Genomic DNA, 57671 nt, shown 5'->3' with positions numbered 1-57671 from the left:
CCGCATCCGGCCGCGAATCCCAGCGCCCCAGCAGCAGATCAAAAATCACAGCCCCCGGCACGATCGGCACCAACTTATCCGGGTGCTCCGGACCCAGCACGGCAAAGCCGATCCCCCTACTCTCCAGTTCGGCCATTGCCCCCGTGAGGGCGTCAAGACCAAAAGCAGAACCACCGCACAGACCAATAGCGTGCACGGCCTGCACCGTGTTGTGCGGCGCCAAAAGATCCGTCTCGCGAGTCCCCGGCCCGCCACCGCGCACATCCACGCTGGCAGTGGCGGACTTCGGCGCGACGATCATGGTCACGCCCGAATCACCCGCGCCGTCCTCACACACCGCGTGGCCTACCCCTATCTCCGCGACATCCGCCAGGGAATTAGTCGGTCCGGGCTGGCAGCCGAACAGCTCTATGCTCATTGCTCACCCATCATCGCCGACAGCAAGCTGTCCTGGTGGTAGCCCAGCCAATCCAGGTAGTTCTGCGCCGCCATCGCCTGGTCGGAGCTGCCGTCTTCCTCCAGCAGGTCCTTCTTGAACTCCTCGTACTGCGCGGAGTGATACAGACGAATGTCGTTGATCGCGCTCAGCCACGGGCGAACCTCGTCCTGCGTCAGCGACACATTCACCGAACCGTTCGGCCCCAGGTAATCCACCACGAAGCGCAGATTCGTCAGCTTGGCCTTGATAATGTCCGTCTCGTTCAGCTGGCGGGTCAGCGCCGCATCGCCGTCGACTTCCTCGTCACCCTCGCGGAAGAAGCTCGGCAGCAGCCGCGCCAACCCCGGATCCTTCGGCGCATCGGCATGCCCGCTGGCCATGCCCGTCATCTCCGCCAGCTCGTCCTTCGGAGCCGTCCGCGCGCGCTCCATCAGCTTGTCGGACACGGCCACCGCCGAATCCCCCAGCATCTCGCGCTCCAGCGGCTCTAGCTGCGTATTAAAACGAGTCCCGCGCAGCAGGCTGCTTTTCTTCGTCCACGGCTGCATGTTCGTTCCTTCTTTCTCTATTGACGCCTACCCGTCCGCCCGCTGCATCGTCGCCCACAGCCCGGCGGTCTGCAGCTTCTTCACATCCCCTTCGACCTTGTCGCGCTCCCCGGAACTCACCACGGCTTTCCCTTCGGTGTGGACCTGCATCATCAGCTCCGTGGCACGCTTGCGCGAATAGCCCAGGACGGTCTGGAAGACATAGGTCACGTAGCTCATCAGGTTCACCGGATCGTCCCAACAGATGCACATCCACGGCAGGTTGGGCTCCGTCAGGGTTTCTGGCAGTTTGTCCGCCACCGGTGTGGCGGAGGGAGCAGCTGGGGAAGTCATGGTTCCCAGAGTACCGACATTGGGCGCATTCGCCGTCGGGTGCGCCACCTGGCGTGGGCTAGCATGGAACGGGTGAACGAAAACAGCACCCGCTCCTCCGCACTTCTTACAGACAAATACGAACTCACCATGCTCGAGGCCGCAATCCTCGACGGCACGGTGAACCGCGCCTGCACTTTCGAGGTCTTCACCCGCCGACTGCCCAACGAACGCCGCTACGGCGTGATCGCCGGTACTGCCCGTGTGCTCCGCGCCGTGCGAGACTTCGTGTTTACCGAAGAACAGTTGGCGCGCATCGACTTCCTGCGCGACGAAACACTGGAGTACCTGCGCAACTTCCGCTTCTCCGGGCAGATCGACGGCTACCGAGAAGGCGAGCTGTACTTCCCCCACTCCCCCGTGCTGACCGTGCGCGGCACCTTCGGCGAGTGCGTGATTCTGGAAACGGTGATCCTGTCCATCCTGAACATGGATTCCGCCGTGGCCAGCGCCGCGGCCCGCATGGTCACCGCCGCTGGTGACCGTCCGATCATCGACATGGGTGCCCGCCGTACCCACGAATACGCTGCGGTTACCGCCGCCCGGGCATCCTACCTGGCTGGCTTCGTCGCCACCTCCAACATGGAGGCCTCGCAGCGCTATGGCATCCCGGCTTCTGGAACCTCGGCCCACGCCTGGACCCTGCTGCACACCCGCCCCGACGGCACGCCCGACGAGCTAGCCGCATTCAAGGCGCAGGTCGCCGCCCTGGGCACCGATACGACCCTGCTGGTGGATACCTACGACATCACCCAGGGCGTGGAAAACGCCGTGGCGGCCGCGGGCACCGAACTGGGTGCAGTGCGCATCGACTCCGGCGACCTGGGCGTGCTGACCCGCCGCGTGCGCCGCCAGCTGGACTCCTTGGGCGCAACCAACACCAAGATCGTGGTCTCCTCCGACATGGACGAGTTCTCCATCGCCGCCCTGCGCAGCGAACCGGTGGATTCCTTCGGTGTGGGCACCGCCGTGGTCACGGGCTCCGGGGCGCCGACCGCGGGGCTGGTTTACAAGCTTGTGGAGGTCGACGGCGTGCCCGTCGCCAAGCGCTCGCGTGGCAAAGCCAGCCTGGGTGGTGCGAAGGACGCAGCCCGGCTCAGCCGCCCCTCCGGCACCGCCGTCGAGGAAGTGACCTTCCCCATGGGCGGCGAACTGCCCCAGGCCGAAGGTCTGCACAGCACCCAGCTGACCATCCCCATGGTTCGCGACGGTGAGCTCGTCGACGGGCTGCCCACACTGGAGGAGTCCCGCGAGCACTGCGCCAAACAGCTGGTCTCTCTGCCGTGGGAGGGGCTGGCGCTGACCCGCGACGAACCCGCCCTGCAGGTCCGCCACATCAAGGGCTAGAAGTTTCACAAAGGTTCTCACAGTTTCCCATGACCTCCAACGTCCTTGACCTACTGAGCCTCGCCGTCGCCGACCTCGGCGGCGCCCCGCGCCCTGGCCAGCAGAAGATGGCCACAGCCGTGGCCGCGGCCATTAAGAGGGAACACCACCTGGCCGTGCAGGCGGGAACCGGTACCGGTAAGTCCCTGGCGTACCTGATCCCCAGCATCGCTGTGGCCATGGATTCCGAGTACCCCGTCATCGTCTCCACCGCCACGATCGCGCTTCAGCGCCAGCTGGTGGAACGCGACCTGCCGCGGCTGGCCAAAGCCCTCGAGCCGGAACTCCCCCGCCCCCTCGAATTCGCCATCCAAAAAGGCCGCGGCAACTACGTGTGCCTGAACAAGGTCGCCAACGCGCAGACCGACAGCGGCGTGGACGAGGCCGAAGAATCCCTCCTGGATCCCTCCCAGCTGTCCGCCACCGGCGCCCAAGTCGCCCGCCTGCACGAATGGGCCGGTGAAACCGAGGACGGCGACCGGGATAACCTCCCCCAGGGCGTCAGCGATCGCGCGTGGCGGCAGGTCAGCGTGTCTTCCCGCGAGTGCGTCGGCGCCACCCGCTGCCCCTTCGGCGAACAGTGTTTTGCCGAGCGGGCCCGGGCCCGCGCCGCGGACGCCGACGTTGTCGTCACCAACCATGCTCTTCTTGCGATCGATGCTCTTGTGGACGCCCCAGTCTTGCCCGAACACAACACAGTGATCGTGGACGAAGCCCACGAGCTGGAAGATCGCATCACTTCCGTCGCCACCGCTGAACTATCCCCCACCTCCATCGCCGTGCTGGCGAAACGCGCTGCGAAGCTGACCGTTTCCGGCGCCGATGTCGCCGGGGATGAGCTGGCCGAGGCAGGCGACCGGTGGACGGAGGCGTTGAAGGCGGAGGCGGCGGCGTCCAGAAGCAACGACCGGTTTGGCACCGGCATCGAGGGGCGCTGGACCAGCGTGCCCGAGGGGCTACAGCTGCCTCTCGCTGCCTTAAGGGATGCGGCGTGGAAGACGAACCGGCAGGTCAGCGGCATTCCGGCATCGGAGTTTGCGAATGATTCGCAGAAGGCCTCCGAGCGCCTCGCGGTGATTGTGGCTACCGAAGAGCTGAACGATACGTGCGTGCGGATCCTAAATGCCTCGCGCGTCGGGGAGGGCGACGGCTCCGAAGCCGACGAACGCAGCGGCAACAACGGCGGCAACAACAGCGGCAAAAACCATGGCGCGAGCGAAGACGCCGCGGATCTGCTGGGCGAAGACGTGGTCTGGTACACCGCCGATTCCGGCGTGCGAGGCCCCAAACACGTGGTGCGGGTAGCCCCCTTGAGCGTCGCCGACCTACTACGCCAGCGACTATTCGGCAGAAACACAGTAATCCTGACGTCGGCGACGCTTGCATTGGGCGGCAAGTTCACCTCCATGCTGGCGCGCTGGGGGCTGCCGAAGAACACTCCCACGCTGGATGCGGGCACCCCCTTCGATGCGCGCTCCCACGGCATTTTGTACGTCGCCCGCCACCTACCACCGCCGGGCAGGGACGGCGCCAGCGACGAGTCCGTGGACGAAGCCGCCAGGCTGATCAACGCCGCGGGCGGGCGCACCCTCGGGCTGTTTAGCTCCCGGCGCGCGGCCGAAGAAATGGCCGAGAACCTGCGCACCGTGGTCCCCTACGACATTCTTTTGCAGGGCGAGGATTCGATGTCCACGCTGGTGGAGAAATTCCGCAAGAACCAATCCGCATGCTTGTTCGGCACGCTGGGACTGTGGCAAGGCGTGGACGTACCCGGTCCTTCGCTTTCCCTGGTGCTTATCGACCGGATCCCCTTTCCGCGCCCGGACGATCCGCTACAGCAGGCGCGGCAGGAAGCCGCCGACCAGCGTGGCGGCAGTGGGTTTATGGAGGTCGCCGCGAACCACGCCGCCCTGCTGATGGCTCAGGGGGCGGGCCGGTTGCTGCGATCGGTGGACGACCGTGGCGTGGTTGCGGTTCTGGACCAGCGGCTAGAGACGAAGCGCTACGGCGCTTACATTCGCCGCTCGATGCCGGACTTTTGGTACACGCTAAAAGGCGACACAGTGCGGGGTGCACTGCGTCGCCTTGCTGCGGGTAGTTAAGAGGCTGCCAGCGGGGGTGCCAGGAGGCTGCCAGCGGAAGCTGGGGGCAGCTCCGCTAGGTGCGGGTCTTAGACCAGATCAGAGCCGTCGCCAGCTCCGGTGTCTGCGCCAGCACCGCCGCCGCCCAGCAGGTCGTCGAAGGTCGGGGCGACGTCCTCGGTGGTGGTGTCCTCGTAGGAGTCGTAGTGGGCATCGTTGTCGGTGTCGTATGCCTTAGTGTCGCCGTAGCCGTCGAAGTCCTGGTCGATCAGAGCCTCGTCGGTCAGGCCGTCGCCATCGGTGTCTACGTGGCGCTGATCCACCTGGCCGTCGGAGTTGGTGTCCAGGTAAATGGTGTCGGCGGTGTCGTCACCGGTGGTGTCTACGTGCAGGGCATCAACCTTGCCGTCGTTGTTGTAGTCGAAAGACACACCGTCGGCCAGGCCGTCACCGTCCAGGTCGACGTACTCGCCACCGCCCGGAGCGCCCTCGGAGCCAGCGGAGTGGATATCAGAGCCTGCGCCCGATCCCTCTTCGCCTGCACCGCGGGAGTCCTCGGAGCCCTTGGAATCGTCAGCGCCCTTGGAGTCGTCAGCACCCTTGGAGTCATCAGAAGGAGCCGCCGGGGTCTCAGACTCGCCACCCTGCGGAGCCGCCGGAGCGTCAGACTCGCCGCCCTTCGGAGCTGCCGGAGCGTCGGACTCGCCACCCTGCGGAGCCGCGCCCTGCGGAGCCGCACCCTGGGAGTCACCAGCCGGTGCGCCACCGTGGCCACCCTGGGAAGCCCAGATGCCTTCGCCTACGTTCTCCTGCGCCGCATCCGGACGGGACTCGCCGGAGGTGCCGTCGATCACGCCGTTGCCGTCAGTGTCGTGCTCGGTGTAGTCAGACATTCCGTCACCGTCAGTGTCGTAGCCAACGCTGTCGACTCGGCCGTCGCCGTCGAAGTCGTAAGAGGTGACGTCGTAGGTGCCGTCGCCATCGGAATCGAACTTCACGTTGTCACTGACACCGTCGTTGTTGTAGTCGGTGGCCTTGGTGTCCATCTTTCCGTCGTTGTTGGTGTCTGCTTCCAGCTTGTCGATCGTTCCGTCGCGGTCGGTGTCCTGGTAGACCGTGTCGACGATGCCGTCCTGGTCGTAGTCCATCTCCGCGCGGTCGGTGGTGCCGTCGCCGTTCTTGTCGTAGACCGTGCCATCCGGGCGGCCGTCGCCGTTGATGTCGACCTGGTAGGCGTCCTGCTTGCCGTCACCGTCGGTGTCCTGCGAGCCGACGACGTTGCCTTCGACCATGTTGCCGTTGCCGTCCAGTACCTCCCAGCGACCCAGGGAGTGCTCAGAGTTGCCAGCGTTGCCGTTGGTGTTGGTGCCGTTCTGGTTGTTCAGGTTCTCGTTAGACATTTCGTGTGTTCCCTTTCGGTGTTCTTGAAGCCCTGTGTGCGGGGCTTATGCGGTGTTCTTAGTATCCTTCAGGCGCTTCCTCGCTGCCTGTCAGTTGTTGAATGCCACTCCCCCTCCCTATGTTCCTTGGGGGTGTTTCCTAAGGTCATTTTTTTGACGCCAAACCCCTCAAAACCCCAAGTCACGCCACATATTCCCTCTGTTCAATAGGCAAGCATTTTCGGGGGGTAAATTCAGACAGCGCGCCGGCGAATACGTCGCGCAATGTTCCCTCCGCGACCAGAAAAACCGGTTATCGGCATACTAGAATGGCACCGAAATATGGCAGAGCAATAAGCATCGATAGCAATGAAAGGCGAAAAATACCGTGACCCCCATCTTGAACGCGTCGGGTCGTTCCCCGAAGGCCAGCGTTGAGCGCGGGGCAACTATCGCCAGAAAGTACAAGATGCACGACGTTGCCGACCGCGTGCAGAACCTCGTCAACGCGAAGTACCGCACCTCGTCCGTCGTCATCATCGGGGAGGTTAAGCGTGGCAAATCTTCCCTCGTCAACGCACTAATCGGCCGGCGTGACCTATTGCCGGTGGACGTTATCACCGCTACGAGCGCCCCCATCCGCATCCACACTGAACCCGACCAGCCAGACGACAAGCCAATCCTGGCGCGCCTGGTACGCGGCACGGAGCGCGATCCGATCGACCCGTCGGAGCTGAAGAACTGGGTCACGCAGGAAGCTGTGGACGCCATCAACCGCGCCCCGAAGGATAGCCAAGAAGTTGCCTCGCTCCCCAGCGCTGCAGAGCTGTTGGTTCCTTTCTCCGGCCTGGGAAAGGTGACGATCATCGACACCCCGGGCGTGGGCGGACTGGACGAGCACGCCGTCACTGCCTCCCTGGCGGAAGCCCGCAATGCCGGAGTTCTGCTGATGGTCTGCGACGCATCCACCCCCATCACCGCCCCGGAGATGGATATCCTGCGCCGCGCCCGTGAACAGGTCGGAAGCGTCATCGTGGCCGTCACCAAGACAGATAAGAATGTGCGCCGCTGGCGCTCCATCGTCGCCGACGACCAACGCCTCATCGCAGAACACCTCGGTCTGGATATCCCCGTCATTGGAGTGTCCTCGTTGCGGGCATTGGATGCGGCCGAGGCGGCGTCACCAGAAAAAAGAGAAAAGATTGAGCAACGGTGCGGCATCGCCGAGCTGCGCCAACAGATCATCAACCACGTCAACTCACCGGGCAATCTCGGGACGATCACGGCCCTCGAGATCACCCGGTCGACGATGCAATCCATCACGACCGATATCCAGCGCGACATCAAGCTGTACGACAAGACCAGCGATGCGGTCGGCGAACTCGAAGCCGAAAAGCGCAAGCTGGAAGCGTTCCGCGACGCCACCAGCGAGTGGGAACAGCTGTTCATGCGCGATATTCAGCTCAGCCGCAACAAGGTATCCGCGGCGATGGATCAGGCACTGACCGATCTGAAAACCCGCTGGACCAACCGCATTAACTCCGAGGGCATGCGCGTGCTGCGCAGCAAGCCGCAGGTCTTCACTAGCCAGATCGAAATCGAGCTACGGCAGATCATGGAGCACATGGTGATGTCGATGGTCAGCGAAGTTACGCGGCGTGCCGCCCAGCTTTTCCAGGGTCGCCGAGACCTGGTGGATCAGGTGCAGCAGCAGATTTTCGCGGCGATGGCTCCACCGCAATCGCTGAGCCACGACGTGGAGAAAAAGTCTGCAGGGCTGGTGGATCCCTCGATGCTGACGATGGGCATTGTGGGTGCAGGCGCACTGACAGTCGTGATCCCCTTCGCGCCTGTGGCAGCCGCAGCCTGGATCGGCGTGAACATGGGCTACCGCGCGATGCGCAACGGCAAGCAGCACCTGCTGGTGTGGCTGCGAGAGACCATCGCCACAACCCGTGGCTCCATCAACCGCATGATCGACATCACCATCACGACAGGTAGGACGGAAATTCTGCTGCGCCACCGCGCTGCCATCAGGCACGAACAGCGCAACCTTCAGGGCAAGATCGAATCCGCCCAGAAGATCGCCCGAGAAACCGAGGCGCAGCGCAAGCAGACCATTGCCCGGTTGAAGAAGAACGGGGAGATTGTGCAGCAGACCATCGAGGAGCTAGACGGCCACCTAGAAGCGCTGAAGCGCAGCCGGCACGGAGCCGCAAGTCTGAAGGCGGCAGCCCAGGCTGGGACGATTCCGGCAAGCGGGGCGGGGATGTAAATGAACCAGGAACACCAAATCCAATCGGCCTCTGCCCACCTCAGCCAGCGGGTCTCTGACCTCACGCTGCTGCTAACGCAGGCCGTTGATGCCCTCGCAGGTGGCTCCCCTGACCTGGCGGCCCGCGCCGAACAGCTGCGTTTGATGGTTACCCGCCCGCCCCGAGTCGCTGTTGTCGGTCGTCTGAAATCCGGAAAGTCCACTCTGGTCAACGCCCTGACGGAGAACCTGATCGCCGCCACCGGTGCCCTGGAATGCACCATGGCCGTCAGCATGTACCACAACGGCGCGCCCGCCCGCGCCGAGATCCATTCCGTCGACGGCCAGATGGCCCGCATCCCACTGAACAACGGCCCGCTCGATAGCCTGCCCGTACCGTTGAACGAGGTGGACTACATCGACCAGTTCCTGCCCAACCGCCGACTGGAAGAGCTCACCCTGATCGATACGCCCGGCACCGCGACCTTGACGGTCGAAAACGAGCAGCGAACCCGTCGAATTCTGGTCGACGGGCAGCGGGATACGCGCCGCGCTAGCGGTTGGGCCGATTGCCTTGTCTTTTTGTCGGACTCTGCCCCGCGCGAGGACGAGAAGCGGTTTCTTTCGCAATTGGGAATGACGCCCCTAAATACAGTGGGCATCCTTTCCCGCGCGGACTCTTTCGGCTCCGGCGCTTTCGGTTCCATCGATCCGCTGCAACACGCCCGGCAGCACGCCAACAGCATCCAGAAGAAACTGGTGAGCACTGTCCAGCAAACCATCCCGCTTTCCGGATTGATGGCTGAGTCCGCCTTGACGGGCAAGGTGACCGGCGACGTCGCCCGTCAGCTGGCCGCACTGGCGGAGCTGGATCGTGATGATCTGCTGGATTTCCTGGAGGCCGACGACCCGCGAGAGGTCGTTGCGGGATTCTCCGCTAACGACCGGGACGATTTGCTAGACGTTATGGGCGAATACGGCGTGTTCGCCGGCCGCAGCATTGCCGCCGAAGGCGGTGCGCCGGCGCTGGTGAAGTGGATGGTGGAAACCTCCGGCGTATCCGAGCTGGTGCATCTGCTGACCGGCGACATCACCTACTTCGCCGTGCTGCAGCGTGCTGCCCGAATGCTGGATGTGTTGGACGATCTGGCCTCTAACCACCCGGATATGAACCACATCCGGTGGGTCCTGTCCGTCACACTGGCGCAGCCGGGCATGCACTTTGTGCTGCTCTACCGCAGTTACCGCAATACCTATGCCAGCACGCCCGATTCCCGACTATTACAGTTGCTGCGCACCGCGGTCACTGCTGGGCACCCGGCGGATACGGTGAATTTGCCGCGGGACACGCCGGTTGACCAAGTGCGCCGAGCCATCGAAGAGCAGATCGCCGAACTCCAGCAACTTTCGATGTCTCCCCTGTCCGCCGCGGAGGACGAGGCACGTGAACGTTTGCTCGGTTCTTTCCAATCCGCATTGCAAGCGACCATCTAACGCCACTAATTGGCATTAAAGTGTAAGCTACTTATGCCTTAAGCACACGTGTATTTCAGGAGCTGTACTTTTCATGACTAACGCATGGCACCTGGCAATCGATTTCGGAACCTCGAATACGGCTGCCGCTCACCAAAGCCCGATGGGTAAGGAGATATCCGCCCTTGCGTTGACGCACCGCTCCAACATCCTGCCGTCCGCAGTGTTCCTGGATTCCCCACACGGCGCACACGCTGCTGCCGATGGGGAGCCCACGCTACTCAACGGCGATTCCGCATTGGCTCGCGGACGCCGCGACCCCTCGCGCCTGCTGCTCAGCCCCAAGCGCTACATCGACCACGATGAAGTGAAGCTGGCTACCAAGGATCTGCCGCTGACGAAGGTCGTGGGCTCTGTGCTGGCCACGGTTCTGCGCTCCGGTAAGGCGCAGCACGCTAACAAGGATCCCGAGACCGTTACTCTGACGCACCCCGAGGCCTGGTCCGCTCACTCCGTGGACCAGCTGAAGCGAAGCGCCATTGCAGCGGGCATTCCCGAAAAGAGTCTGCGTTTCCTTTCCGAGCCACGGGCGGCCGCCATCCACTACGCCTCCCAGCAGTCCGTGCGCGCGGGCTCCCACGTGGCGGTGTTCGACTTCGGTGGCGGCACCCTGGATATCGCGGTGCTGGAAGCGAAGCCGAACGGTAACTTCGAGGTCGTCGCCGCCAAGGGCGATAACAGCCTGGGCGGCCGCACCATCGACAACTTGATGTACCGCTGGGTTCTGGACCAGCTGGAGCACGATGATCCCGATCTGGCGGACTACCTTCGTTCCGCCCCGATCGCCACGGTCCACGCGCTGGAATCCAGCATTCGCGAGGCCAAGGAGATCCTCTCGGATACGTCCTCGGCCACGATCAGCGTCTCCACTCCCCACGGGGAAACTGACCTGTTGATCACCCGCGACGAATTCAACAATGTGATCGAGCAGTCGATCATGCGTGGCGTTGAGCTGACGCGGGCGGCGCTGGCACAGGCGGGCGTCGATTCCACAAAGACCCCGATCTACATGACCGGCGGTTCCTCGCGCGTACCTTTCGTGCAGGATCGTCTGGGCGAGGTCGGCACGGTCATGACGTTGGACGACCCCAAGACGGTAGTCAGCCGCGGCGCACTGGCTGCAACTCTGCGCGGATTCACCGACGGCGGGGCTCCGGATTCTGCGAACCGTACCGCGAACGCGGGCGGTGCTGCCGCAGGTGTGGCGGGCGCTGCGGGTGCCGCAGGTGCCGCGAGTGCCGCCACTGGAGGCGGGGCCGCAGCTGGAGGCTCCTCCCGCCCCACCCCGGCTACCTCGCCCGGAATGCCGCGGGCAAACCAGAACGGAAGCTCGCCGACCAGTAGCTTCCCGAATCCTGCGCAGAACAACACGCAGTCGTTTAGCCGCCCTCCGCAGGCATCGTCCTTCGGCCCAGGTGCCCCTAGCTCTTATGGTCCCAGCAACTTTGCTTCGGCTCGCGCTACGGCTACCTCGGCGGGGCGGAAGAAGTCGAACACCCCGGTGATTGTCACGGCCAGCCTGGCGATTCTGGCGGTCGTCGTGGCAATCGGATTTGTCGCCCTCAATGGAGGTGGCGATGGCAACGGCGGCGGCAATGGCGGCGGCAACGATGGTTCCGGCAACCCGCCGTTCTCTGAGACCAGTACGTTCGCCCTGCCGGCCAATGCGACGGACTCGGATCTGTACAAGGTGCTTCCCACCCTCCTGCCGGAGGTTAAGGACTACATGCCGACGAACTTCTACAACCGCATGCGCACCTGTGAAGCAGAAACGAAGAAGCCACCCTTCCTTGGGGATGCCTTCCGCAACATGGACAACAAGATGTACTCTTGCCTCCCCGACTACAATTCGCTGGATGGGAAAAACGGTAACCTTACATACAGTGGCTTCCGTTACATATTGACCGGTGACGAGGCGAAGAAGGTCTACGATCACGCAGAAAGCTCCTCCATTAAGAGCACAAGAATCCAGGATGCGGGTAACGGCTGGCCGGAGATTCGCATGTATCCAGCAACAAGCGAATATGGTGCACCCGACATTATGATCTGGTATCCCGACCAAAAGGGAATCGTGGTCAGCCGCGGTGAAAACGGTGCATCAGAGGACGAGATCAAGAAGATGCTTAAGTTCTTTAACCTGATGCCGCAGGATTAATCCCGGCTAACGCGCCGAAGAGCCCCACGCGCCCGAGCTATCGCTCGAGGCCGTGAGGCTCTTTCTATCGGGCTCTGTACCGTTGTGGTGGCCTCGCTGTCTATGCGCTAGTGACGCCTGCCTCCACCAACGCAGCCTTCAGCTTCGCACGCGCGCGATTAATGCGAGACTTGACCGTTTGAATGGGAATCCCCTGGTGGGCAGCGATATCTTGGTAGCTCATGCCAGTGTATTCGCGAAGGACAATCACCTCGCGAAAATCTTCCGGCAGCTGCGCGAGAGCCTCGCGCACAACCATTGCGGAGGTCACCTGCGAACCAACCTCTGGGGTCTGCGCAACCTCGTCCGCGCCCGCGTCCTCCTCCGGCACATCCCGGCGAGAACGAACGATCTGCAGAGCTGCGTTCGAGGCGATACGGTACGCCCAGGTGGAGAACCTGGCGCGCCCGTCGAACTTGTCGATGTTCTTCCACGCGGAGGTCAGCGCGTTCTGCAGAGCATCCTCCGCATCCGCGCGGTTGCCGGTGATGGAAAGGCAGACTGCGAACATCCTCCCCCAGGCCTGGCGCGCTAGACACGCGAAAGCCTGCTGGTCGCCTTCGTGAGCTTTGGCCAGCAGGTCGCGTTCCTCATCGCGGGTAAGTTCTTGCCGTTCAGCGTTAGTTAGTCCCGTAGACACTTGTAATCCCCCCTCCCTAGAAACCGTTGTAATCGGTCAGATCGTCGGAATCACTGTGGTCAGCCGGGTCCTCGCCCAGGGCATCGTCTAGCTCATTGTCGAGCTCGTTGTCTAGGCCACCGTCCAGGCTGTCGTCCAGGTTGTCCTCCAGGGCATTGTTCAGATCATCAAGATCCTCCATGCCCCCCGAACCACCAAGGCCGGCCCCTGCATCGTCGCCCGCGACATCACTGTCGACGGAATCCACCGAGGTGGCGTCGTACTCCGCAGAAGAATCATCCAGATCCGTCAGATCAACGTCAGACTCCTCCGGGAAAGAGTCCAAGCTTGGAATCAGATCGCCATCGGGCATTTCGGTGTTTGGGTCCACCGCGACATCAAACATCGCATTGAACAGAGCATCGAGCTCCTCCTCCGAAAAACCAGACTCCGAACCGAACTGCGCATCCGCGCCGAACAGTTCTTCGAGGTTTGGCAGAATCGGAGCGTCTACCTCTGCACTAGCGGATGGGTCCACCATGTGTCCTCCGTTGTGGATCGAATCATTCATCGTCGCACTCATCGTTCACCTCCTTTCCACCTGAGCTAGCAAGACAAGTAACTGAACTGAAGCTAGGGGCAACCCAAGCCGGCAAAACCCGCTTCAGGACAGTTATGTAATGCGCGTCAGGGGAAGGAAGTTCCCGCGTGTGCATAACGAATTACATTAAAAGATTATGCCCCAAACTGGGCGCAGTTCAATAGGAATGTCGTCTGAACTGGGCTGGTCACCCCTACCAAAAAACTGCTTAGCAAGCCAAAAGAAAAGAAAGTGACGTCGACTACACCAACCGAACGCTAGAGTGGAGGCCAAGAACAACCGCGAACGGATAGGAGCCCCGACGCAATGCCCATCAAGAGCGATCGCCCGGACATCGAACTCAGCCCGCTCGGCCTGTACGACTACATCTTCCACGACCTCACCACGGAGGAAGAGGATCGCGTGGCCGTCATCGACATCGCCGATGGCTCCGAAACGACCTTCGCGCAGCTGCAGAACTACATCGAATCCACCGCGGGCTGGCTGGCCAGCAAGGGCATCAAGAAGGGCGACGTCGTAGCGCTGCACCTGCCGAACTCCCTGAACTTCATCGTCGCCGCTTACGGACTGTGGCGCATCGGTGCGGTGCCGTCTCCGCTGTCACTGCTTTCTACCCCAGAAAGCGTTACTGCGCAGATTAAGGACTCTGGCGCGAAGATGCTACTTACCGTTGCTGCGCTTGGGGACGCCTCGTCCCAGGGGGCCAAAGACGCCGGCATCGACGAGGACTTTATCGTCCACCTGGATACCTCCAAGGGCATGCAGCAGATCATGGCAGAGCGACGCACCGCACCCGCGGTGGAGATTGACCCGGACGAGGATCTTGCGATTCTGCCCTATTCCTCCGGCACCACCGGCCTACCGAAGGGCGTGCGCCTTATGCACCGCCAACTGGTGGCTAACGTGCAGCAGGGGCAGGACCTGAACTTGATACAGCGCGACGACATCGTCTACGCCGTGCTGCCGTTCTTCCACATCTACGGCCTGACCGCGCTGGTGAACCTAGCCCTGGCACAGCGCAGCACGCTGGTAGTGGTCCCCCGCTTCGAACTGCAGAGCTTCCTGGAGCACCACCAGAAGTTCAACGTAACTTTCACCCTGATTGCGCCACCCATTGCCGTGCAGCTGGCCAAGCACCCGATGGTGGACAACTACGACCTGTCGCGTATGCGCGCGGTGTTCAGCGGTGCGGCAACCCTGGACGAGGATCTGGCTGTAGCGCTGGAAAACCGCCTGGGGATTCACGTGCAGCAAGGCTTCGGCATGACCGAGACTTCGCCACTGGCGCACGCTAACGTCTCCAAGGACATCAACCGCGGTTCCATCGGCAAGCCCTGTGCCAACACGGAAAGCAAGCTGGTGGATCCGGAAACCCTGGAGGAAGTCCCACTGCCCAGCGAAGGCGTATCCGAGGTCGGCGAACTGTGGGTGCGTGGCCCGCAGATCATGGCCGGATACCTGAACAAGCCAGAGCAGACCGCCGAAGCCCTGCCGGGCGACGGTTGGCTGCGCACCGGCGACCTGGCCAACGCGGATCCGGAGGGCAACGTCCACATCGTCGACCGACTGAAGGAGCTCATTAAGTACAAGGGCTACCAGGTTCCGCCTGCAGAGCTGGAGTCCGTGCTGCTCAGCCATCCGGAGATCGCAGACGCCGCAGTCGTCGGCGTACACCGCGCCTCTGATGGCGAGGAGCTACCCAAGGCGTTCGTGGTTGCCCAGCGCGGATCCGCCCTCAACGAGCAACAAGTGATGGACTTCGTAGCCGAGCGCGTGGCGCCCTACAAGAAGATCCGCATCGTCGAGTTCGTCCAGGGCATTCCGAAGTCCAGCACCGGCAAGATTCTGCGCCGCGAGCTGCGCGATCGCGAGGCCTAGTTCAGTCCCGCTGATCTAAATCCCGCCGGGCTCTCGGCAAGCTCGGGGCGGGGTCGGTCTAATACCCCAACCTGAAGCCTGCCGGGCTGGGTAAGTGGGCGTCCGAACTACTCGCCCGCAAGGGGCACGCGGCGGTAGGTACCATCGCGCAGGTCGGCGTCCTCAATCTCGTGGCGAGAAATACCCAGAATAAACAGCACCTGATCCAGGAACGGGTAGTTCACGGAGGTATCCGCGACCGCCTTCAGCGCGGGCTTTGCGTTGAAAGCGATACCCAGGCCGGCAGTCGAAAGCATGTCGATGTCGTTAGCGCCATCGCCTACCGCGACCGTCTGATTCAGCTTGATGCCGTTCGACCAGGCGAATTCCTTGAGGCTCTCAGCCTTTGCCTGGCGGTCGATCACTGGGCCGATAACGCGACCGGTCAGCTTGCCATCGACGATTTCCAGGGTATTTGCGCGGGCGAAATCGAGGTCCAGTTCGCGGGCAAGCGGCTCGATGACCTGAATGAACCCGCCGGACACCACGCCAGTCTTGTAGCCCAGGCGCTTCAGAGTGCGGATAGTTGTGCGGGCGCCGGGGGTCAGTTGGATGTCGCGGGCGACATTCTCCACCACCGCTGCATCCAAACCGGCCAGCGCCTTCACGCGCTCGTGCAGGGATTCAGCAAAGTCCAGTTCGCCGCGCATGGCGCGTTCGGTGACTTCGGCTACCTCCGCTTCGCGGTCGGCGTAAGCTGCCAGCATCTCGATAACCTCGTGCTGGATAAGGGTCGAATCGACATCGAAGCAGATCAGGCGCTTTGCACGGCGGGCCAGGCCGGCGCGTTCGATGGCGATATCCACACCAACCTCCGTCGTAAGGGTTGCCAGCGCCTTGCGCAAAGGCACGCCGCCGCCGGGCGCGGGATTGGCTACGGTCAAGCTGAGTTCCAGACCAGTGACCGGGTAGTCTGCGATGCCGGTGATGGTGTCGATGTTTGCACCGTAATCCGCGAGGGTCTGACCAATGCGCGAGATATGGGTCGCGGTCAGCGGTCGGCCGAGCACCACCATGACGTGCGTGGAGTGCGGACGAGTGCTGGAGAGGTTGTCGTCCGCTTCCACGCTGACGCGCATGCCGTAGGAAGCCAGGGTTTCCTTCAGCCCTTCGCCGAGGGGTTCAAGGTCTTCTTGTCCGACGCCCACCAGCGCCGCCAAAGACAGCTTCCCACGGAATACTGACTGTTCAATGTCTAAAAGCTGCACTCCGTAGGAGGACAGCACACGGAAGAAGGCCGCCGATACGCCCGGCCGGTCAGGGCCGGTGACCGTGATAACACTTGGAGCAAGGCCTTCCTGCAGGGTGTCTTCGAGGGCGCTTTCAAAGTGCGGGTCGGGGCTCGCTGCTGCGGCAGCTGTACCAGCGGTTGCAGTGGGCTGTGCCTGCGGCTGCGCTGCAGCAGCAGCGGTTGCAGTTGGCTGTGGCTGCGGCAGCGCTACCGCTGGCTGGTCGGCGGAAGAGTTGGGGTTGCTGGCATTATCTGAGGTAGTCACGCGTTATATTGTCCCACTTCCCCACCGGAAGTGATAACCGGACCAGCGAACTCCATCCAGTACATCCCCTGGCGCGCCGAAATGTCGCAAAAGTTGCACCCTGCGCGCCGAAATGTCGCAAAAGCTGCACCCTGTGCGCCGAAATGTCGCAAAAGCTGCACCCAGCGCGCCGAAATGTCGCAAAAGTTGCAAAGCATGTTTGCTACAAAACAGTACTCGCCATACCTAAGCTCCTGACCTGCGTAAACGCCTATTAGCAATGGTTACCACTAAAAGAAATGCAACAAAAACGACATTTACCTCTCATCGGGCACACCAAAGGGCACGCACCCACTTTCGTTCCACTCTCCCGATAGCGCCAGTGTCGCTAGAACGGGAATCCGGAACGGCCCACTTTCGCTAATGAAAATCCAAGAGCCCCTGACCTGCGTTCTTACTTATCCGTGATCATGTTCGTTTAACAGATTCCCGTTCTAACGACATTTCCGGCGAAATCCACTCGCAGATTCCCGTTCTAACGACATTTCCGGCGAAATCCACTCGCAGATTCCCGTTCTAACGACATCTGGACACTGCATGAGTTCTGGACACTGCATGGGTACTGGACACTACACGGGTTCTGGAAACTGCATGGGAAAGGAACCCAGACCCACAGACCCCGGACATACAAAAATCCACACCCCGCGTAGTTAAGGGCGTGGATCTTAGTTGCTATTTGCACCAGCTGGCCAGAGCTCTAAGCACCGACCGAGCCGCCCGGCACCACGCGACTGCGCTAGGCAGTGGCGCGGTGAGGGGGCGTCCAGAGTAGCACCTGGAAGCGCCCCGCTAGGAGCAGGCTCCTAGAAGTGGCGGCCGACGTGTGCCTCGTCGCGCATGCGCTTGACCATGTGCGGGTGGTGCAGCTCGAACGCCGGGCGCTCGGAGCGAATGCGAGGCATCGAGGTGAAGTTGTGGCGCGGCGGCGGGCAGGAGGTAGCCCACTCCAGGGAGTTGCCGTAGCCCCACGGATCGTCAACCGTCACAACCTCGCCGTAGCGGTAGGACTTAAAGACGTTCCACAGGAACGGAATCATGGAGACCGCCAGGATGAAAGCACCGATCGTGGAGATCTGGTTGAACAGGGTGAAGCCGTCCGTCGGCAGGTAGTCAGCGTAACGACGCGGCATACCCATGTTGCCCAGCCAGTGCTGCAGCAGGAACGTGGTGTGGAAGCCGATGGTGACCAGCCAGAAGTGGATCTTGCCCAGCTTCTCGTCCAGCATGCGACCCGTCATCTTCGGGAACCAGAAGTACACGCCTGCGAAGGAAGCGTAAGCCACGGTACCGAACAGGGTGTAGTGGAAGTGCGCAACCACGAAGTAGGAATCCGAGACGTGGAAGTCCAGAGACGGGGAAGCCAGCATGACACCGGTCAGACCACCGAAGAGGAAGGTGGCGAAGAAGCCGATGGCAAAGATCATCGGGGTCTCGAAGGTCAGGCGACCCTTCCACATCGTGCCCAGCCAGTTGAAGAACTTCATACCGGTCGGCACACCGATCAGGAAGGTCATGAAGGAGAAGAACGGCAGCATAACGGCGCCAGTCACGAACATGTGGTGCGCCCACACGGCCATGGACAGTGCAGCAATCGACAGGGTTGCGAACACCAGGCCGACGTAGCCGAACATCGGCTTACGGGAGAACACCGGGAATACCTCAGACACGATACCGAAGAACGGCAGTGCCAGGACGTACACCTCGGGGTGGCCGAAGAACCAGAACAGGTGCTGCCACAGGATGGCGCCACCGTTGCCGGCGTCGTAAATGTGGCCACCCAGCTTGCGGTCGTAGAACACGCCCAGAGCAGCAGCGGTCAGCAGCGGGAAGATCAGCAGAACCAGCAGAGAGGTAACGAAGATGTTCCAGGTGAAGATCGGCATGCGGAACATGGTCATACCCGGTGCGCGGAGGCACAGGATGGTCGTGATCATGTTTACAGCGGAAGCGATGGTACCGATACCACCAACACCAACACCCAGGATCCACAGTTCAGAGCCGACACCCGGAGAGTGAACAACGTCTGCCAGCGGCATGTACATCGTCCAACCGAAGTCGGCGGCACCGCCCGGAGTCAGGAAGCCGAGCAGCATAACGACACCACCAGCGGTGGTCATCCAGAAGCCGAAGGCATTCAGACGGGGGAAGGCCACGTCAGGCGCGCCGATCTGCAGCGGCATGATGTAGTTCGCGAAACCGAACACCATCGGGGAGCCGTACAGCAGCAGCATGATCGTGCCGTGCATCGTGAACAGCTGGTTGAACTGCTCGTTGGACAGGAATTGCTGACCCGGCTCGAAAAGCTCGATACGGATCAGAAGGGCCATCAAGCCACCAATCATGAAGAAGGTGAAGGACATGATTAGGTACATGATGCCCAGAAGCTTGTGGTCGGTCGTGGTCAGCATCTTCCACGCGAGGTTGCCACGCGGCACCTCACCGAAAGGCGCAGGCCGAGCCGGGGAAACCTCGTGGCTTTCCCTTGGCGCTACTGCGGTCATTTGTTCCTCCTGACTACGCGTGACCTGCCTAAACTATCCGCCGAACCTCTCTGAATTCTGCGGATCATCTGGGCAAGCCACCCAAAAGAATGTTTCCTCTGTCCTGTTCCCGCTGGATCAGCCTCGTCAATGACCGTTCCGAAACAGACACAGAATGCTTACATACTATCCCGTCAACGCGTTTTTCAATAGCCGTGGACGGGGCGGTCTTGGCAGAACCCACGTTTTCGGGGGTGCTGCCTCGCTGTTTAGAAGTCGCTGTTTAGAAGTCCCAATCGTCGTCGACCGTATTCTCGGCCTTACCTATTACATAAGAGGAACCAGAACCGGAGAAGAAGTCGTGGTTCTCGTCGCCACCCGGGTTCAGAGCCGAGAGGATCGCCGGAGACACACGAGTCTCGTCCGCCGGGAACAGCCCTTCGTAGCCCAGGTTGTTCAGCGCCTTGTTTGCGTTGTAGCGCAAGAAGCGCTTGACGTCCTCTGTCCAGCCGAGATCATCATAAAGATCCTCGGTGTACTGTGCCTCGTTGTCGTACAACTCCAGCAGTAGGTCGAAGGTGTGCTCCTTCAACTCCTCCTGGCGCTCCGGGGTCTCCTTCTCCAGAGCGCGCTGGTACTTGTAGCCAATGTAGTAACCGTGCACAGACTCATCGCGGATGATCAGGCGGATAATGTCTGCGGTGTTGGTCAGCTTCGCATGCGAAGACCAGTACATCGGCAGGTAGAAACCGGAGTAGAAGAGGAAGCTCTCCAGCAGCACAGAGGCAATCTTCTTCTTCATCGGATCGTCGCCCTCATAGAAGTCGAGAATGATCTTTGCCTTGTTTTGCAGCTTCTCATTCTCTTCGGACCAACGGAAGGCGTCGTTAATCTCAGGCGTAGAGGCCAGCGTCATAAAGATAGAGGAATAAGACTTCGCGTGAACGCTCTCCATAAAGGAGATATTCGTAAAGACGGCTTCCTCGTGTGGAGTGGCAGCATCCTCGATCAGCTTTACTGCACCAACTGTGCCCTGAATCGTATCCAGCATGGTCAGGCCGGTGAACACACGCATGGTGGCCTGCTTCTCCATGTCATTTAGTGTGGACCAGCTGGGGACGTCGTTGGACAGTGGCACCTTTTCGGGTAGCCAGAAGTTGGCAGTGAGGCGATCCCACACTTCCAGGTCCTTGTCATCTGGGATGCTGTTCCAGTTGATGGCGGATACCGGATCGCCGTCGACGCGGTGTACGGGAGTGTGGGGTGCGTGCGCACTCATCGCTTACGTGTCTCCTTCTCACAGAACGTGCTGATTTTCTTGCTGTCCCTCAGCTTGTGCACTTCGCCCCATGTTACCCCGTTTCCGCGACGCACCCCCCCTCGGCCACCACCCCCATTTTGGGGGGTCTTTCTTAATGACGCCCTCAGCGCGCGCTGGAGCCGATTTCAGCCCGGAGCTGGGGGCGTCACTACCTAAAGAGCACGTCAGGATTGGTTTACAGGGCAACCTAAGTAAAGACAGCCTCACCGACTATACAATAGGCTCTGAACTGCATTGATAATATAAGGCAAGGCTGGGTTACCTAGCCGATTGGTTGTGCTCTTAGTACGTTGAGGGGCATGGAAATCAACGAGAAATTTCAAAAGCAACTGAACGAACAGGTCACCGCAGAGCACCAGGCCGCGCTGGTCTACACCCAGCTGGCTTATGAGCTGGATCGCCTCTCCTTCGACGGCATGAGCAGCTGGATGAAGGCTCAGGCGGATGAGGAGCGCGTGCACGCTCAGAAGTTTGCACAGCACCTGCTGGATCGCGACGCTCGCGTGGATGTCGAGACGATTGAGATGCCGTCTCTGAAGATCTCCACCCCGCTGGACGCCTTCGAGGCATCCCTGGAGCACGAGCGCAAGGTCTCCGCTTTGATCCGCGACCTAGTGAAGACTGCCGACGAGGTGGGCGATGTGGATTCCCGCAACCTGCTGAACTTCTTCCTGGAGGAGCAGATTGAGGAAGAGGCCACGGTCAGTGGCATCATCGACCGCATCAAGCTGGTTGGCACCGACGGCTCTGGCCTGCTGCGCATCGACGCAGAGCTGGGCAGCCGCTAACAGCTAGTACGAAGCCAACAAAAAAGCCGACTGGGATTCCTCCCGGTCGGCCTTTCTCGCTTAGAGCATGCAGCTCACGCAGCCCTCGACCTCCGTACCGGTCAGGGCTGTTTGGCGTAGGCGGATGTAGTAGATCGTCTTGATCCCCTTGCGCCAAGCGTAAATCTGCGCACGGTTAATGTCGCGCGTGGTCGCAGTGTCCTTGAAGAACAAGGTCAGCGACAAGCCCTGGTCCACGTACTTCGTGGCGACTGCGTAGGTGTCGATGATCTTCTCATAGCCGATCTCGTAGGCATCCTCGTAGTACTCCAGGTTCTCGTTCGTCATGTACGGAGCCGGGTAGTACACGCGCCCGATCTTGCCTTCCTTGCGGATTTCGATCTTGGAGGCAATGGGGTGAATCGAGGACGTCGAGTTGTTGATGTACGAGATCGAGCCCGTCGGCGGGATGGCCTGCAGGTTCCGGTTGTACAGACCGTGGGCCTGCACGTCATCCTTCAGCTGCTGCCAGTCCTGTGCCGTCGGCACCTGGATGCTGGAATTGCCGAAGATTTGGCGCACGCGCTCTGTCTTCGGTGCAAACTCGGCCGGATCGTAGCGGTCGAAGAATTCGCCGGTGGCGTACTCGGAGTTTTCGAAGTTGTGGAACTTCTCTCCGCGCTCCTGGGCGATCTTGTTGGAGGCCTTGAGTGCCTCGTACATCACAACCGCGAAGTAAGCATTCGTGAAGTCCAGTGCTTCCTCGGAGCCGTAGTGGATGTGCTCGCGGCCCAGGAATCCGTGCAGGTTCATCTGCCCCAGGCCAATGGCGTGGGAGTTGTCGTTGCCCTGGCGAACCGAAGGCACCGAGTCGATGGACGTCTGATCCGCCACGGCGGTCAGGCCACGGATAGCGGTCTCGATGGTCTTGGAGAAGTCCTCCGAGTCCACCGCCTTCGCAATGTTCATGGAGCCCAGGTTGCAGGAAATGTCGTCGCCGATGGTCTTGTAGGACAGGTCGGCGTTGAACTCAGACGGGGTGGAGACCTGCAGAATCTCGGAGCACAGGTTGGAGTGGGTGATGCGCCCCTCGATCGGGTTGGCCTTGTTCACCGTGTCCTCGAACATGATGTACGGGTAGCCGGACTCGAACTGGATCTCTGCCAGAGTCTGGAAGAAGGCGCGGGCGTTGATCTTGGACTTGCGGATCCGCGGATCCTCTACCATTTCTTCGTAGTGCTCGCTGATTGAAACATCGGCGAACGGCTTGCCGTAAACGCGCTCCACGTCGTACGGGCTGAACAGGTACATGTCGTCGTTGCGCTTGGCCAGCTCGAACGTGATGTCCGGGATCACCACACCCAGCGACAGGGTCTTAATACGGATCTTCTCATCCGCATTCTCGCGCTTGGTATCCAGGAAGCGCAGGATATCCGGGTGGTGAGCGTGCAGGTAGACCGCGCCGGCGCCCTGGCGGGCTCCCAGCTGGTTGGCGTAGCTGAAGGCGTCTTCTAGCAGCTTCATCACGGGGATCACGCCGGAGGACTGGTTTTCGATGTGCTTAATCGGCGCCCCAGCCTCGCGCACGTTCGACAGCAGCAGGGCCACACCGCCACCGCGCTTGGACAGCTGCAGCGCGGAGTTGATGGAGCGGCCGATGGACTCCATGTTGTCCTCGATACGCAGGAGGAAGCACGATACCGGCTCGCCGCGCTGCTTCTTGCCGATGTTGAGGAAGGTCGGCGTTGCAGGCTGGAAACGGCCATCCATGATCTCGTCGACCAGGTTGGACGCCAACTCGGTATCCCCCGCAGCCAGGCCCAGCGCAACCATGCAGACGCGATCTTCGAAACGCTCCAGGTAGCGGCGACCGTCGAAGGTCTTCAGAGTGTAAGAGGTGTAGTACTTGTAAGCCCCCAGGAACGACTGGAAGCGGAACTTCTTCGCGTAGGCCTGCTTGAACAGGGACTTTACGAAGCTGAACTCGTACTGGTCCAGCACCGCGGGATCGTAGTACTCGTTGTCGATCAGGTACTTGATCTTCTCTTCCAGATCGTGGAAGTAGACCGTGTTCTGGTTGACGTGCTGCAGGAAGTACTGGTTGGCAGCCTCGCGGTCCTTGTCGAACTGAATCTCCCCTGCTTCGTTGTACAGGTTCAACATCGCGTTGAGCGCGTGGTAATCCAGCTGTTCGCGCTGGTCAACGGGCTCCTGGACCTTTTTTCCAAGCTCGTTGGCGGTCATGTGTATGTGTTCTCCTCAAAATCTCGCGCCGAATTATGCTCGCGCTAATGTGTTCGTTTCGATTCTAATAAGCACCCCAGACAACCGCGGGGTGACTTTTGTTACTTGTCTCGTTACTTGTGGTGCGTTTATCCGTCAGCTCGCAAGGTCCCACCGGCCTTCCTGACGCAGAGAGTCCTCAAACTCCGCCAGTCCTTGCCTAACCCTGCGTACATCCTCTTCGGTGCCCATCAGCTCAAAGCGATAGAGGTACGGGACATGGCATTTGGCCGAAATGATCTCGCCTGCCTTCGCAAAGTCCGAGCCGAAGTTCAGGTTTCCCGAGGCGATCACTCCGCGCAGCCACTTGCGATTTTGCTCCACGTTTAGAAACTTGATCACTTGTTTTGGAACCGGTCGCGAGAAGTCCCCCGTCATCCCCGCTCCCCCACCATATGTCGGCACTATCAACACATGCGGTTGATCGATGAACAGTGGGGCGTCACTACGTTTGAGAGGGATGCGGCAGGAAGGCAACCCGAGCTTGCGCACGAAACGGTGGGTGTTCTCCGTCGTGGAGGAAAAATACGTGATCAGCATTGAGCCTCATTAGGGAACTGGACAGCGCATTAATTTCCCGTCCTGCGACAGTGCAGGTCGGGTGACACTGGGGTTTAAGCGGCCTCTACAGCCAGGGTGCGAATGCGATCCGGGCGGAAGCCAGACCAGTGATCCTCACCGGCAACAACCACGGGAGCCTGCAGGTGGCCCAGCGCCATAACGTAGTCGCGGGCATCATCGTCGAGGCTGATGTCTACGAGTTCGTACTCAAGACCGGCCTTGTCGAGGGCCTTCTTGGTGGCGTTGCACTGAACACAGGCGGGCTTGGTGTAGACGGTGATCATGGCGGCTGTCATTCTCCTGAAAGTGTTGAAACTGTGGCCCCGGTGGCAATAGTTTTTGTGGGCACTATCGGTGTTGATCTAGTTGGTGGTTGTCGTGCGAGGCGCTAGTGGTGCATCCGGGATTCCCGGTTTCACCTTGTCCTCATTGACTTGCTTAAGACTACACATCACACGCGTGTAAGACAACCGCTAAAACACAACATTTTGGGGGTCAAGGAAAGCGTGAGTACCATATATAGTAGTTACAAGCTGAGTATTCGCAGGTGGCGGAATTTCCCACCACTACATCTAGCCACATGAAAAACATGCATGTAATTTCAAAGCCGGGATTCGGGACAAAAAATCCCCCGCCTCGCAGCGGTGACAAAGCACCGAAGCGACGGCGGGGGAAGGTGGAACCTTGTGGTTCTTAGCCCTGGCGAGCCTTGAAGCGGGGTTCCTTCTTGTTGATCACGTAGACCTTACCGCGGCGACGAACGACCTGAGCGCCCGGCTTGTTCTTCAGCGACCGAAGGGACTTACGGACCTTCATCGGGCGCTCCTTTCCTCATCGACTTTTCACATCGCCAGGCAGCCCAGGCCAAAGCCCGGTCATGCCGCCCGGCACAAACACAAACGATGAGTTTACCCACCAGGCCCCTCAAAACCAAATGAGTGCACGCAGCATCTTCGGCACAGCACCACGTACTCCACCATATCCTCCACCGTACGGACTAGCATCAAGGCATGAGCTCCTCTGCAGATCACACTGGCAAGCCACCCAGCTCCGACCGCACCCCCGGCACACGCGACATCCACGGTGACCCTGGCGCCCGCCCGCTGCATGCGCGCATCATCGCCGAATTGGGAGTGCAACCCACCATCGACCCAGCCGAAGAGGTAGAACGTCGCGTACAGTTCATCGCCGACTACCTTCGAGCCACCCACACACGCACGCTGGTGCTGGGCATTTCCGGCGGGCAGGATTCCACCCTCGCCGGAAGGCTGTGCCAGCTGGCTGTCGATCGCCTCAACCAGGAGGATGCACAAGCCCAGCAGGAAGAGCCGGCCCAGCCCTACCGCTTCTGCGCCGTGCGGCTGCCCTACGGAATTCAAGCGGACGAGGACGACGCACAGGTTGCGCTGGAGTTCATTGCGCCGAGTATGGGCGTCACAGTAAATATCAAGGGAGCCACCGACGAGTCGGCGCGCGCGACCAGCGAAGCCCTAGGGATCACGCAGGTCAGCGACTTCAATAAGGGCAACATCAAGGCACGCGAGCGCATGATCGCGCAATACGCACTGGCCGGCGAGCTCGGCGGGCTGGTCGTTGGAACAGACCACGCGGCGGAGGCGATCACTGGCTTCTACACCAAGCACGGCGACGGTGCGGCGGACCTGGTTCCATTGGCGGGACTGACGAAGCGACAGGGTGCAGCACTACTGCAGTACCTCGGCGCCCCGGACAGCACGTGGCAGAAGGTGCCAACGGCGGACCTTGAGGAAGACCGCCCTGCCCTGCCCGACGAAGAAGCACTGGGCGTAACGTACGCGCAGCTGGATGACTACCTGGAAAGCACCAACGGCGCGGCCGACATCGACCCGCAGGTCGCGGAACACATCGAAGGGCTATGGTTCCGTTCGCGTCACAAGCGACACCTGCCAGTCACACCCCGCGACGCGTGGTGGCGGGACTAGAACACGAACTGGTCCAGGATCAGCGCGGTAAATGCGAGGTACCAGGCGATAACAACCACCAGCGGCATGCCCAGTGCGGAGTGTGGCACGTCCTCCCCCGCCTCGCGCCGCTGCTCGCGTTGGATGTGCACCAACGTCATCACAAACATCGGCAGGATCGCTGCCCACACGGCCATGCAGTAAGGGCACAGCGCGCCAATCGAGTAGATCGCAGCGTAGGCCAGCCAGTGCACGAACACCACGCCCCATGCCAGCCCAGCCAGGATGCAGTACCACATCCAACGCGGCAGCTTGGCCCCCACGATCAGCATCACCGCGAGGGTCATCATCACCGGGAAGCCGATCAGCCCGATGAACGGGTTAGAGAAGCCAAAGGCGGACGCCTGATCCGAGGCCATCACGTCCGTACAAGAGATCACCTCGTTGAAGGTGCAGGCCGGCTTAAAGTCGGGATTCAGCGCCATCTGCAGCTTGTCGTGCATGATCAGCGCGGAAAAAATCAGCCCGATCGTAGACAGCACTAGGAAGGTGTAGCCGAAGCGCTTCGTTGTCCCTAGACCGTTCATGTGCTCGCTCTCTTTGTTTTCTGACGCCCTCACGACCCGACCTATCTAAACCTAGAACTCTCTGACACGTGGAATTCTCCGACATGTGGTGGACCTACATTGGGTTCGCTGTACGCTCCTGAGCTGGGCAGTTTCCAATAAAACTAGACTAGCACGGTGGATTTGCTTCAGTCGTGCTTGCCCAGACAGGGATCCCCACTCAAGCGGATTATCCTTTATAGATTTTCGACCGATGCCCTAGATCGACGACGACAACGACAATGCTCTCGTCTACGATATCGGCAATAATCCGAAGGTCCCCACCCTCCATCGCCATAAACCAATCCTGTTCCCGGAAAGCGCTTTGCCACGCGATCGAGGATTTGGAAGCCGCGACACTTCTCTCAACAGCTGGCTGACGCGACTTCTATTCTGCTTATCTAACTTCTTATATGCTTTGGCCGCACGGGGAGAAAATCTAATCTCCCAGGTCACATTCGGCCTCCAAGTCAGTCAGCGAAACGGTCTCAAGTTCCCCCCTGCGGATTTGAGCGGCTTCATCCTCCAAGGTGTAGAGGTACTCAAGCTCCGCGAGATGTGCCCCCAATGCTTCACGAACATAGAAAGAACTGGACAGTCCCGTTCGCTTGGACAATCTATCCAGCCGTCTCTTTTGCTCATCATCGATGTGCAAATTAATCAGTGCACCGTTCATACCCATATTGATACAGCTCCCCCACTCGAAAATCTAGACGTACACCATAGGAATCTCCGGCACGCTCCAGACTACCCCGATGGTCAAACTGTCCAGGTTTCGCGCTTATACACCCAGTCAAGTTATAGGAGCACTTTAACTCTCACAATGACCCACATACATAACAGAGCCCTGGTCGTTACCGACCAGGGCTCTGTGTTCTGTGGAGCTAACGGGATTCGAACCCGTGACCCCCACACTGCCAGTGTGGTGCGCTACCAGCTGCGCCATAGCCCCGTTGCTATCCGAGCGATTTCCTTCAAAGAAATCCCTGAGAAGCGAACGGATCTAAAGCTACAACACTGGAATTAAGTTCTCCAAATCGCCAGGTGCCCCTGGGTGGCGCCACAGCTCTGATGCTCCGTGACTACTCACCCGGCGGGAAACTACTTGCCTTCCAGCGCTACCGGAGCCCAGGATTGCATCTCCCGCTTCTCGTTCACTGGCGGATCAAATTTCTTACCATTCTTGTAAAGCAGCGGCGAGGAAACATTTCCTTCTCGCTTCTCAACTTCCTTGTCGTTTGCACGGGAGATCTTCGCACCTTCGTCCTTAATGGACTTGTCGCGGATCTTGCCAACCACACCGTCATCTACGCCCATCTTTTCCGCAGCGTTGGCCAGGTCATCCCAGTCCCAATCACGGGTAACGGTGGACTGCTCTTCCATCATCAAGCGGTGGATGTTCCAGAAGGCATCCACGTCACCCGTCTTGGCAATTTCCCAGGCCACGGCGGCGCCACGGGTCGAGGGGCCGGTTTCATCGCCACGGTCCAGGAAGTTCATGAAGCGGAACTGTACCTTCACCTTCCCGTCTTCCAGCGCCTTCTTCACGTCTTCGCTGGACGCGGTTTCCAACTCTGCACAGTAGTGGCAGCTGAAGTCCTCAAAAACTTCAACAGTCGGAACGTCGTTCCCGGCGTTCTCGGACTCCAGGGTGACGATGCTGTCCTTAGCAGTCATCTTCACATTCACCTTGTCATCCGGCAGGGTGATGTTGTCCACCTTGTGCTTCTGGTTGTTGTACACGATAAAGCCAATGGCTACGGCTGCGATAACGAGGATCGCGATGATTCCCCACAGGAAGCCGTTGCCCCCTTTAGAAGCATTAGGGGACTTAATTTTCTGGCTCACTGAGCTTTCCTTTCAACAGATGGTGACGTGTCTACTGCGCGTTACACTATCGCAGTAGTCTGGGAAAACCCTGAATCGACCCCGAGATATTCCGTATACGCGCAGCGAGGGCAGCAGCAAGTGGCTCCGGCAGGGCTAGGGCTGCCGTGACCCCTCTGTCCGCCACTGCCGAGTGAGAACTATCCCAGCACCCCGTCGACAACGACCTGTGCTTCTTCCAGCACCTGGTCCAGATGCTCGGCACCGTTGAAGGACTCGGCATAGATCTTGTACTTATCCTCCGTGCCACTCGGGCGGGCAGCGAACCAGGCGTTATCGGTGGTCACCTTCACACCGCCGATGGCCGCGCCATTGCCCGGCGCCTCGGTCAGAATCGCCTGGATCTTCTCCCCCGCCAGCTCGGTGGCTTCCACGTCGCTGGCGCTGAGCTTCTTCAGCCGCTCCTTCTGTTCACGGTTCGCCGGCGCATCGATGCGCTTGTACTGCGGCGCCCCGAGCTCCTCGGCTAGCTCCTTGTAACGCTCGGATGGGCTCTTGCCGGTCGTTGCCTTTATTTCGGACGCCAACAGGTCAGCGATAATGCCGTCCTTATCGGTCGACCAGACCTGCCCGTTGCGACGGAGGAAGGAAGCACCTGCGGATTCTTCTCCACCAAAGCCCACGGATCCGTTGACCAGGCCCGGCACGAACCACTTGAATCCGACCGGCACCTCCATCAGGTTGCGCCCCATGCGGGCCACCACGCGGTCGATCATGGAGGAGCTCACCAGGGTCTTGCCCACGGCAGCATCCTGCGGCCAGTTCTCGCGGTGGCTAAAGAGGTACTCAATAGCGACGGCGAGGTAGTGGTTCGGGTTCATCAGGCCTGCATCTGGCGTGACGATTCCGTGCCGGTCGGAATCAGCGTCATTACCAGTGGCTATGTCGTACGAAGCCCCACCGGCGCCGGCGACCGCATCGACCAGAGAGGCCATCGCGGACGGCGAAGAACAATCCATGCGGATCTTGCCGTCGGAGTCCAAGGTCATGAAGCCAAAGGCGGGGTCGATCGTCGGATTGACGACGGTGAGGTCGAGGCCGTGCACGTCGGCGATGCGCTCCCAGTAGGCGACGGAGGCACCACCCATCGGGTCGGCGCCGATGCGCACGCCCGCGCTGCGGATGGCCTCGAGGTCGATAACCTCCGGCAGAGCGGCGACGTAATTGCCCAGGAAGTCGTGGTTTTCTACCAACTCGGTCGAGGTGGAACGCTGCACTCCAGCCAGATCCGCATCCAGGTACTCGTTGGCGCGACGGGCGATCCAACTGGTGGCGTCGGTATCCGCAGGGCCACCGGTCGGCGGGTTGTACTTGAAGCCACCGTCGCGTGGCGGGTTGTGGGAAGGGGTGATGACGATGCCGTCGACGCGGCCAGCATCGGTACCCTCCGGGCCGCCGGGCAGCTGCTTATTGTGCTCCAGGATTGCGAAGCTGATGGACGGGGTGGGAACGAAGCCACGCTCCTGGTCCACCTTGACGGTCACCCGGTTGCCGGCCAGGACCTCAAGCGCGGTGGCCTCGGCGGGCTCGGACAGTGCGTGCGGGTCGCGGCCGATAAACAGGGGGCCGTTAATGCCCTGTTCACGGCGGTAATCGACGATGGCCTGAGTGGTGGCCAGAATGTGTGCTTCGTTGAAAGCCCCGTCGAAGGCACTGCCACGATGGCCGGAGGTACCGAAGCTTACGCGCTGGCCCGGATCGTCCAGGTTGGGAACCTTTGCGGAGTAGGCCTCCAGCAGGGCGGGAATGTCGGTTAGGTCGTCGGGGGTGGCGGGCTGGCCAGCGCGTGGGTGCATATTCTTTCCTTCGGTCGGTGCCTGAAAGGGCTGAAAGCATTTTCTTGCAGCTCACCATTTATCGTGCCCGATTCCGCGGCTTTTTTCAGCGCTCTTGCACCCGTTCAACGCCCCCCTTGACGACTCTTTAACGCGCGGCTGCGCGGTAGCCAATTTTGCTGAGATTTTTGTGAAAACATTTCACCTCTCCCTACCACCGGCGTACCCTCTGTAGTTCATGCAAGACGTTTCCTTCGCCGAGTCCCTCCAGAACTACCTGGATAAGATCGACCAGTTTGTCTGGAGCCAGTGGCTGCTTATCCCACTGTTGCTGCTCACTGGCCTGTGGCTGACGTTCCGCCTAGGTGGCGTGCAGTTCCGCAAGCTATTCGTGGCACTGCGGCACGGGCTTATCGACCGCGATGACGAAGGCGGCGAAGGCGACATCACTCAGTACCAGGCGCTCACTACGGCTCTGGCTGCCACCGTCGGTGTGGGCAATATTGTGGGTGTGGCTACTGCAATTTCCGTCGGTGGTCCCGGCGCGCTGTTTTGGATGTGGGTCACCGGCTTGGTGGGTATGGCCTCGAAGTATTCGGAGGCCTTCCTGGGTGTTCGCTTCCGCGTGGCCGATTCGAAAGGCCAGGTTTCCGGTGGCCCACAGCGCTACCTGTCGCTGGGCATTCCGGGCGGTCTGGGCACGTTCCTGGCGTGGTTCTTCACCATCGCGGCCATCATCGCCTCATTCGGCATCGGAAACCTCACCCAGGGCAACGCTGTGGCCGCGGGTCTAGAGGACACGTTCAACGTCAGCCCCACCGTCACCGGCGCGGTGATGTTCGTGCTAGTCGGCGCGGTGTTGCTGGGTGGCATCGGCTCGATCGGCAAGGTCACTTCGGCCTTCGTGCCGCTGATGATTCTTATCTATATCGTCGGCGGTTTCGTCGTGCTGGGGTTGCACGCTAGCGAGATCCCGGAGTCTTTCGGCCTTATCTTTAGTGACGCCTTCACGGGAACCTCTGCCACCGGTGGATTCCTAGGGTCCGGCATCATGCTGGCTATGCAGATGGGTGTGGCCCGCGGCATCTTCTCAAACGAATCCGGTATGGGTTCGGCCGCAATTGCCGCAGCAGCGGCAAAGACCACCCACCCTGTACGCCAGGGATTGGTCTCCATGACTCAGACCTTTATCGACACGATCATTGTGGTGACCATGACTGGCCTGGTGATCATCACCACGGGTGTGTGGGACACGGGCGAGGACAATGCAGCAAACATGACGGCGCAGGCCTTTAGCAAGGGAATCGGCTCGGAGTGGGGCGGCACCATCGTCTCCCTATCGATCGTGTTCTTCGCATTCTCCACGATCCTGGGCTGGTCTTACTACGGCGAGCGCAACGCGGAACGTGCCTTCGGACCCTGGGCCTCCCTGCCTTACCGAATGCTGTTCACCTGCGTGGTTTTCGTCGGCGCCACGACGGAGATCGGATTGGCCTGGACCTTCGCAGACATCGCCAACGGACTGATGGCCTTGCCGAACCTGGTTGGCCTGCTGATCCTGTCTGGCCTGATCGCTCGGGAAACCAAAGCATACCTGGACTTCGACCCCACCCTTCGGGCGCGCCCGGAGGACGTGGAGAAATTCCTCGTCGATACAAAGAACCCGTGGCGCAGTGCACTCTAGTTGCGGGGCGCCCTAGCTCCAGCGTTTTAGTTGGCGCAGGTGAACTCCACAGATAGGGCGATCGTGCGGTTCGAGTCGTCCTCCACCGGGTTTCCTTCGACAACATAAGCGTCACCCTTACGCTTCACCGTGGCCGAGCCAGCGTGGTCGTCGTCGATACCGAAGTCGACTTCCAGCACCTTGCGGCCATCGTCTTCATCCAGCTTGCAACGGACTGGGGAAAGCAGCTTGGGATCTACATCTTTTCCATCAACGGAGATGCGCGTGAGCTTGCTGCCCGAGCCCTCCTGTGCGGACGCGACCGCTGCAGCGCCAGCGCGACGAGACATTTGCGAACCAACAATTTCCTTAACAGATCGTGAATACCTCATCCCTTCCCACGGTATCAAAGCTCAAATTCTTCAAATCCCACACAGGTTTTAGTGATCTGAATTACAGTCGCGGGCATGACATTCGCTTCACAGCACGGCCTGAACGCTCCCCTTACTCCCCTGCGCTTCCTCCAGCGCTCCGCACAGGTTCACTCCAACAAGGTAGCCGCGGTCGACGGACCGCGACGCATCACCTTTGCCGAATTCAACGCCGATGCACAAGCCTTCGCCCACGCACTGATCGCCGACCACGTCGCTGAAGGCGACCGGGTGGGCATCCTCGCCTCCAATAGCTACGAGGCGCTACTAGCGCAGTTCGCCGTGCCACTGGCACGCGCGGTCACGGTGCCGATCAACACCCGCCTAGCCCCAGCAGAGGTCAACCACATCCTCGACCACGCTTCCATCGACGTGCTTATCGGTGAAAAAGAACTGATCGACCCCATCCTCGATAGTGGCGAGCGCGACCTGCGCCGGGCCGTGTACATCGCCGACAAGGAAGGCGTAGAACCCCAGGTTGAAAGGGCAGATACTGACCCGCAGGGGGCGTCACTAGTAAAGACCTTTAGCGCCTACCTGGCAGGGCACCGCGACGAAGAGCCACTGCCCTACCGCGTGCGCGATGAGAACGAGACGATCGCGATTAACTACACCTCCGGCACGACGGGCAAGCCCAAGGGTGTGATCTACACGCACCGCGGCGCGTACCTGAACGCGCTGGGGCAAGCGCACACGCAGCACTTCAACCACGACACGGTGTACCTATGGACACTGCCGATGTTCCACTGTTCCGGTTGGTGCACCGGTTGGGCAGCAATGGCCGTCAGCGCAACCCAGGTGGCACTGCGCGCGGTACGGGGCCCGGAGATGTGGGAACTGATCCGCACCGAGGGCGTGACCGCCCTCTGCGGCGCACCGGCTGTACTGAACACCCTGGTCGACGACGAAAACAAGCGGCGCGTGACGAACCTCCGAGTAGCCACCGCAGGCGCACCGCCGAGCCCGACGACCATCACCCGCTGCGAGAACATCGGAGTGGAGGTCACCCACGTGTACGGCCTGACCGAAAGCTATGGGCCTTTCACCGTCTGCGAAGCGCAGCCCGAATGGGAGGACATGACGGTTCGCCGTCGCGCGGTGCTCAAGGCGCGCCAGGGTGTGGCCTCGATCACCAACGAGGACGTGCGCGTAATCCAGCCAACTGAAAGCCAGGACGAGGCGCTGGTCGACGTGCCCGCCGACGGCGCAACGTTGGGCGAGATCATCCTGACCGGCAACGGCATTATGGCCGGTTACTTCAACGACGAAGAGGCCACCGCGCATGCCTTCCGCGGCGGCTGGTTCCACACTGGCGACCTGGGGGTGATGCACCCCAACGGCTATATCCAGCTGATGGATCGCGCGAAGGACGTGGTGGTTTCCGGCGGCGAGAACATCTCTACGATCGAGGTCGAGCAGGCCGTGATCAGCTACCCTGACGTCTCCGACTGCGCGGTGATCGGCGTGCCGGACGAGAAGTGGGGCGAGCGCCCACGCGCCTACGTGGTTCTGCGCCCGGAGGCCCGCGACGCTGATCAGTCCGCCGTGCAAGAGGCCGTGATCGCCCACTGCCGCGCCCACATCGCCGGTTACAAGGTTCCCCGCGACGTGCGGATTCTGGACGAACTCCCCCGTACCTCCACAGGCAAGGTCCGCAAGAACGCGCTGCGCGAAGAGGCCTGGGCGGGTCACGAGCAGAAGATTAATTAGCCGTTAACCCAGTATTCGCCCGACCTTTCCCTGCCCGCTGCCTCGAGGCCGGCTGTTCGTCACGCACGCCCTTTACCCTGTGCGCTCATGGGCAGTAAAGGTATTTTTTCTCGACGCCGATTCTTCAAAGCACTAGGCTTCAGCGCCGGTTCCGCAGCCTTCGTGGTGGGGCCGCTTGCCAATGCGGGTGCTGCTCCAGGCACGGGTGCGGGCAGTTCCGGCCTGGCCGGTAGTGGTCTCGCGGGCAGCGGGCTGACCGGTAGCTCGGCGCTGGGTTCGGCGAATACGCCGAATATGGCCAGCTCGGCCAGCTACACCCCAAGCAACATCGGTAGCTCCGAGACCGGTTGGGTGATGGGCCGTAAGGGTTCCGGCCCGAAGGGCAAGTTCCTGGCTGGCGACCTGCAGGTCGTGACTGTCACGGAGGATTCGGCGACGATCAGCTGGCTGACGTGGGATGCGAAGGTCAGCATCGCAGAACGCCCCGTGGGCATGCCGACCGAAGGCACGCTGCGCGTGTGGCCGGAGGACAACCCACAGGATACGAAGATCGTGCGCTCGGAGAAGAACACCTTCTTCCACATCATGACGGTCGAAGGACTGCAGCCCGAGACGACGTATCGTTTCAGCGCTTCCTCCCACGGGGTCGAAGCCAACGCGACGCACAATTACTTCCAGGAGAACAAGCGGGCGTTCACCACCCTGCCACGTCTTTCCGGTGACCTGCTGCAGACCGTCATTGTGGCAAACGACGTGCACATGGGCGAGGCACAGGACGGGCTATGGTTCGACGGGTTCCCGCCACCTGCTGTTCCGAACCCACAGTCCGCGCCCTACCCGGAGGTGTGCCTAGACGCAGTGATTCAGACCGCCGAGGCTTACGGAGCCACGCACCTGTTTGTCAACGGCGATGTGACCAGCGAAGCCCGCCCGGCCGAGGTCCGTCGTGCGAAGGAGATGCTGGACAAGTTCTCCGGCACATGGCGCGTGACCCGTGGCAACCACGACCGCCCGCACAAGGCGGACGGTTCCTCTGGATACGAGACTGCTACTCCTTATGGCAAGGAGCACTTCGATCCCTTCGGCGATGTCTTCGAACCCCGGCAGCAGGCCTGGATGATGGATCTGGAGCCCGCGGGCGTGCGCGTGATCGGCATCGATTCCACGGAGCTGGATAAGTCCGGCGGGCGGATCGAGCCACAGCAGTTCCGTCAGATCGAGGGCTTCCTGCGCCGCGATCCAAACAAACCGACCGTTCTGATGCTGCACCACCCCATGACGCGCGAAGCCGGCTGGTCGAACGCCGCCGGACCTGCTTTCATCCTGCGCGACCCGGATTTGATCCGACTGCAGAAGATGATCCAAGCAGCCCCGGGTGTGAAGCTGGTGCTGGCGGGCCACACCCACCGTGCCCACCGCGATAAGCCGGACGTGGATACCCACGCGGTTTTCCTGGAGACTCCGGCGGCGAAGAATTGGCCCACCGGCGCCACGCAGCTGCGTTTTTACTCCGACGGCATTGCCGTGAACTTCCGCCACAACATGGGTGAGGAGGCTCTGGACTGGGCCAGCCGTACCCGCTGGACCAACTTCGGCCTGGCGCCGGAGATTCTGCTCGGGCCGACGGACGCGCGCAACCTAGTGGTGCGCTACTAAGTCGCTCCAGCGCGGCTGGAGCGCGCGGCTTCGCTATAGAACCATCGCCGCGATCCAACCTGCGATCAGCAGCGGAATATTGAAGTGCAGGAACGTCGGGATCACGGAATCCCGGATGTGGTCGTGCTGGCCATCCGCGTTCAGACCCGACGTGGGGCCTAGGGTCGAGTCGGAGGCCGGGGATCCGGCGTCACCAAGAGCACCCGCAGTACCCACGATCGCCACAGTAGCGAGCGGCGAGAAGCCCATCGACGCACACAAAGGCACGTAGATCGTTGCGACAATCGGCAGGGTGGAAAAGCTCGAGCCGATGCCCATGGTGACCACCAGGCCAACCAGTAGCATCACCAGCGCGGCGGCGGCCTTGTTGCCCGCGAACAGATCGGCGGAGGTGTTGACCAGGCTTTCGACCTCGCCGGTAGCCTTCATGACTTCGGCGAAGCCCTGAGCGGTAATCATAATGAAGCCGATCAAGGCCATCATGCGCATGCCAGCGGTGAAGACATCGTCGGCCTTCTTCCAATCAACTGCGCCGGTACCCATGAAGATCGTCAAACCAACCAGGGCGCCGATCAGAAGCGAATTAGCCTCCATATCCATGGACTGCATAACCACCTGCACGGCGAAGGTCGCGATGATCGCGATGATGGAAACGAAGATCTTGTAGCGGGAGATCTCCTCGTCCGATGTGGTCCCGGCATCCGTGATCGGGCGATCCTCGTACGTGCGTGGCTTGCGGTACGTAATAAACACCGCCACCAACAGGCCACAGAGCATGCCCAGCGCCGGGATTCCCATTGCCGACATCACGTTGATGCCGTCAGTGTTCATACCCGCTTTGGAGATGTTAGCCATCAGAATGTCGTTCAGGAAGATCGAACCGAAGCCCAGCGGAATCCACATGTACGTGGTGATCAGGCCGAACGTCAGGATACAGGTGACCAGGCGGCGGTCCAGCTGCAGCTTATTAAAAACGCTCAACAGCGGCGGAATGATCAGCGGAATGAACGCGATGTGCACGGGGATGAGGTTCTGGCTCATCACGGCCATTGCGAGGATGCCTGCCAGCATCAGCCATTTCGTTGCGGCGACGGCGCGACTCTTTGTTTCTTCGTTTGTGACGCCCAGTCGCCCCAAGATCGAATCTGCCAAAAGCTTGGGCAGTCCTGCGCTGGCTACGGCCATCGCGAAGGCGCCAAGGAGGGCATAGCTCAGTGCAATTTGTGCGCCGCCGGAAAGGCCTTCTTGGAATGCCACCATCGTGGCATCGAGGCCAAGGCCGCTAAGGAGACCACCGATAAGAGCTCCGATGAACAGCGCCAACACCACATGCACCCGAAGCAGGGCGAGGGCCAGCATGACGACGACGGCAACGAGGACTGCGTTCATGCACCTTAGAGTAGTGTGAGGGGCCAGACAATAGGAAATCCCAACAGTAGCTACCGTCCGTAGCGCCGTGTCTGTTTCGTCAGGCGGGCTGCAATATTGGCACCGCTGAGCTTTCGCGCCTGCAGCAAGAACTCCCGCCCTTCCGAATTGCGGGTGTACACCGCCCGCATCGGCAGCCCCACGCGCTCTAACTGCCCCACGAATTCATCCACGTTCTCCCGGCGCGTGCCGAGCACGTCAGGCACAGACTGGGCGCAGAAGATTCCGCGGATGTGGAGGTGATGCGCGGGCGTAATCAGATAGCGCGCGTTACGGACTTCCCCAGACAGCTGAGACATGGCGTCCGCAAAAAGCTTCCTTTCGGCGAAGGTCCCGCCGGACAGGCGCACATTCGCCCCGACAGCCCCTTCGTCGACGATGGCCATGAGGTTGCGAGTTTCGATCAAGCCGAGTGCGCTCAGCGTGCGCGCTAACGCCGTGGCCTCGGCCTTCAGGCGCTTGGTGGTATCTGTCAGCTGTTGGACTTTCCGCGTGCGCATTAGCGCCGCAGCGCCACCGAGCAGCGCAAGCACCCCGAAAGCCAGCCACTGTCCCCCGACCGGGAGGTGCGGCAGAACGCGCCCCACCGCCAGCCCGAACATGACCGCGAGGAAGAAGATGTAGCCCAGGATAACGTCCAGGTACGGCACTACTCCGGCCGAGGCGGGCTTTTCAACGTCGACGTGGAACTGCATCTCGTAGGGCTGGCCATCCGGCACATTCCCCATGCCCAATGCCTCTAGCCACTGGTTGCGCATGAGATCCCGGCGGAAGGCTCGGGCCAGCATCTGTTCGTTGGCAGCATCGATGCTGCGGTAGGCGCGCAGGGGTGGCTCGGCGAAGCAGCGCTCGAAGCCGTTCTCGATCACTGGCGCATCGGCACGCGGCGCGACGAAGGCCTCGAAGCGCTTCTGCAGCGAACGCACGTCGTGCGAGCCCAGGACTTCGAGCGACTCCCCCGCACCGACGTTCAGCGCCTGCGCCCCGCTCTGTACCGCCTGGTCGAGCCATGTCCCGCGCCCGGCACCTTGGCTCGGTTCGCACGTTGCGATATGCCAAATGTTCGCGGTCTTATCTGGAACGGCGGGATCCACCCGGATCACCCGGCCGCGCATCTGGTTGGTCAGCATAAACGCCCGCACGGAGCTGGCGATGATGAGCGCATTGGCGCAGGGTGAATCCCACCCCTCCCCCAGCAGGGCGGCGGTGCCCACCAGGATCGTGAACAGTCCTTCCTGGAAGGCGCGGGTAATGGCGGGAACGGATACCCGCGTGCCGCCGGAAAAGCGCACCTCCACATACTCGTCGTTGAGGTTCTTGGTGGCGGTGACTTCCCCATCGAGGTCCACCGCGAAGCGCTTCACCTCGTCCAGCGCCGCCCGCGGGATGACGATCACCGAACCACTGATGGCGGCGATCCTTGCGGTACCTCCTACGCGCCGTCGCAGTGCTTCGAAGATGGGGATGACGCCCACGTGGACCAGGGCATCGTCGCTGCCCACGCTGGACAGGTAATCCCGTTGGACGTAATCCGCGAGGATCACCAGGCGCAGGTTGTCGGACATCGCGGAGACTTCTTCTTCGGCAATGTCACTAACGGCGCGGATTTTGCCCGCGGAATGGGTGAGGATGCTGTTGACCCTCGTCTCCCCGGTGACGGAAATCTTCCCCTTGTTCAGCAGATTGTTGGCCCGCAGAGCGGAGGCCACTGAAGAGCTGGCGCGGAAGAAGTCGGGGTGATCGATGACGAACTGCAGCCCCAGCTCGCCGGCGAGTTCCGGGCGCTTTTCGCTGAGTATCGCCTGGACATGTGGCGCAATCGGATGCCCAGCAGCGGCAAGAAGGATTTTGAGGGCGTAGAAATTCTCCTCGTCGTCGAGGGCCACCTGCAACTGTTCGTCCGTGAGTTGGCCGAGATCCTCCGCCAGTTGCGCCAAAATCCCCTGCCGTTGCAGGTCTACTAACACTTCGTTTCCACGCCGACGCAGCTCGGCGATTTCCTGCTCTTCTGCCTGGCTGGGCTTCGTAACGTAGACGTAGTCCTGATGCGGGCACAGGTTACCGGCGGCCACGAGTTCGGGGGCGAAGATTTCCTCGTCGATAGGGCCGCACAGCTGTTCATAGCGTTGCCATTCGCTGGGGGTGGAATCGTACGGCGGGGTAGCCGTGAGCGCGATGGTGTTGGGCACTGCTTTTCGGCGGCCCAGCTGTTCCATGAAGGCTGTCAGGGCGCGGTGCCACTGGGAGCGCAGGTGGTGTGCTTCGTCGAGGCACACCGTTCCGATGTCGCGGACTGCGTCCAGGATGTCGAGGTCCGCGAAGTCCTCCCCCGTTTCCTCGTCGAGCGCCTGGGTGTATGCGGAGTACAGCGCCTGGTAGGTGATGACCGTCAGGAAGGCCGGGTTGTGTAGCGAGGTGGAACACCACTCCCGCGGGTTCGATGCGCCGTTGTGTTGGAAGTGCGCTGCAAAACGATCGATCCACTGGTCGCGGATAGTGATGGTGGGAGCCAGGATCAGGGCTGGTTTGCCGAGGCGGCAGATAAGTTCCAGGCCGAGAATCGTCTTGCCGGATCCAGGCGCGGCAACGACGTGGATGCGGTGATCCTGCTTCAGGTCATCGAAGCGTTCGAGGATACGCTGTTGATACGGCCGGAAGGTCCCGGCAAAGCGCCAGCTGGGTTGCGGTTGTGTCTCGGGCGCTACCATGCGGGCAAGTCTAACCGATCAGGCACACATGCCCTCCTTGTAGTCAGCGAAAACCTTCGCCTAAATGCGTTCCTACCTCTCCTCTTCCAGACACTGCCCACTAAAACCTTCAAGCTCTTCAGAAGCGCAATATACTATGGACAGCGTCTTTCACCTCGAGCGTTGAAGCTCTATTCACCGAGACAAGCAAACTTGGCACCCAATCAAAGCCGACTCCAGTACATTCCACACAAAACAGACTACAAGGGATAATATGTCACACTTTCACCCATTCTTATCCATCGTGAGCGTCATATCGATAGCAATGGGCAGCGGTCCGATACCCAGCCCTCCGACTCCAATAACATCTGAAAACAAGCCCCCTCTTCCTGAACTAGAAAAATCGATAGAGTACATTCAGTCAGATACCCCCTCCGAAGCAATAAGAATAATAAACCAGAAGGATAAAATCACACAACCTTACGCCCTTTCTCAAAGATTTGGCCCTTGTACACTAATTCCGAGAAATATACACGTGAGAACAAGGACCAACAACGGGGATGCTCGAGTAATTGGATTTAAACCAGTTACCATCTGCAACCAAAAGGTTCAATCCATTCGGCACGAAAGTAGACTAAAGTATAAATATTATTTGTGGTGGAAAGACGCTAGCCTTAAGCACGGAGTCCCCACCCGTTCGACAAACAGAGGCGCAGCGCGACTAGAACAAAAAAATATTGAATTCCAATGTAAAGGTCTAGTCAACACTTCTTTCATCGGCAATACGGTAGGCACAGTAGTCGCCAACGGGGTAACCTATCATGCCGTCATTAATACTGATACATTTCGCACCTCCTGTAGAGCCTGAGGAGGCCCCATGCTTAAAGCTGCATACCCGAGCGTGCTCGCACTCTTCTCTCACCAAAAAGAAACTCTTCAAGAAGACTTCGTCGGTGTCGCACGTAATCGAAAACAAGCAGACGCAATGGCCGAATATGTAGAATCAAAAATGTACAGCTGCTGGATTGAAGAAGTAACCATTAAAGACTGGTATAGGACCCTACTCAGAAAACTCCCTTCCGATGTAATCTTTCTGGTTTTCCGATCTGGACCTGCCCAGGAGGAAGAAAGAAGAGCAGACGATTTTGACCCAGAACTAGTGGGGGCGTTCACTTCTAAGCTAGCCGCTGAACGATGCGCGGTTGCCCTAGATCGGAGGGTCGAAACTGGTAACCCCCTGCATAATAAACTAAACCAGCACCATGTTTGGGAAGCACATTATGGCTTTCTCCCTAAATATCTGAAAGCGGATGGCATTCCAATTCCAGCTTGTTAATCGAGCACGGCAAAACCCCAGCTCATTTCTGAACTGGGGAAATGCGTTCTGTGGAGCCGCCGGGAATTGAACCCGGGTCCTTTGCGACCTCGCCAGGGCTTCTCCGTGCGCAGTTCGCACGTGACCTCTGCTCGACCCTCCAGCGCTCACGAACCAGCCTGGATGATGGGCCCAGTTGCTCGAAAGATGTCCCGCACGGCCCAAGCAACAAAGCCGCGCGGCAAGTCCCTTAAGTCGATGCCAGCTACCGGGTCAGGGACATCCCCGGGCTGACAGACACGCGGTCGCTGTAATTAGGCAGCGAGGGCGTAGTCGCGCTGAGTGTTCTCGGCGCTTATAAATTCGCAGCGACGCTTAAAATCGGTGGTCGTCTGCCTTCACCGGCACGCTTCCCCTGGCTCAATGCACAAAGTCGAAACCAAGTCGACCCCATGATTCCTGCTGCGGAAACGCTTGTACAACAGGAAGTCTAACCTTACACCCGCGTGTGGTGCTGATTCAAGAATCCGTCTGCTCACTGTCCGCCTTGTCACTGTCCTCGTTCTCGCTGCCCGCCTGCTCGTCTTGCCACTTCGCCTTGCGCTCCTTGGACTTTTCGTTGTTCTTCACCGCCATCAGGCCGACCGCGATGCCGATCACCACAGGCACCCATACCTTGCTGTAATCCGCCATGAATGCCATTACACGCAGAATCGGCTCCATCCATTCGGGCATGTGCCAATCCGGCCACGGAATCGAGGGAAGGTTGATGTCCGGCCACGGAATGGAAGGCAAGTTGATGTCCGGCCACGGGATCGACGGCAAGTTGATCTCTGGCCACGGGATGTCGATATCCCAGTCCGGTAGGAAGCTCAGTAGCCACGAAATCAATCGCGAAACCAATGGTCCCAGCACGATCACGGCCAGCGCCCAACCGCCCTTCCCCAGGCCGGTAACTAGCGGGTAGAACCAGCGCTTGAACGGCGACTCCTCCATCGCCTCCCAGCGCTTAGCTGCCCGCGAGCCTTCAGGCGGATCGAAGACCACCACCCCCTCGTCGTCCTTCACCTTGACCTCGATCATCCAGCTATCAAGGAAGTTCGACGTCCACCCCAGGTACGGCGCACTGAGCGTCATCTCACCGCCGTACTTCCCAGCCTTAACGGTCGCGTCACTCTTACCCAGATCAATCTTTTGATTCTGGAGGCTCTTGTACCTCCCGATCGTCACCCCGTCGCGACGCACGAGCAGCTGACGGTTCTTATCGAGGCCGTCTAGTTTCTCCGTCAGCTTCTTGTGGAGCTTCTCGCTGTTTTCTTTTGTGGACGCCCCCTCGTCCCCCACATCACCTTCAGCTCCCTCTTCCGCCTCCGGCTCGGTGCTGTTTTCCGCGTCGGTTTTCTTTTCGGACGCGGGGAAATCAGGATCGATTTCCCGTAGTGCATCCGGCTCGCCGATAAACAGCTCAAGCAGCCCGAACTCGGGGTGCTTCAGGGACCAGTGCTCGACGTCGTCATTTTTCACAGGCCTGAAAATATCAAAACGCGAAGACCCGTTCAATAGGCGCCGCCTATGCGTTACCGCCCCTAGCCCTGGATCCCCTTAATCCGGCGCCCCAGATCGCGCGTAATCTCGAGCTCCTCAGTGCGACGCTTGATGTCCTGGCGCTTGTCGTATTCCTGCTTACCGCGCGCCAGCGCCAGCTCAACCTTCAACTTGCCGACAACGAAGTACAGTTGCAGCGGAACCAAAGTGTTGTTTCCGTCGCGAACCTTGCCCATAAGCGAGTCGATTTCCCGGCGGTGCAGCAGCAGCTTGCGGGTACGGCGGGGGCTGTGGTTCGTCCAGTGCCCCATGGAGTACTCCGGGATGTGAAGTCCACGCAGCCAGACCTCACCTTCGTCGATGGTGGCGTAGGCGTCCACAAGAGAAGCCTTGCCCTCCCGCAAAGACTTAACTTCCGTGCCTACCAGAACCACACCGCACTCGTAGGTATCGATGATGTGGTAATCGTGGCGCGCCTTGCGGTTAGCGGCAACGACGATCTGGCCAGTCCCCTTCTGACCTGTACCTTTTTGCCCCTTCTGGGGCTTACCCTTTTTCCCCTTCGATTTCCCCGAATCGGTGGGAGTGCTCTTTTTTGCTGCCATGACAGCCACACACTACCACCGAGCGCTCTCCCGAGCGAAAATGCTTACGAGCGCTAGTTCTTCACGTACCAGCGCAATGTCACCTGCGCGGTCACCGCTGCAACTGCCATGCCGACCAGCACAACGAACGGCGCGGCCAGCCACAAATCGCTGTTTGTCACGCGACCCACCAACTGCTGGTCGTATACGGCCTTCAGGGCACGATCGACCACCAGCACCTTTGCTGCGAACATGCCACCAACCGCAAGGACGGCACCAACCAGAGCGGCCACCATGGCCTCCAGCACAAACGGAGCCTGGGTGTACCAGCGCGAGGCGCCGACCATGCGCATAATGCTGATCTCGCTGCGGCGCGAGTACGCGGTGATCTGCACCATGTTCATAATCAGGAAGATAGCCGCAATGGCCTGCACCGCAGCAACGATAAACGAGGCGTTGCGGATCGCATCCAGGTTCCGCATCGCTGCCTGCAGGTCATCGCCCTGGTCCAGCACACTAGCCACGGCCGGGTTGTCGCGCAGTGCGTCGATCGGCGCGGTGTTCTCTGGGTCGGCAAGGCGGATGTGGAAGGCAGCCGGCAGCGCATCCTTTTCCGTCTGCTCCACCAGCTGCGGGTCGGACTCACCGAAGAGCTCCGCAAAGCGCTCGTAGGACTGCTCCTTGTTGCGGAAGGTCACGGACTTCACCGCTTCGTCGCCCTCTAGCTGCTGCTTAATGCCCGAGCATTCGGGAGAGGAGCACGTCGGGTCGGTAGCAGAGATCTCATCGTTCAGCTGCACCATCACCTCGATGCGGTCGAAGTAGATGTCCTTCGTCCGCTCCGTCATCGCGCTCAGCAGAAAGCCGGTTGCCAGCAAGGCCAGGGCAATGGAGGTGGTGATGATCATCGCGATCGTCATGGTCATGTTGCGGCGCAGGCCCGAAAACGCCTCACGGAGCACAAAGTTGGTCTTCATAATTGTTTCCCTTTTAACCTCTTAGCTTGCAGGCCGGCGCTAGCGGCCCACGCCGTACATTCCGTATTCGTCGTCGCGCACGAGCTTGCCCTTCGATAGCTCGATCACGCGCTTGCGCATGGAATCCACCGCGACATCGTCGTGCGTGGACATGACGACGGTCGTACCGTTCTGGTTGATGCGGTTAAGCAGCATCATGATCTCGGACGAGGTATCGGGGTCCAGGTTGCCTGTCGGCTCGTCCGCCAGCAGAACAAGGGGTTTATTTACGGACGCCCGCGCGATCGCCACGCGCTGTTGTTCGCCACCCGACAGTTCGTGTGGGAAGCGGTTTTCCTTTCCGTCCAAGCCAACGGTCTTCAGCGCGGCAGGCACCAGGTGCTGAATATCCGAGCGCTTCTTGCCGATCACTTCGAGGGCGAAGGCAACATTGTCGAAGACGGTCTTCTTCGGCAGCAGACGGAAGTCCTGGAATACGTAGCCGATGCGCTGGCGCAACTTGGGCACGTCCCGGTTCTTGATCTTGTTCACGTGGTAGCCAGCAACATGCAGATCGCCGGAATCCAGCTTTTCTTCGCGGAGGATGAGCTGCAGGAACGTCGACTTACCAGAGCCGGAAGGGCCAATCAGGAATACGAATTCGCCTTTTTCGATTTCCAGGGTGACGTTATCCAGGGCGGGGCGCCCGGACGACATATAGCTTTTGGTTACGTTTTCGAAGGTGATCACGAGCACACAGTGTAGCGAAACTAATGATACAAAGATAGTCCAAAGTGACTGCTGTTACTCCTGAGGCTTCGTACGGCTCCGTTGATTCTGGGCTTCTGCTGTCCCGCGGCACCCCAGAATGTAAAGTCGCAACCCAACCCGATTGAGGCGTTTGGCGTCAACAAGAGAGAAGAACCCTTGAGCGATACGCAGACAAAAGAAGAAACTACAAAGAGCAATCAGCCCGGGGGCTTCCTCGGATTCATCGAGAAAGTCGGCAACAAACTCCCCGACCCGTTCTGGCTGTTCGTCATCCTCGGCGGGCTAGTGCTCGTCTCCAGCTTCATCTTCAACAAGCTTGGCCTGAGCGCCACGAACCCAGAAAGCGGCAAGAAGGTAGAGATCGTCAACCTGCTGAGTTCTGATGGGCTCAAGGAGATACTTTCCGGCGTGGTGGACAACTACGTCACCTTCCCACCGCTGGGCCTGATTATTACGGTCATGCTGGGCGTGGCCGTGGCCGAGCATTCTGGCCTAATCAGCGCGGTGGTACGCGCAACCGTCTCTAGAGTCGGACCGAAACTTCTGACCTTCGTAGTGGCTCTGGCAGGTGTGACGGGCTCCGTAGCCTCGGACGCGGTGTACGTGATCCTCATTCCGCTGGGCGCCGTTGCCTTCCGCGCAGTGGGGCGATCCCCGATCGTTGGCGCGATGGTGGCCTTTGCCGCATCCTCGGCCGGGTTTAACTCCTCGCTGGTCCTGAACATCACCGACGTGCTGTTGGGTGGAATCTCCACCTCGGCGGCCCACATCGTGGATGACAAATACCACGTCTCGCCGCTAGCCAACTACTTCTTCGTAGCCGTCAGCGCGGTCGTGTTGGCGCTGATCATCACGGCACTGACGGAGCTGTACATGAACAAACGTACCCAGGAGCTGGTGGACCACGACGAAATCGACTACTCGGAGGTCACCTTCAATACCGGCCGCGACGGCGATGACGCACTCGCTGGGGACGTACCGCAGGAAAAGATCACCGCCGCATTGAGGCTCGAGCCCGACGAGGCACGCGCACTAGGGACTACCGCTATCGTCGCCATAATCATGACGGCCATCTACTTTGCACTGCTGTTCGTTCCGGGATCACCGCTTCAAGGCGAAAACGGCGAGGTGATGTCCAGCCCTCTGATCACCGCAGTGGCTGTGCCCATCGGCGCTGCCTTCCTGATCCTCGGCCTGGTTTACGGGCTGGGTATTAAGTCCATCACAGAGGCCAGCGACGTTCCGGATTTCATGGCGCGCGGTTTGAAGACCCTGCTGCCGATGATGGTGCTGTTTTTCGCCGTCTCCCAGTTCCTGGCCTGGTTCAAGGCATCCAACCTGGGCGATTGGACCGCCATTAAGGGCGCGGAGCTGCTACAGAAGGCGGATCTGCCGCCACTGTTGCTCTTCGGCGCCTTTGTAATCCTGGTAGCACTGGTGAACCTCTTCATTACCTCTGGTTCCGCCCAGTGGGCGCTGATGGCCCCGATCGTTGTGCCGATGTTTATGTACGTCGGGTTCTCTCCCGAGGTCACCCAGATGCTGTTCCGCATCGGCGACTCGCCTTCGAACATCATCACCCCAATGAGCCCGTACTTCGCCCTGGCTCTGACGTTCCTGCAGCGCTACTACAAGAAGGCGGGCATCGGTACCTTGATGTCACTGGCGCTGCCCTACTCCATCGCCATGCTGGTCGGCTGGTTCCTGTTCTTCGCGCTCTGGTGGATGGTCGGATTGCCACTGGGCCCCGGCACCCCAATGGACTACCCGGCAGCGCAGTAAGGACAACACCACAAGCAGCCTAAACCGCCCGCCACCACCCTCGATTCAAACAACAAGCCCCCACGGTAGCCCTAACGAAGTCGGATCGTTAGGGTGGGGAACAAACCCTGCACATCGCTTGGTCAGGGGCTAACAGTGCGCCTTGGCCAACCAATGAAGAATTGAGGTCGGCGTTGCAAAGCCAGGCTAATACTCCCCTACCAGATAGCTCCGATGTCGAAGCGGTGGTCACCAAGGCCATCCACCGCGCCGAACGTTGGCTGGAGATCGAGGAAACCTCGCCCTCCACCAAGCAGCTGGCGGACATGGTGCACGACCCGGACGGCGTGGAGTTCACATTCGCTTTCGTCGACCGCGTGGCCCGCCCAGAGGACAACCACGTTTCCGCCAAGGAGTTCGCAAAGATCGCCAACCCCTTCAAACGCACCGCACCGGTGCCGGGGTTCATGAACCTGGTTGATTCCTTCCTAGTGACCGCAGGGTCCATCGCTGCTCCGATTCTGCCGAACATCGTTATGCCCATCGCGCGCTCCTACCTGCGCGCCACCGTCGGCCACCTGGTTCTGGACGCAGAGTCCAAGGCGCTGGATCGGATGCTGGAGGACTACCGCGACAAGGGCTTCCAGCTAAACCTCAACCTGCTGGGCGAAGCCGTGCTGGGCGAGGCCGAGGCGCAGCGCCGCCTGGATAACACCATCGATCTGCTGAAGAATCCGCGGGTGGACTACGTGTCCGTCAAGGCTTCCTCCGTAGTCAGCCAGCTCAACCACTGGGATCTGGAAGGCTCCGCCGAGCGCCTGAAGGATCGCCTGCGCCCGCTGTACCGCGAGGCAATGAAGCGCGACCCACACCCGTTCATCAACCTGGATATGGAGGAATACAAGGACCTCCACCTGACCATCAAAATCTTCACGGAGCTGATGGATGAGGAAGAATTCCGCGAGCTAGAGGCCGGCATCGTTCTGCAGGCTTACTTGCCCGATACCTTCGACGCACTTCAGCAACTCGCTGAGTTCGCCAAGGAACGTCGCGCCAAGGGCGGAGCGAAGACCAAGGTGCGCCTAGTGAAGGGCGCCAACCTTTCCATGGAGCGCGTGGATTCCGAGATCCACGACTGGCCACAGGCACCCTACCTGACCAAGGCCGAGGTAGATGCGAACTACGTCCGCCTGCTGGACTGGGTTCTGCACCCCGAGCACGCGGACAACCTGCGCATCGGTGTGGCTTCGCACAACCTGTACCACCTGGCGCTGGCCCACGAGCTCTCTGTCGCCCGCAATGTGGAGCACCAGCTGGACGTCGAAATGCTGCAGGGCATGTCGCCCGCCCAGTCCGAGGCCGTGCGTGATGTCACCGGCAAGATGATCCTGTACACCCCTGTGGTGAAGAAGGAAGACTTCGACGTGGCCATCAGCTACCTGGTGCGCCGCCTCGAGGAAAACGGCGCGAAGCAGAACTTCCTCTACGCACTGTTCACCCCGGAGGATGACGAGACCGACATCACCGGCATGACCCCCATGCAGGGCCAGGAGCTGCGTTTTCGCAACTCCGTGCGCGACCGCTGGGATACGTTCGCCGGTCCGCGCCGCACCCAGAACCGACTGGAGGAAGAAGCTCAGCAGCTGGGCTGCCAGTCCGACGGCCTGCCAGGCAACTTCGTCAACGAGCCGGATACTGATCCCACCCTGCCTGCCAACCGCGAATGGGCACTGAAGATCGTCGATCCGTCCAGCGATCCTGGCCCCGCCCAGACCCCGGAGGTTACTGACCCTGCGGTTATCGACGCCGCCGTGGCGCGTTGCCGCGAGGCTTCCGAAACCTGGTCGCAGAAGACCGGCGCAGAGCGTGCGGAGCTGCTGGACCGCGCGGCGGACGCGCTGGCCAACAACCGTTCGAAGCTGATCTCGGCGGCAGTGTTCGAGGCCGGCAAGACCGTCGCAGAGACGGACCCCGAGGTCTCCGAGGCCATCGACTTTGCCCGCTACTACGCGGAGAGCGCCCGCCAGCTGGACCATGTGCGCGGCTCGGTGTTCACCCCGTACAAGTCCGTGGTGGTCACCCCACCGTGGAACTTCCCCATCGCCATCCCGCTGGGCGGTATCTTCGCCGCCCTGGCGGCCGGTTCCTGTGTGATCATCAAGCCCGCCCCGCAGGTGCTGCGCATCGCAGAGGTCTTCATCGGTATCCTGCGCGATGCCGGAATCACGGAGGATCTGGTGCAGCTGGTCAACGCCGACGAGGCCGAGGCCGGTAAGCGCCTGGTCAGCCACCCGGATGTGGAGTCCGTGATCCTCACCGGTGCTTCCGAGACTGCCAAGCTGTTCCGTGGCTGGAAACCGCGGATGGTTATTAATGCCGAGACCTCCGGTAAGAATGCGATCATCGTTACGCCGTCGGCCGACCCGGATTTGGCGGTGGCGGATATCTTCAAGTCCGCCTACGGTCACGCCGGCCAGAAGTGCTCCGCTGCCTCGCTGATCATCACCGTCGGATCCATCGGCAAGTCCAAGCGCTTCATCAACCAGCTGGTCGATGCCGTGCGTTCCATCAAGGTCGGCCCCGGCTCGGACATCTCCACTGTCATGAACGGTGTGATCGAAGCCCCGGGCGACAAGCTGCTGCGCGGCCTGACCGAGCTGGAGAAGGGCGAGAAGTGGCTGGTGAAGCCACGGAAGCTGAACGACGAGGGCACCCTGTGGTCCCCGGGCCTGCGCGATAACGTGAAGCCGGGCAGCTGGTTCCACACCCACGAGTGCTTCGGCCCGGTGGCGGGCATCATGCACGCCGAAACTCTGGACGAGGCCATCGAGTGGCAAAACTCCACCGGCTTCGGCCTGACCGGCGGCATCCACACCATCGATGTGGAGGAAACCGCCTATTGGCGCGAGCGCGTGGAGGTCGGCAATGCGTATGTCGAGCGCGGCATCACGGGCGCGATCGTACAGCGCCAGTCCTTCGGTGGCTGGAAGAACTCCGCCCTGGGCAGCGGTGCGAAGGCCGGTGGCCCGAACTACGTCGCTCAGCAGGGCGTGTGGACCGAAGGCGACCTCAGCGAGCTGGCTGCCGGTACCCTCCCGACCCACATCACCCAGTTGCTGCGTGAGATCCGTGGCCTGGGCTCCCCCGCCCTATCCAAGGACGACCACGTGTGGCTCCGCCGTGCGGCGGAATCGGACGCCTACGCGATGTCCACCGAGTTCGGCGTCGAACATGACAAGACCGCCCTGGTCGTGGAGTCCAACGTGTTCCGCTACAAGCCTTTGCTCGAGCCGCTGCGCGTCCGCGTCTCCGAGGGCGCGAACCCGCGTGACCTGCTGCGCCTGAAGCTGGCCTCCGCGGCCACCGGCACGGAGCTGGATATTTCCGCCAACCCGGAGGTCGCCCGCGAGTGGGGCGAGCTGGGTGAGCAGATGCGTACGTCCTCCGACCGCGACTTCGCCGAGGAAATCGCCATCGCCCAGTCGGTTCGCGTCCGTGCCCTGGGCAATAGCCCAGAGGAGTTCTACGAGGCCGCGGCAAAATCCGGTTCGGTGATCCTGGATCAAGACGTGCTGCCCGATGGCCGCCGCGAGCTGCTACCCATGCTGCTCGAACAGGCGATCTCCACCACGGAGCACCGCTTCGGCTACATCCACGGCCTCACGCCTTAAGGCCCTGGAAGCGCCACAGGCGGCGCCGGGCTGCTGCCCGGCGTGCGCTCCGCGTCGAGCTAAGCCTCCTGTTGCTGCGCCATGCGCCAGCGGATGCCGGCCTCTAGGAAGCCGTCGAGGTCACCATCCAGCACCTTGCTGGGGTCGTTGACCTCGACGTTCGTACGCAGGTCCTTCACCATCTGGTACGGATGCAGCACATAGTTGCGCATCTGGTTACCCCAGGAGTTCGAGCCGTCGCCCTTCAGCGCGTCCATCTCGGCCTGTTCTTCTTGACGCTTACGCTCCAGCAACTTCGCCTGCAGCACTCGCATGGCAGATGCCTTGTTCTGGATCTGCGATTTCTCGTTCTGGCACGTCACCACAATGCCGGTAGGTACGTGGGTCAGGCGCACCGCCGAGTCGGTGGTGTTCACCGACTGCCCGCCGGGGCCAGAGGAGCGGTAGACGTCCACGCGCACATCGTTGTCGTCAATGTCGATGTGGTCGGTCTGCTCCACCACGGGCAGCACCTCGACCTCTGCGAAGGAGGTCTGGCGGCGGCCCTGATTGTCGAAGGGGGAAATGCGCACCAGACGGTGGGTTCCCTGCTCCACGGACAGGGTGCCGTACATGTATTCGCCGTGGATCACGATGGTCGCGGACTTAATGCCGGCTTCCTCGGCGTAGGAGATGTCGTAGACCTCCACCTTGTGCCCGGCCTTCTCTGCCCAGCGGGTGTACATGCGCAGCAGCATCTCTGCCCAGTCGGCGGCATCCACGCCACCGGCGGCGCTGCGGATGTTCACCACGGCTTCGCGCTCGTCATACTCCCCCGACAGCATGGTCGTGACCTCTAGGGATTCGATCTCCTGGCGCAGTTCCGCGCGTTCCGCGTCGGCCAGCTGCACGGCCTCTTTGGCGGCGTCCGGGTCGTCCCCGGCTTCTTCTTCTGCCATGTCGTAGAGCACCGGCAGGTCGTCCAGGCGCTGGCGCAGGCCCGTGACCTTCTTGAGTTTCCCCTGCACACGCGACAGTTCGGAAGTCACCTGCTGTGCGTGGTCCGGGTCGTCCCACAGGGAGGGATCTGCGGACTGATCTTCCAGCTCGCGGGCGCGATCGCCCAGCTCTTTGAGGTCCAGCACCTTCTCGATGGTGGTCAGGGTGCCGTCCAGGTCGCTTAGGTCTGCAGAAACTTCCGGTTGCATAATGCGCAAGTCTACCCGGCGGCATGCACAATGGAATGCATGGCTACTAACGGTAATGATTCTTCTTCCCCGATTCCCGAGGACATGCTGAACGCGATCATCAAGACGTTCATCGTGGCGCATGTCGACGATTCCGACCACCACCTGGCCCAGGCGCTGGTCTATAACGCAGGCCGTTTGGCATGGCGGATGCGTCAGACGGGTGTGGATACGGAGCAGAAGACCTCCGTCAGCGATGTCGTCACGGCTGCCGATCGGGCGGCCGAGAAGTTCATTGCCGACGCGCTGCGCGCCATTCGCCCGGACGATGGTCTGTTGGGTGAGGAAGGCACGTCCGTGGAGTCGAAGTCCGGCCGCACCTGGGTCATCGACCCGGTCGATGGCACATACAACTTCACCACGGGCTCTGATTATTGGTGCTCCGCACTGGCTCTCGTCGAGGGTTCCCCCGAGGATCCGGATGCCCTGCTGTTCGGCGCCGTTCACCGTCCGGCGATGGGCTACACGTGGTTTGGTGGTCCGGATATTCCTACTACTCGTGACGCCAACCGTATCGACCTACCCAATACCGCAGCGGAACTGACCTGCTTAGGTGGCTACCTACACCCCACTGACATCGCGGACGCCACCCGACTGAACAACTGGACTGCCGTGGCTACGCAGTTTGCCACGGTGCGCATGCTGGGGTCTGCGTCCATCGACTTGGCTTGCGTGGCCGGTGGCGAGCTCGGCTGCTGGATGCAGCACAGCGTGGCCAGCTGGGATTGGTTGCCTGGGCGAGCTTTGGTCGAGGGAGCTGGGGGCGTCGCTAAGAAGGAAGAAAAAGACGGCACTACCTGGTTCATTGCCGGGGCGCCCGACGCAGTAGAGCAGGCAGCGGCGGCGTTGCGTGAGGCATAAAAGAGTCACAGCAATCACAACACTCCCGGAAGCCCCGTAGCTTAACTCGAGTCGACTGGGCTATCATGTGCCTCATGACGGACTCGGTATCCACCTATGCAGATGACCTCAACCTGGCGCTGACGCTGGCGGACGCGGCGGACACGATCACCATGGCGCGCTTCGAAGCGAGCGACCTGAGCGTTGAATCGAAGCCGGACCTCACACCGGTCAGCGACGCGGATACCGCCGTAGAGAAGGAACTGCGGGAGATCATCGCCGCACACTACCCGGACGATGCTCTGCTGGGCGAGGAGTTCGGTGGCGACGTCACCTTCGCCGGGCGCCAATGGGTCATCGACCCCATCGACGGCACGAAGAACTTTGTGCGCGGAGTACCCGTGTGGGCCACACTGATCAGCCTGTTGGTAGACGGCAAGCCAGTGGTCGGCGTTGTGTCCGCGCCTGCACTAGGACGGCGCTGGTGGGCAGCCAAGGGGGCCGGAGCTTGGCGACTGTTTAACACCCCGGCAAGCAGCGGAACCAGCGCAGATGCAGCACCGGCAAACGGTGGCTCTGTCGATGGCGGAGTGCCGTCGGCGGGCGCGCACCAACTGGGGGTTTCGAAGGTTGCGAATGTCGCGGACTCTTCCATCGCGATTTCCTCGCTGTCCGGCTGGGCGGACTGCGGCAAGCGCGAGCAGCTGATCAGCCTGACGGATTCCGCATGGCGCCTGCGCGGATACGGCGACTTCTGGTCCTACATGCTGGTTGCCGAAGGTGCGGTCGACATCGCCGCCGAGCCGGAGGTCAGCCTGTGGGATCTGGCCGCGCTGGTGCCAATTATCACGGAGGCTGGCGGGCGGTTCACCTCTCTGGACGGCGAGGATGGCCCGCACGGCGGCTCCGCTGTAGCCACCAACGGCCTGCTGCACGAGGCCACGCTTGGCGCGCTGGCCTAGCCGGAACCTAGACGTCGAGCGCCAGGTAGACGGTGTCGAGGTACTCCTCGATCCCCTCGAATCCACCCTCGCGCCCAAGGCCGGACTGCTTCACGCCGCCAAAGGGCGCCGCGGCATCCGATAGTGCGCCCCGGTTGACGCCCACCATGCCGGCCTCCATGCGCTCGGCAAAGCGCAGGGTCTTCTTCATATCCTCGCCCATCACGTAGCCAGCCAGGCCGAAGACAGTGTCATTGGCGACTTTTAGTGCCTCCTCATCGCTGGAGACACGCTGCACGGCCGCGACCGGCCCGAAGATCTCCTGATTAGCGATCTCAAACTGTGGCGTCACCCCCGTTAGCACCGTGGCGGGATACCAGAAACCATTCGGGTCCAGCTCGGGGTGCGTCTCCCCCAGCTTTTCCAGCGCCTCATTGCCGCCGAGGGCGACGTGCGCTCCCTCCTCTACCGCCTTGGCTACCATGTCGCGAACACCGTCGCGCTGGTCCAGGCTGACCATCGGGCCCATCGTCGACTTCGGATCGGTACCGGGACCCATGACAAACTCGGCCATCTTCTGCACCAGACCGGCCTCGAACTTTTCCGCCAGGGACTCGTGGACGATGAAGCGGTTAGCGGCCACACAAACTTGGCCCGCGCCGCGCATCTTCGCAGCAATCGCTTGCTCCACGGCCTTGTCTACATCCGCGTGTTCCAGCACAACGAAGGGCGCGTTGCCGCCGAGCTCCAGCGACGTGCGGATCGTCTTCTGTGCCGCGGTGGCCGCCAGCGCCTGCCCCACCTCCGTGGACCCGGTGAACGTCAGCTTCCGCAGGCGGTCATCATCCAACAGCACCGAGACGCGGCGGGCCGAGGACGTCGGCAGAACCTGGAATACGCCATCCGGAATGCCAGCCATGCGCCCCAGCTCCACGAAGTAGAGCATCGTCAGCGGGGTCAGCTGTGCCGGCTTAGCGATCACGGTGCAGCCCGCCGCCAGCGCCGGAGCCAGCTTGCGGGTGACCATCGCCAGCGGGAAGTTCCACGGGGTGATGGCCAGCACGGGCCCCACCGGGCGGTGCGTGGTCACGATGCGTCCATTGCCCGCCGGAGCCACGCGATACTCGCCGGTGATCGCCGCCGCCCGCTCACTAAACCAGCGCAGATACTCGGCAGCGTAGGTCACCTCGCCCTTGGAATCAGGCAGCGCGCGCCCCAGCTCCAGAGACTGCAGAGCCGCCAGCTGGTCGGCATGCTCGTGCACCAGGTCGAAGAGTCGACGCAGAATCTCGGAACGATCGCGCGGGGTGGATTCCGCCCAGTCCGCCTGAACCTCCACGGCTCTATCCATGGCCTCCCGCGCATCATCTTCTGTCGCCGCGGCGACATCTGCGAAAGGTTTCCCCGTGGCGGCGTCAATAACAGAAAAGACCTCGCCCGAAGAACCAGCGCACCAAGCACCGCCCAAGAACAACCCCGTGGGCACATCGAAGGACTGCCCGGCCGCGTTCAGGGTAATGCTGAAATCAGAAGGAATGTTGAGTGAAGTCATGGAACCACATATACGCTTCTGCACTGACCACCACGCGCCACCACCTTTTCCACTACGTTGGGAAGAGAGACTTGTAGCAACGAGAGGAGCCCGGCTGTGCCCATGCCAGAACAACGCGAATCTGCACATAAGACGCGGGAATGGAAGAAGCTCACCGAATACGCCGACGCGACGCGCGGCACCCAACTGCGAGAGCTCTTCACTGAGCAGCCGGGGCGCTCCAGCGACATGACCTACAACGTCGGGCCACTGCACGTGGACCTGTCGAAGAACCTCATCGACGAACGTGGCCTGCGCCTGCTGCTGGATCTGGCGCGCGCCCGTGGCCTCGAGGACTACCGCAGCGCCATGTTCGACGGCGAGCACATCAACACCACCGAGGATCGTGCCGTGCTACACACCGCGCTGCGCATTCCGGTGGAGCGGGAGTTTAGTATTCCGGTTGGCGCAGGCGCGGGCGACGGTGCGGGCGACGGCGCAGGCGCGGGCGAGACGCAGGACGTGGCAGCCGACGTTCACGCAGTGCTGGGCCGCATGCGCGACTTCGCCAAGGCACTGCGTTCCGGATCCTGGCAGGGCGTGACCGGGCACACTATCAAGCACGTCGTCAACATCGGCATCGGCGGCTCTGACCTGGGCCCGGCGATGGCCGCCCAGGCGCTGCGCCCCTACATGACGGCCGGCATCACCCCGCACTTCATCTCCAACATCGACCCGGCGGACGTGGCCGGAACGCTCGACGGACTGGATGCGGAATCGACCTTGTTCGTCATTGCCTCCAAGACGTTCACCACCTCCGAGACCCTGGCGAACGCCCACGCCGCGCGCCGTTGGCTGCTGCGCAACCTCGCCGATGCAGGTGTTGAGGTCGAGGGGGATGACGCCATCCGCGACATCACCGCCAAGCACTTCGTGGCCGTCTCCACTGCCGCAGAGAAGGTGCAGGACTTCGGCATCGACACGAACAACATGTTCGAGTTCTGGGACTGGGTAGGCGGCCGCTACTCCGTGGACTCGGCAATTGGCCTGTCGCTGATGGCCGCTATCGGCCCGCAGGACTTCATGCGTTTCCTGGAGGGCTTCCACGAGGTCGACGACCACTTCCGCACCGAGCCGCTGGAAATGAACATTCCGGTACTGATGGGCATGCTGGGCGTGTGGTACACCGACTTCCTGGGTGCGCAGTCGCATGCGGTGCTGCCATATTCCGAGGACATGGCGCGCTTCCCCGCCTACCTGCAGCAGCTGACGATGGAATCCAACGGCAAGTCCGTGCAGCTGGACGGCACGCCAGTGGAGATCCCGTCCGGCGAAATTTACTGGGGTGAGCCCGGCACGAACGGCCAGCACGCTTTCTTCCAGCTACTGCACCAGGGCACGCATTTGGTGCCTGCCGACTTCATCGGCTTTGTGAACCCGCACGACGATGCGGTGGCCGCCGACGGAACCACCAGCATGCACGACATGCTGATGTCCAACTTCTTCGCCCAGACCCGCGTGCTGGCCTTCGGCAAAAACGCCGAGGAGCTGAAGGAAGAGGGCGTGGCGCCCGAACTGATCCCCCACAAGGTGATGCCCGGCAACCGGCCGACCACCACCATTCTGGCTAACAAGCTGACCCCGAATACGCTGGGTGCGCTGATCGCGCTGTACGAGCACATTGTCTTTGTACAAGGCGTGATCTGGGGCATCAACAGCTTTGACCAGTGGGGTGTGGAGCTCGGCAAGAAGCAGGCAAGCGCACTGTTGCCTGCGGTTACTGGCGCTGAGCGTAGTGACGCCGGCGACTCCTCCACCGACGACCTCATCGCCTACTACCGCCAGCACCGGGCCTAGCGGTTAGCTGGGGCGGCTTGCCTCTCGGTTTCCCGACCCCAGCTGCTACTGCCCGGCCTGCCCGGCTCCCGGGCTACTCCCCGGCCTGTCCGGCTCCCGGGCTCTGACCTGACCAGCTCACAGGCGCAGAAGTGCCGATTATCGAGGCGAATGCGGCGACTTTCAGGGGCGAATGTGGCGGCTTTCAGGGGCGAATGTCGCTAGAACGTGAATACGTTATTTCAACTCATTTTCATCTAGACATAATGCCTGGTCAGAGAGATGTGCTCACCCTACGGTTTGAAAACCGTCCGACGTATTCCCGTTCTAACGACATTTGCGGCCAAACTTTCGCCGAAAGCAGCCTGTCGCAACCTCGATCCAGTGCCATTCGCGCCCGAATCTACCCCAAAAGCTAACGATGGTGCCCCGAAAGCTAACGCTGGGGCTCCGGTGATCGATTTCACTTACGAAACCTGCTCCCCCATGGCTGGTTTTTTGACTTGTTTTCGACTTGTTTTGACTACACGAATCCTCCAGAAAGGAATGCTTCCCCATGAAGGTTCGCAAGACTTTGGCGGTAGGCATCGCAGCGGCATCGATCTCCGCAGGCGTAGCTGCGCCGGCACAGGGAGAAGCGAC

Annotated in this window: 43 protein-coding genes, 1 tRNA gene and 1 other RNA gene (1 of these 45 running past the window's edge); 17 read left to right on the top strand and 28 right to left on the bottom strand. The window is 61.0% G+C overall.

The features are described from left to right. The 3 genes in view from CRD15_RS01845 to clpS are tightly spaced (at most 27 nt apart) and all read right to left on the bottom strand, a layout consistent with a single transcriptional unit that may run on beyond the window. Nucleotides 1–418, bottom strand: the 5' end (the start) of a protein-coding gene (locus CRD15_RS01845; protein ID WP_034981090.1) for a P1 family peptidase. The gene continues 749 nt to the left of window position 1, outside the view; the window shows 418 of its 1167 coding nt (coding positions 1–418); its start codon is at nucleotides 416–418; its stop codon lies off the left edge, out of view. Continuing rightward, the gene (locus CRD15_RS01840; protein WP_034969017.1) at nucleotides 415–987 is read right to left on the bottom strand and encodes a DUF2017 domain-containing protein; all 573 of its coding nucleotides are present in this window, start codon (nucleotides 985–987) and stop codon (nucleotides 415–417) included. Before CRD15_RS01840 ends, CRD15_RS01845 begins: the two co-directional genes overlap by 4 nt. A gap of 27 nt (nucleotides 988–1014) precedes the next feature. After that, nucleotides 1015–1320, bottom strand: coding sequence for an ATP-dependent Clp protease adapter ClpS (gene clpS / locus CRD15_RS01835; RefSeq protein ID WP_034975882.1), 306 nt, complete (start codon nucleotides 1318–1320; stop codon nucleotides 1015–1017). A gap of 63 nt (nucleotides 1321–1383) precedes the next feature. Here clpS and CRD15_RS01830 point away from each other — a divergent pair, with 63 nt between their 5' ends. Further along, nucleotides 1384–2706 carry a nicotinate phosphoribosyltransferase gene (locus tag CRD15_RS01830; RefSeq protein WP_187401769.1) on the top strand — a complete coding sequence of 441 codons (1323 nt, stop codon included), beginning with the start codon at nucleotides 1384–1386 and terminating at the stop codon, nucleotides 2704–2706. Nucleotides 2707–2735: 29 nt separating this feature from the next. Beyond that, entirely contained in the window at nucleotides 2736–4847 is a 2112-nt protein-coding gene (locus tag CRD15_RS01825; RefSeq protein ID WP_187401768.1) for an ATP-dependent DNA helicase, read from the top strand. A gap of 68 nt (nucleotides 4848–4915) precedes the next feature. Here CRD15_RS01825 and CRD15_RS01820 read toward each other — a convergent pair whose 3' ends face one another. After that, complete coding sequence (locus CRD15_RS01820) at nucleotides 4916–6226, bottom strand: hypothetical protein (protein WP_187401767.1); 1311 nt, start codon at nucleotides 6224–6226, stop codon at nucleotides 4916–4918. Between the two features lie 367 nt (nucleotides 6227–6593). Here CRD15_RS01820 and CRD15_RS01815 point away from each other — a divergent pair, with 367 nt between their 5' ends. The 3 genes from CRD15_RS01815 (at nucleotide 6594) to CRD15_RS01805 (ending at nucleotide 12147) form a co-directional block, all read left to right on the top strand. Continuing rightward, nucleotides 6594–8480, top strand: a complete 1887-nt coding sequence (locus CRD15_RS01815; RefSeq protein ID WP_230580273.1) for a dynamin family protein — start codon at nucleotides 6594–6596, stop codon at nucleotides 8478–8480. After that, the gene (locus tag CRD15_RS01810; protein WP_034981100.1) at nucleotides 8481–9953 is read left to right on the top strand and encodes a GTPase; all 1473 of its coding nucleotides are present in this window, start codon (nucleotides 8481–8483) and stop codon (nucleotides 9951–9953) included. Nucleotides 9954–10026: 73 nt separating this feature from the next. Beyond that, nucleotides 10027–12147, top strand: coding sequence for an Hsp70 family protein (locus CRD15_RS01805; RefSeq protein ID WP_187401766.1), 2121 nt, complete (start codon nucleotides 10027–10029; stop codon nucleotides 12145–12147). 100 nt (nucleotides 12148–12247) lie between these two features. Here the strand turns inward: CRD15_RS01805 and CRD15_RS01800 are convergent, their stop codons facing one another. Continuing rightward, complete coding sequence (locus CRD15_RS01800; protein ID WP_187401765.1) at nucleotides 12248–12826, bottom strand: sigma-70 family RNA polymerase sigma factor; 579 nt, start codon at nucleotides 12824–12826, stop codon at nucleotides 12248–12250. Between the two features lie 16 nt (nucleotides 12827–12842). After that, complete coding sequence (locus CRD15_RS01795) at nucleotides 12843–13388, bottom strand: hypothetical protein (protein ID WP_187401764.1); 546 nt, start codon at nucleotides 13386–13388, stop codon at nucleotides 12843–12845. 324 nt (nucleotides 13389–13712) lie between these two features. Here CRD15_RS01795 and CRD15_RS01790 point away from each other — a divergent pair, with 324 nt between their 5' ends. Beyond that, on the top strand, nucleotides 13713–15284 hold the full coding sequence (locus tag CRD15_RS01790; protein WP_034981107.1) for an AMP-binding protein: 1572 nt from the start codon (nucleotides 13713–13715) through the stop codon (nucleotides 15282–15284). A 107-nt stretch (nucleotides 15285–15391) separates the two neighbouring features. Here the strand turns inward: CRD15_RS01790 and serB are convergent, their stop codons facing one another. The 3 genes from serB to nrdF form a co-directional block, all read right to left on the bottom strand. Continuing rightward, on the bottom strand, nucleotides 15392–16819 hold the full coding sequence (gene serB / locus CRD15_RS01785) for a phosphoserine phosphatase SerB (protein WP_187401763.1): 1428 nt from the start codon (nucleotides 16817–16819) through the stop codon (nucleotides 15392–15394). An 842-nt stretch (nucleotides 16820–17661) separates the two neighbouring features. Continuing rightward, nucleotides 17662–19359 carry a cytochrome c oxidase subunit I gene (gene ctaD / locus CRD15_RS01780; protein ID WP_034969547.1) on the bottom strand — a complete coding sequence of 566 codons (1698 nt, stop codon included), beginning with the start codon at nucleotides 19357–19359 and terminating at the stop codon, nucleotides 17662–17664. Nucleotides 19360–19621: 262 nt separating this feature from the next. Next, nucleotides 19622–20617 carry a class 1b ribonucleoside-diphosphate reductase subunit beta gene (gene nrdF, locus CRD15_RS01775; protein ID WP_034975901.1) on the bottom strand — a complete coding sequence of 332 codons (996 nt, stop codon included), beginning with the start codon at nucleotides 20615–20617 and terminating at the stop codon, nucleotides 19622–19624. Between the two features lie 341 nt (nucleotides 20618–20958). Between nrdF and CRD15_RS01770 the strand changes: the two genes are divergently transcribed. Beyond that, nucleotides 20959–21447 (top strand): ferritin, encoded by a 489-nt coding sequence (locus tag CRD15_RS01770; RefSeq protein ID WP_034993291.1) that lies wholly within the window; start codon nucleotides 20959–20961, stop codon nucleotides 21445–21447. Between the two features lie 60 nt (nucleotides 21448–21507). Here CRD15_RS01770 and nrdE read toward each other — a convergent pair whose 3' ends face one another. The 4 genes from nrdE to ykgO all read right to left on the bottom strand — a co-directional run bounded on the left by nrdE (nucleotide 21508) and on the right by ykgO (nucleotide 25086). Next, nucleotides 21508–23670, bottom strand: a complete 2163-nt coding sequence (nrdE, locus tag CRD15_RS01765; protein WP_035007877.1) for a class 1b ribonucleoside-diphosphate reductase subunit alpha — start codon at nucleotides 23668–23670, stop codon at nucleotides 21508–21510. 135 nt (nucleotides 23671–23805) lie between these two features. After that, nucleotides 23806–24249: a class Ib ribonucleoside-diphosphate reductase assembly flavoprotein NrdI gene (nrdI, locus tag CRD15_RS01760; protein WP_035001572.1), complete on the bottom strand. Its 444-nt coding sequence runs from the start codon at nucleotides 24247–24249 to the stop codon at nucleotides 23806–23808. A gap of 74 nt (nucleotides 24250–24323) precedes the next feature. After that, nucleotides 24324–24554: a glutaredoxin-like protein NrdH gene (gene nrdH / locus CRD15_RS01755; protein WP_034969565.1), complete on the bottom strand. Its 231-nt coding sequence runs from the start codon at nucleotides 24552–24554 to the stop codon at nucleotides 24324–24326. Nucleotides 24555–24963: 409 nt separating this feature from the next. Next, nucleotides 24964–25086: a type B 50S ribosomal protein L36 gene (ykgO, locus tag CRD15_RS01750; protein WP_005511141.1), complete on the bottom strand. Its 123-nt coding sequence runs from the start codon at nucleotides 25084–25086 to the stop codon at nucleotides 24964–24966. Between the two features lie 194 nt (nucleotides 25087–25280). On the opposite strand from ykgO, the gene nadE reads away from it, so the two are divergent. Beyond that, a complete protein-coding gene (gene nadE / locus CRD15_RS01745; RefSeq protein WP_187401762.1) occupies nucleotides 25281–26231 on the top strand; it encodes an ammonia-dependent NAD(+) synthetase in 951 nt (316 codons plus the stop codon). On the opposite strand, the gene CRD15_RS01740 is transcribed toward nadE, so the two are convergent. From CRD15_RS01740 to pgm, 5 genes are all read right to left on the bottom strand, one after another. Next, nucleotides 26228–26797 carry a vitamin K epoxide reductase family protein gene (locus CRD15_RS01740; protein WP_187401761.1) on the bottom strand — a complete coding sequence of 190 codons (570 nt, stop codon included), beginning with the start codon at nucleotides 26795–26797 and terminating at the stop codon, nucleotides 26228–26230. The two genes, nadE and CRD15_RS01740, sit on opposite strands and share 4 nt — an antisense overlap. A gap of 457 nt (nucleotides 26798–27254) precedes the next feature. Next, nucleotides 27255–27491, bottom strand: coding sequence for a ribbon-helix-helix protein, CopG family (locus tag CRD15_RS01735; RefSeq protein ID WP_034969739.1), 237 nt, complete (start codon nucleotides 27489–27491; stop codon nucleotides 27255–27257). Between the two features lie 203 nt (nucleotides 27492–27694). Continuing rightward, nucleotides 27695–27767: transfer RNA gene (locus tag CRD15_RS01730), tRNA-Ala, on the bottom strand. Nucleotides 27768–27916: 149 nt separating this feature from the next. Continuing rightward, nucleotides 27917–28663: a thioredoxin domain-containing protein gene (locus CRD15_RS01725; protein ID WP_034969573.1), complete on the bottom strand. Its 747-nt coding sequence runs from the start codon at nucleotides 28661–28663 to the stop codon at nucleotides 27917–27919. A gap of 179 nt (nucleotides 28664–28842) precedes the next feature. After that, complete coding sequence (pgm, locus tag CRD15_RS01720; protein ID WP_187401760.1) at nucleotides 28843–30498, bottom strand: phosphoglucomutase (alpha-D-glucose-1,6-bisphosphate-dependent); 1656 nt, start codon at nucleotides 30496–30498, stop codon at nucleotides 28843–28845. Nucleotides 30499–30715: 217 nt separating this feature from the next. Here pgm and CRD15_RS01715 point away from each other — a divergent pair, with 217 nt between their 5' ends. Beyond that, on the top strand, nucleotides 30716–32161 hold the full coding sequence (locus tag CRD15_RS01715) for a sodium:alanine symporter family protein (RefSeq protein ID WP_034981116.1): 1446 nt from the start codon (nucleotides 30716–30718) through the stop codon (nucleotides 32159–32161). A gap of 26 nt (nucleotides 32162–32187) precedes the next feature. Here CRD15_RS01715 and CRD15_RS01710 read toward each other — a convergent pair whose 3' ends face one another. Next, nucleotides 32188–32490 carry a hypothetical protein gene (locus CRD15_RS01710; protein ID WP_187401759.1) on the bottom strand — a complete coding sequence of 101 codons (303 nt, stop codon included), beginning with the start codon at nucleotides 32488–32490 and terminating at the stop codon, nucleotides 32188–32190. A gap of 117 nt (nucleotides 32491–32607) precedes the next feature. Between CRD15_RS01710 and CRD15_RS01705 the strand changes: the two genes are divergently transcribed. Then, nucleotides 32608–34281, top strand: coding sequence for an AMP-binding protein (locus CRD15_RS01705; RefSeq protein ID WP_034981122.1), 1674 nt, complete (start codon nucleotides 32608–32610; stop codon nucleotides 34279–34281). A gap of 87 nt (nucleotides 34282–34368) precedes the next feature. Then, nucleotides 34369–35937, top strand: a complete 1569-nt coding sequence (locus CRD15_RS01700) for a metallophosphoesterase (RefSeq protein WP_255463687.1) — start codon at nucleotides 34369–34371, stop codon at nucleotides 35935–35937. 33 nt (nucleotides 35938–35970) lie between these two features. Here the strand turns inward: CRD15_RS01700 and CRD15_RS01695 are convergent, their stop codons facing one another. Then, nucleotides 35971–37326, bottom strand: a complete 1356-nt coding sequence (locus CRD15_RS01695) for a Na+/H+ antiporter family protein (protein WP_034973429.1) — start codon at nucleotides 37324–37326, stop codon at nucleotides 35971–35973. Nucleotides 37327–37376: 50 nt separating this feature from the next. After that, entirely contained in the window at nucleotides 37377–40073 is a 2697-nt protein-coding gene (locus CRD15_RS01690) for a DEAD/DEAH box helicase family protein (protein ID WP_187401758.1), read from the bottom strand. An 856-nt stretch (nucleotides 40074–40929) separates the two neighbouring features. On the opposite strand from CRD15_RS01690, the gene CRD15_RS01685 reads away from it, so the two are divergent. Beyond that, nucleotides 40930–41388 carry a hypothetical protein gene (locus tag CRD15_RS01685; RefSeq protein ID WP_141746995.1) on the top strand — a complete coding sequence of 153 codons (459 nt, stop codon included), beginning with the start codon at nucleotides 40930–40932 and terminating at the stop codon, nucleotides 41386–41388. 48 nt (nucleotides 41389–41436) lie between these two features. Here the strand turns inward: CRD15_RS01685 and ssrA are convergent. The 5 genes from ssrA to ftsE all read right to left on the bottom strand — a co-directional run bounded on the left by ssrA (nucleotide 41437) and on the right by ftsE (nucleotide 45202). Beyond that, nucleotides 41437–41819: a transfer-messenger RNA gene (gene ssrA, locus CRD15_RS01680) on the bottom strand. A 67-nt stretch (nucleotides 41820–41886) separates the two neighbouring features. Next, complete coding sequence (locus CRD15_RS01675; protein WP_187401757.1) at nucleotides 41887–42891, bottom strand: hypothetical protein; 1005 nt, start codon at nucleotides 42889–42891, stop codon at nucleotides 41887–41889. A gap of 62 nt (nucleotides 42892–42953) precedes the next feature. Next, nucleotides 42954–43517, bottom strand: a complete 564-nt coding sequence (smpB, locus tag CRD15_RS01670; RefSeq protein ID WP_222866354.1) for an SsrA-binding protein SmpB — start codon at nucleotides 43515–43517, stop codon at nucleotides 42954–42956. Nucleotides 43518–43570: 53 nt separating this feature from the next. Next, nucleotides 43571–44473, bottom strand: coding sequence for a permease-like cell division protein FtsX (ftsX, locus tag CRD15_RS01665; RefSeq protein ID WP_034969601.1), 903 nt, complete (start codon nucleotides 44471–44473; stop codon nucleotides 43571–43573). Between the two features lie 39 nt (nucleotides 44474–44512). Beyond that, nucleotides 44513–45202: a cell division ATP-binding protein FtsE gene (ftsE, locus tag CRD15_RS01660; protein ID WP_034969749.1), complete on the bottom strand. Its 690-nt coding sequence runs from the start codon at nucleotides 45200–45202 to the stop codon at nucleotides 44513–44515. A 177-nt stretch (nucleotides 45203–45379) separates the two neighbouring features. On the opposite strand from ftsE, the gene CRD15_RS01655 reads away from it, so the two are divergent. Together CRD15_RS01655 and CRD15_RS01650 are read left to right on the top strand one after the other, a co-directional pair. Beyond that, on the top strand, nucleotides 45380–47005 hold the full coding sequence (locus CRD15_RS01655; protein WP_187401756.1) for an AbgT family transporter: 1626 nt from the start codon (nucleotides 45380–45382) through the stop codon (nucleotides 47003–47005). Between the two features lie 173 nt (nucleotides 47006–47178). Beyond that, nucleotides 47179–50655, top strand: coding sequence for a bifunctional proline dehydrogenase/L-glutamate gamma-semialdehyde dehydrogenase (locus CRD15_RS01650; protein WP_187401755.1), 3477 nt, complete (start codon nucleotides 47179–47181; stop codon nucleotides 50653–50655). A gap of 59 nt (nucleotides 50656–50714) precedes the next feature. On the opposite strand, the gene prfB is transcribed toward CRD15_RS01650, so the two are convergent. Further along, nucleotides 50715–51842 (bottom strand): peptide chain release factor 2, encoded by a 1128-nt coding sequence (prfB, locus tag CRD15_RS01645; RefSeq protein WP_034981134.1) that lies wholly within the window; start codon nucleotides 51840–51842, stop codon nucleotides 50715–50717. 30 nt (nucleotides 51843–51872) lie between these two features. Between prfB and CRD15_RS01640 the strand changes: the two genes are divergently transcribed. Together CRD15_RS01640 and hisN are read left to right on the top strand one after the other, a co-directional pair. Beyond that, nucleotides 51873–52742 carry an inositol monophosphatase family protein gene (locus tag CRD15_RS01640; protein WP_034981136.1) on the top strand — a complete coding sequence of 290 codons (870 nt, stop codon included), beginning with the start codon at nucleotides 51873–51875 and terminating at the stop codon, nucleotides 52740–52742. Between the two features lie 74 nt (nucleotides 52743–52816). Next, complete coding sequence (hisN, locus tag CRD15_RS01635; RefSeq protein WP_034981272.1) at nucleotides 52817–53683, top strand: histidinol-phosphatase; 867 nt, start codon at nucleotides 52817–52819, stop codon at nucleotides 53681–53683. A 7-nt stretch (nucleotides 53684–53690) separates the two neighbouring features. Here the strand turns inward: hisN and CRD15_RS01630 are convergent, their stop codons facing one another. Then, nucleotides 53691–55214 (bottom strand): NAD-dependent succinate-semialdehyde dehydrogenase, encoded by a 1524-nt coding sequence (locus CRD15_RS01630; RefSeq protein ID WP_187401754.1) that lies wholly within the window; start codon nucleotides 55212–55214, stop codon nucleotides 53691–53693. Nucleotides 55215–55316: 102 nt separating this feature from the next. Between CRD15_RS01630 and pgi the strand changes: the two genes are divergently transcribed. Continuing rightward, entirely contained in the window at nucleotides 55317–57050 is a 1734-nt protein-coding gene (gene pgi / locus CRD15_RS01625) for a glucose-6-phosphate isomerase (RefSeq protein ID WP_187401753.1), read from the top strand. Nucleotides 57051–57671 lie beyond the last annotated feature (621 nt).

The sequence above is a fragment of the Corynebacterium sp. LK28 genome (assembly GCF_014335105.1).
In the GTDB taxonomy this organism is placed as follows: Bacteria; Actinomycetota; Actinomycetes; order Mycobacteriales; family Mycobacteriaceae; genus Corynebacterium; species Corynebacterium macclintockiae.
The sequence above is the reverse complement of the archived record's forward strand: the minus strand, read 5'-3'. Positions and strand labels throughout refer to the sequence as shown.

What these genes read in the sequence shown, in the direction of transcription:
- CRD15_RS01700 (WP_255463687.1), top strand. Translation starts at nt 34,369, where the DNA reads ATGGGCAGTAAAGGTATTTTTTCTCGACGCCGATTCTTCAAAGCACTA.
- CRD15_RS01710 (WP_187401759.1), bottom strand. Translation starts at nt 32,490, where the DNA reads ATGTCTCGTCGCGCTGGCGCTGCAGCGGTCGCGTCCGCACAGGAGGGC.
- CRD15_RS01840 (WP_034969017.1), bottom strand. Translation starts at nt 987, where the DNA reads ATGCAGCCGTGGACGAAGAAAAGCAGCCTGCTGCGCGGGACTCGTTTT.
- CRD15_RS01735 (WP_034969739.1), bottom strand. Translation starts at nt 27,491, where the DNA reads ATGAACGGTGCACTGATTAATTTGCACATCGATGATGAGCAAAAGAGA.
- nrdE (WP_035007877.1), bottom strand. Translation starts at nt 23,670, where the DNA reads ATGACCGCCAACGAGCTTGGAAAAAAGGTCCAGGAGCCCGTTGACCAG.
- nrdF (WP_034975901.1), bottom strand. Translation starts at nt 20,617, where the DNA reads ATGAGTGCGCACGCACCCCACACTCCCGTACACCGCGTCGACGGCGAT.
- CRD15_RS01715 (WP_034981116.1), top strand. Translation starts at nt 30,716, where the DNA reads ATGCAAGACGTTTCCTTCGCCGAGTCCCTCCAGAACTACCTGGATAAG.
- CRD15_RS01695 (WP_034973429.1), bottom strand. Translation starts at nt 37,326, where the DNA reads ATGAACGCAGTCCTCGTTGCCGTCGTCGTCATGCTGGCCCTCGCCCTG.
- CRD15_RS01795 (WP_187401764.1), bottom strand. Translation starts at nt 13,388, where the DNA reads ATGAGTGCGACGATGAATGATTCGATCCACAACGGAGGACACATGGTG.
- CRD15_RS01630 (WP_187401754.1), bottom strand. Translation starts at nt 55,214, where the DNA reads ATGACTTCACTCAACATTCCTTCTGATTTCAGCATTACCCTGAACGCG.
- prfB (WP_034981134.1), bottom strand. Translation starts at nt 51,842, where the DNA reads ATGCAACCGGAAGTTTCTGCAGACCTAAGCGACCTGGACGGCACCCTG.
- ftsX (WP_034969601.1), bottom strand. Translation starts at nt 44,473, where the DNA reads ATGAAGACCAACTTTGTGCTCCGTGAGGCGTTTTCGGGCCTGCGCCGC.
- CRD15_RS01825 (WP_187401768.1), top strand. Translation starts at nt 2,736, where the DNA reads ATGACCTCCAACGTCCTTGACCTACTGAGCCTCGCCGTCGCCGACCTC.
- CRD15_RS01770 (WP_034993291.1), top strand. Translation starts at nt 20,959, where the DNA reads ATGGAAATCAACGAGAAATTTCAAAAGCAACTGAACGAACAGGTCACC.
- CRD15_RS01830 (WP_187401769.1), top strand. Translation starts at nt 1,384, where the DNA reads ATGGAACGGGTGAACGAAAACAGCACCCGCTCCTCCGCACTTCTTACA.
- CRD15_RS01820 (WP_187401767.1), bottom strand. Translation starts at nt 6,226, where the DNA reads ATGTCTAACGAGAACCTGAACAACCAGAACGGCACCAACACCAACGGC.
- nrdI (WP_035001572.1), bottom strand. Translation starts at nt 24,249, where the DNA reads ATGCTGATCACGTATTTTTCCTCCACGACGGAGAACACCCACCGTTTC.
- CRD15_RS01690 (WP_187401758.1), bottom strand. Translation starts at nt 40,073, where the DNA reads ATGGTAGCGCCCGAGACACAACCGCAACCCAGCTGGCGCTTTGCCGGG.
- nadE (WP_187401762.1), top strand. Translation starts at nt 25,281, where the DNA reads ATGAGCTCCTCTGCAGATCACACTGGCAAGCCACCCAGCTCCGACCGC.
- CRD15_RS01685 (WP_141746995.1), top strand. Translation starts at nt 40,930, where the DNA reads ATGCTTAAAGCTGCATACCCGAGCGTGCTCGCACTCTTCTCTCACCAA.
- CRD15_RS01805 (WP_187401766.1), top strand. Translation starts at nt 10,027, where the DNA reads ATGACTAACGCATGGCACCTGGCAATCGATTTCGGAACCTCGAATACG.
- smpB (WP_222866354.1), bottom strand. Translation starts at nt 43,517, where the DNA reads ATGGCAGCAAAAAAGAGCACTCCCACCGATTCGGGGAAATCGAAGGGG.
- nrdH (WP_034969565.1), bottom strand. Translation starts at nt 24,554, where the DNA reads ATGATCACCGTCTACACCAAGCCCGCCTGTGTTCAGTGCAACGCCACC.
- CRD15_RS01640 (WP_034981136.1), top strand. Translation starts at nt 51,873, where the DNA reads ATGGAATGCATGGCTACTAACGGTAATGATTCTTCTTCCCCGATTCCC.
- CRD15_RS01740 (WP_187401761.1), bottom strand. Translation starts at nt 26,797, where the DNA reads ATGAACGGTCTAGGGACAACGAAGCGCTTCGGCTACACCTTCCTAGTG.
- hisN (WP_034981272.1), top strand. Translation starts at nt 52,817, where the DNA reads ATGACGGACTCGGTATCCACCTATGCAGATGACCTCAACCTGGCGCTG.
- CRD15_RS01810 (WP_034981100.1), top strand. Translation starts at nt 8,481, where the DNA reads ATGAACCAGGAACACCAAATCCAATCGGCCTCTGCCCACCTCAGCCAG.
- pgm (WP_187401760.1), bottom strand. Translation starts at nt 30,498, where the DNA reads ATGCACCCACGCGCTGGCCAGCCCGCCACCCCCGACGACCTAACCGAC.
- ykgO (WP_005511141.1), bottom strand. Translation starts at nt 25,086, where the DNA reads ATGAAGGTCCGTAAGTCCCTTCGGTCGCTGAAGAACAAGCCGGGCGCT.
- CRD15_RS01705 (WP_034981122.1), top strand. Translation starts at nt 32,608, where the DNA reads ATGACATTCGCTTCACAGCACGGCCTGAACGCTCCCCTTACTCCCCTG.
- pgi (WP_187401753.1), top strand. Translation starts at nt 55,317, where the DNA reads ATGCCAGAACAACGCGAATCTGCACATAAGACGCGGGAATGGAAGAAG.
- CRD15_RS01790 (WP_034981107.1), top strand. Translation starts at nt 13,713, where the DNA reads ATGCCCATCAAGAGCGATCGCCCGGACATCGAACTCAGCCCGCTCGGC.
- ctaD (WP_034969547.1), bottom strand. Translation starts at nt 19,359, where the DNA reads ATGACCGCAGTAGCGCCAAGGGAAAGCCACGAGGTTTCCCCGGCTCGG.
- clpS (WP_034975882.1), bottom strand. Translation starts at nt 1,320, where the DNA reads ATGACTTCCCCAGCTGCTCCCTCCGCCACACCGGTGGCGGACAAACTG.